40 protein-coding genes and 1 pseudogene are annotated in these 45,257 nt (G+C 71.9%); 8 read left to right on the top strand and 33 right to left on the bottom strand.

Going from position 1 to position 45,257, the window contains the following annotated elements; genetic code table 11:
* The 3 genes from ACFC1R_RS31500 to mltG (ACFC1R_RS31490) all read right to left on the bottom strand — a co-directional run.
* The coding region (locus ACFC1R_RS31500) for a chorismate synthase (RefSeq protein WP_375944450.1) at positions 1–105 on the bottom strand (105 nt) is incomplete at its 3' end.
* Between the two features lie 223 nt (positions 106–328).
* A complete protein-coding gene (locus ACFC1R_RS31495) occupies positions 329–1,156 on the bottom strand; it encodes a shikimate dehydrogenase (protein WP_375944448.1) in 828 nt (275 codons plus the stop codon).
* A 71-nt stretch (positions 1,157–1,227) separates the two neighbouring features.
* Positions 1,228–2,700 (bottom strand): endolytic transglycosylase MltG, encoded by a 1,473-nt coding sequence (mltG, locus tag ACFC1R_RS31490; RefSeq protein ID WP_375944444.1) that lies wholly within the window; start codon positions 2,698–2,700, stop codon positions 1,228–1,230.
* On the opposite strand from mltG (ACFC1R_RS31490), the gene ACFC1R_RS31485 reads away from it, so the two are divergent.
* Positions 2,683–3,273, top strand: a complete 591-nt coding sequence (locus tag ACFC1R_RS31485; RefSeq protein ID WP_375944442.1) for a hypothetical protein — start codon at positions 2,683–2,685, stop codon at positions 3,271–3,273. The genes mltG (ACFC1R_RS31490) and ACFC1R_RS31485 overlap by 18 nt on opposite strands.
* A gap of 62 nt (positions 3,274–3,335) precedes the next feature.
* On the opposite strand, the gene mltG (ACFC1R_RS31480) is transcribed toward ACFC1R_RS31485, so the two are convergent.
* The 5 genes from mltG (ACFC1R_RS31480) to ACFC1R_RS31460 all read right to left on the bottom strand — a co-directional run bounded on the left by mltG (ACFC1R_RS31480) (position 3,336) and on the right by ACFC1R_RS31460 (position 8,769).
* Positions 3,336–4,517, bottom strand: coding sequence for an endolytic transglycosylase MltG (gene mltG / locus ACFC1R_RS31480; protein ID WP_375944440.1), 1,182 nt, complete (start codon positions 4,515–4,517; stop codon positions 3,336–3,338).
* A 193-nt stretch (positions 4,518–4,710) separates the two neighbouring features.
* The gene (gene ruvX / locus ACFC1R_RS31475) at positions 4,711–5,193 is read right to left on the bottom strand and encodes a Holliday junction resolvase RuvX (RefSeq protein ID WP_375944439.1); all 483 of its coding nucleotides are present in this window, start codon (positions 5,191–5,193) and stop codon (positions 4,711–4,713) included.
* Entirely contained in the window at positions 5,193–7,862 is a 2,670-nt protein-coding gene (gene alaS, locus ACFC1R_RS31470; protein WP_375944437.1) for an alanine--tRNA ligase, read from the bottom strand. The genes ruvX and alaS overlap by 1 nt, the downstream gene beginning before the upstream one ends.
* Positions 7,862–8,290 carry a DUF6167 family protein gene (locus tag ACFC1R_RS31465; protein ID WP_375944435.1) on the bottom strand — a complete coding sequence of 143 codons (429 nt, stop codon included), beginning with the start codon at positions 8,288–8,290 and terminating at the stop codon, positions 7,862–7,864. The genes alaS and ACFC1R_RS31465 overlap by 1 nt, the downstream gene beginning before the upstream one ends.
* A 2-nt stretch (positions 8,291–8,292) precedes the next feature.
* The gene (locus ACFC1R_RS31460) at positions 8,293–8,769 is read right to left on the bottom strand and encodes a DUF948 domain-containing protein (protein WP_375944433.1); all 477 of its coding nucleotides are present in this window, start codon (positions 8,767–8,769) and stop codon (positions 8,293–8,295) included.
* 318 nt (positions 8,770–9,087) lie between these two features.
* On the opposite strand from ACFC1R_RS31460, the gene ACFC1R_RS31455 reads away from it, so the two are divergent.
* Positions 9,088–11,322 (top strand): regulator, encoded by a 2,235-nt coding sequence (locus ACFC1R_RS31455; RefSeq protein WP_375944431.1) that lies wholly within the window; start codon positions 9,088–9,090, stop codon positions 11,320–11,322.
* A 78-nt stretch (positions 11,323–11,400) separates the two neighbouring features.
* Here ACFC1R_RS31455 and rpsD read toward each other — a convergent pair whose 3' ends face one another.
* Complete coding sequence (gene rpsD / locus ACFC1R_RS31450) at positions 11,401–12,015, bottom strand: 30S ribosomal protein S4 (RefSeq protein ID WP_045303841.1); 615 nt, start codon at positions 12,013–12,015, stop codon at positions 11,401–11,403.
* 358 nt (positions 12,016–12,373) lie between these two features.
* On the bottom strand, positions 12,374–13,723 hold the full coding sequence (locus ACFC1R_RS31445) for a replication-associated recombination protein A (protein ID WP_375944429.1): 1,350 nt from the start codon (positions 13,721–13,723) through the stop codon (positions 12,374–12,376).
* Positions 13,724–13,839: 116 nt separating this feature from the next.
* Between ACFC1R_RS31445 and ACFC1R_RS31440 the strand changes: the two genes are divergently transcribed.
* Entirely contained in the window at positions 13,840–14,340 is a 501-nt protein-coding gene (locus tag ACFC1R_RS31440) for a VOC family protein (RefSeq protein ID WP_375944427.1), read from the top strand.
* 117 nt (positions 14,341–14,457) lie between these two features.
* Here the strand turns inward: ACFC1R_RS31440 and ppk2 are convergent.
* Positions 14,458–15,255 (bottom strand): annotated as a pseudogene (ppk2, locus tag ACFC1R_RS31435) (polyphosphate kinase 2); the annotation flags it as partial.
* Positions 15,256–15,863: 608 nt separating this feature from the next.
* On the opposite strand from ppk2, the gene ACFC1R_RS31430 reads away from it, so the two are divergent.
* Positions 15,864–16,757, top strand: coding sequence for a LysR family transcriptional regulator (locus ACFC1R_RS31430; protein WP_375944425.1), 894 nt, complete (start codon positions 15,864–15,866; stop codon positions 16,755–16,757).
* Positions 16,758–16,920: 163 nt separating this feature from the next.
* Here the strand turns inward: ACFC1R_RS31430 and ACFC1R_RS31425 are convergent, their stop codons facing one another.
* From ACFC1R_RS31425 to ACFC1R_RS31410, 4 genes are all read right to left on the bottom strand, one after another.
* Positions 16,921–17,376 carry a GNAT family N-acetyltransferase gene (locus tag ACFC1R_RS31425; protein WP_375944423.1) on the bottom strand — a complete coding sequence of 152 codons (456 nt, stop codon included), beginning with the start codon at positions 17,374–17,376 and terminating at the stop codon, positions 16,921–16,923.
* 169 nt (positions 17,377–17,545) lie between these two features.
* Entirely contained in the window at positions 17,546–19,354 is a 1,809-nt protein-coding gene (aspS, locus tag ACFC1R_RS31420; RefSeq protein ID WP_375944421.1) for an aspartate--tRNA ligase, read from the bottom strand.
* Positions 19,351–20,613 (bottom strand): histidine--tRNA ligase, encoded by a 1,263-nt coding sequence (gene hisS, locus ACFC1R_RS31415; RefSeq protein WP_375944419.1) that lies wholly within the window; start codon positions 20,611–20,613, stop codon positions 19,351–19,353. Before hisS ends, aspS begins: the two co-directional genes overlap by 4 nt.
* Positions 20,614–20,624: 11 nt before the next feature.
* Positions 20,625–21,341, bottom strand: a complete 717-nt coding sequence (locus ACFC1R_RS31410) for an MBL fold metallo-hydrolase (protein WP_375944417.1) — start codon at positions 21,339–21,341, stop codon at positions 20,625–20,627.
* A gap of 277 nt (positions 21,342–21,618) precedes the next feature.
* Between ACFC1R_RS31410 and ACFC1R_RS31405 the strand changes: the two genes are divergently transcribed.
* Positions 21,619–22,431: a peptidylprolyl isomerase gene (locus ACFC1R_RS31405; RefSeq protein WP_375944415.1), complete on the top strand. Its 813-nt coding sequence runs from the start codon at positions 21,619–21,621 to the stop codon at positions 22,429–22,431.
* A gap of 263 nt (positions 22,432–22,694) precedes the next feature.
* A complete protein-coding gene (locus tag ACFC1R_RS31400; protein WP_375944413.1) occupies positions 22,695–23,924 on the top strand; it encodes a DUF349 domain-containing protein in 1,230 nt (409 codons plus the stop codon).
* A gap of 229 nt (positions 23,925–24,153) precedes the next feature.
* Here ACFC1R_RS31400 and ACFC1R_RS31395 read toward each other — a convergent pair whose 3' ends face one another.
* The 17 genes from ACFC1R_RS31395 to pgsA all read right to left on the bottom strand — a co-directional run bounded on the left by ACFC1R_RS31395 (position 24,154) and on the right by pgsA (position 40,608).
* Complete coding sequence (locus ACFC1R_RS31395; protein WP_375944411.1) at positions 24,154–24,936, bottom strand: hypothetical protein; 783 nt, start codon at positions 24,934–24,936, stop codon at positions 24,154–24,156.
* 85 nt (positions 24,937–25,021) lie between these two features.
* On the bottom strand, positions 25,022–27,433 hold the full coding sequence (locus ACFC1R_RS31390) for a RelA/SpoT family protein (protein ID WP_375944409.1): 2,412 nt from the start codon (positions 27,431–27,433) through the stop codon (positions 25,022–25,024).
* Between the two features lie 310 nt (positions 27,434–27,743).
* Positions 27,744–28,295, bottom strand: a complete 552-nt coding sequence (locus ACFC1R_RS31385) for an adenine phosphoribosyltransferase (protein ID WP_375944407.1) — start codon at positions 28,293–28,295, stop codon at positions 27,744–27,746.
* Between the two features lie 24 nt (positions 28,296–28,319).
* A complete protein-coding gene (gene secF / locus ACFC1R_RS31380) occupies positions 28,320–29,423 on the bottom strand; it encodes a protein translocase subunit SecF (RefSeq protein ID WP_375944405.1) in 1,104 nt (367 codons plus the stop codon).
* A gap of 4 nt (positions 29,424–29,427) precedes the next feature.
* Entirely contained in the window at positions 29,428–31,212 is a 1,785-nt protein-coding gene (gene secD, locus ACFC1R_RS31375) for a protein translocase subunit SecD (protein WP_375944404.1), read from the bottom strand.
* A 145-nt stretch (positions 31,213–31,357) separates the two neighbouring features.
* Positions 31,358–31,789 carry a preprotein translocase subunit YajC gene (yajC, locus tag ACFC1R_RS31370; protein WP_375944402.1) on the bottom strand — a complete coding sequence of 144 codons (432 nt, stop codon included), beginning with the start codon at positions 31,787–31,789 and terminating at the stop codon, positions 31,358–31,360.
* A gap of 166 nt (positions 31,790–31,955) precedes the next feature.
* Positions 31,956–33,062 (bottom strand): Holliday junction branch migration DNA helicase RuvB, encoded by a 1,107-nt coding sequence (gene ruvB, locus ACFC1R_RS31365; protein WP_375944400.1) that lies wholly within the window; start codon positions 33,060–33,062, stop codon positions 31,956–31,958.
* Entirely contained in the window at positions 33,059–33,670 is a 612-nt protein-coding gene (gene ruvA, locus ACFC1R_RS31360) for a Holliday junction branch migration protein RuvA (protein ID WP_375944399.1), read from the bottom strand. Before ruvA ends, ruvB begins: the two co-directional genes overlap by 4 nt.
* Positions 33,667–34,254 carry a crossover junction endodeoxyribonuclease RuvC gene (gene ruvC, locus ACFC1R_RS31355; protein WP_375944397.1) on the bottom strand — a complete coding sequence of 196 codons (588 nt, stop codon included), beginning with the start codon at positions 34,252–34,254 and terminating at the stop codon, positions 33,667–33,669. Before ruvC ends, ruvA begins: the two co-directional genes overlap by 4 nt.
* A gap of 116 nt (positions 34,255–34,370) precedes the next feature.
* Positions 34,371–35,129: a YebC/PmpR family DNA-binding transcriptional regulator gene (locus ACFC1R_RS31350; RefSeq protein ID WP_375944395.1), complete on the bottom strand. Its 759-nt coding sequence runs from the start codon at positions 35,127–35,129 to the stop codon at positions 34,371–34,373.
* A gap of 194 nt (positions 35,130–35,323) precedes the next feature.
* A complete protein-coding gene (gene pdxT / locus ACFC1R_RS31345) occupies positions 35,324–35,935 on the bottom strand; it encodes a pyridoxal 5'-phosphate synthase glutaminase subunit PdxT (RefSeq protein WP_375944394.1) in 612 nt (203 codons plus the stop codon).
* A 106-nt stretch (positions 35,936–36,041) separates the two neighbouring features.
* A complete protein-coding gene (pdxS, locus tag ACFC1R_RS31340) occupies positions 36,042–36,953 on the bottom strand; it encodes a pyridoxal 5'-phosphate synthase lyase subunit PdxS (protein ID WP_375944392.1) in 912 nt (303 codons plus the stop codon).
* 122 nt (positions 36,954–37,075) lie between these two features.
* Entirely contained in the window at positions 37,076–37,621 is a 546-nt protein-coding gene (locus tag ACFC1R_RS31335; protein WP_375944390.1) for a hypothetical protein, read from the bottom strand.
* 11 nt (positions 37,622–37,632) lie between these two features.
* A complete protein-coding gene (locus ACFC1R_RS31330) occupies positions 37,633–37,767 on the bottom strand; it encodes a hypothetical protein (RefSeq protein WP_375944388.1) in 135 nt (44 codons plus the stop codon).
* Positions 37,768–37,842: 75 nt separating this feature from the next.
* On the bottom strand, positions 37,843–39,024 hold the full coding sequence (locus tag ACFC1R_RS31325) for a glycosyltransferase family 4 protein (RefSeq protein ID WP_375944386.1): 1,182 nt from the start codon (positions 39,022–39,024) through the stop codon (positions 37,843–37,845).
* A 10-nt stretch (positions 39,025–39,034) separates the two neighbouring features.
* Positions 39,035–39,964, bottom strand: coding sequence for a phosphatidylinositol mannoside acyltransferase (locus ACFC1R_RS31320; protein ID WP_375944384.1), 930 nt, complete (start codon positions 39,962–39,964; stop codon positions 39,035–39,037).
* A complete protein-coding gene (pgsA, locus tag ACFC1R_RS31315) occupies positions 39,961–40,608 on the bottom strand; it encodes a phosphatidylinositol phosphate synthase (protein WP_375944382.1) in 648 nt (215 codons plus the stop codon). Before pgsA ends, ACFC1R_RS31320 begins: the two co-directional genes overlap by 4 nt.
* Positions 40,609–40,840: 232 nt before the next feature.
* On the opposite strand from pgsA, the gene ACFC1R_RS31310 reads away from it, so the two are divergent.
* Positions 40,841–42,886 (top strand): elongation factor G-like protein EF-G2, encoded by a 2,046-nt coding sequence (locus ACFC1R_RS31310; RefSeq protein WP_375944380.1) that lies wholly within the window; start codon positions 40,841–40,843, stop codon positions 42,884–42,886.
* A gap of 9 nt (positions 42,887–42,895) precedes the next feature.
* Here ACFC1R_RS31310 and ACFC1R_RS31305 read toward each other — a convergent pair whose 3' ends face one another.
* On the bottom strand, positions 42,896–43,312 hold the full coding sequence (locus ACFC1R_RS31305) for a thiol-disulfide oxidoreductase DCC family protein (RefSeq protein ID WP_375944446.1): 417 nt from the start codon (positions 43,310–43,312) through the stop codon (positions 42,896–42,898).
* Positions 43,313–43,556: 244 nt separating this feature from the next.
* Here ACFC1R_RS31305 and ACFC1R_RS31300 point away from each other — a divergent pair, with 244 nt between their 5' ends.
* Positions 43,557–45,197, top strand: a complete 1,641-nt coding sequence (locus ACFC1R_RS31300) for a hypothetical protein (protein WP_375944378.1) — start codon at positions 43,557–43,559, stop codon at positions 45,195–45,197.
* Positions 45,198–45,257 lie beyond the last annotated feature (60 nt).

The raw sequence follows: 45,257 nt of genomic DNA, 5'->3' as shown, positions 1-45,257 counted from the left end.
CACCACGGCGGTGGTCACCGGCACCCCGGCCGGCAGGCCCTCCAGCGTCGCGACCAGTGCGGGACCGTGCGACTCCCCCGCCGTCAGCCAGCGCAACGTACCCAACGGAGCTCCTTCGTCAGCGGCCCGGACCGCAGTTCGCGGCTACGGCCCGGCCAGGCGATCGTGCGGCGGGCCCTCCCTCCGTGCCCGCCCTCGGGCAGAAGGGGCCCATGGGCCCGCGTCCTGACCCGATCCTTTCATGCCGCAGGCCCGTACGGTGGCCACGGTCCGGGTGGCGGACACCCGCGTGGACTGCCGGGAGCACCCTGTGGACCTGCTGCTTCGCTCAGCTCCCGGCGAGCGCGGCCTCGCCCGCGGCACGCATCGCGGCCAGCGGGCCGGCGCTCTCCCCGGTGAACTGCTGGAACTGGAGCACCGCCTGATGCACCAGCAGATCCAGCCCGCCCAGCACCGTCGAACCCCGCTCCGCACAGGCCGCGACCAGCCTCGTCGGCCACGGGTGGTACAGCACGTCGAACAGCGCGCCGGGCTGTTCGGGGATCGCCGCGGCGAAGGAATCGGTCGCCCCGGCGGGGGTCGTGGAGATGGTCAGCGGCGCCGCCAGCGCCTCGGCGCCACGCTCCCAGTCGGCGGCCCGGACGCTCAGCCCGAGCCGTTCGCCGAGCGCTCGCATCTCCGCGGCCCGCTCGGCACTTCGGACATACGTTGTCACCTCGCCGGTGCAGATCTGGGCCAGCGCCGCCAGTGCGGAGGACGCGGTGGCGCCCGCTCCGAGCACCGCGGCGCTCTCCACCCGCTCGATCCCGCGCTCGCGCAGCGCGTTCACCAGACCCGGCACATCGGTGTTGTCCCCGGTGCGCCGCCCGTCCGGGTGGAACACCACGGTGTTCACCGCGTCCACGGACAGCGCCGTTGCGCTCACCTCGTCCAGCAGCGGGATGATCGCCCGCTTCAACGGCATGGTCAGCGAGAGTCCGGCCCACTCCGGCCCCAGCTCCGCCACGAAGGCGGCCAGCCCGGCCTCGTCCACCTCGAAGCGGTCGTACCGCCACTCCCCCAGCCCCAGCGCCGCGTACCCGGCCCGGTGCAGTACCGGCGAGAGCGAGTGCGCAATCGGCGAGCCGAGCACGGCAGCCCGGTGGTGCGTCGTCACGAGCGTGGTCACCTCTCCTGGGAGTCCCTTGTGATCAAGGCGCGCCCACGATACCGCCCCCCGGCCGACGGCTACTTGCACATGCCGCGTGCGGAGTCGAAGCCCTGGTTGTGCGCCGTGCAGTACTCCTGGACGTTCTTCTTGTGCTCGTCGAAGGTGACCGCGAAGCGGGTCTCGGTCGGGGACATCGCGATCCAGTACACCCAGCTGCCCGGCGTCGGGTTCAGTGCCGCCTTGATCGCGTCGTCGCCCGGGTTGCCGATCGGCCCCGGCGGCAGACCGGGGTTGACGTAGGTGTTGTACTTCAACGACTTGTCGTTGATCTCCTTGTTGGTCAGCTTGGTGCGGCCGAGCTGGTACTGGAGCGTGGTGTCCATGCCGAGGTTGACGTTGGTCTTCAGACGGTTGGCGACGACCCGGGCCATCTTGCCGAAGTCCGCCGAGTTGTTGCCCTCCGCCTGCACGATGCTCGCCTCGATGAGCACCTGGTAGCCGTCCTTCACGCCGGCCTGCTGGGCGCCGGCGTCCAGACCGAGCTGCTTGTAGTGGTCGACTGCCGTCGAGACCATCTGCTTGAGCAGGTCCTCGGGCTTCATGCCGTCGGTGACCGAGTACTTCATCGGGTAGAGGAAGCCCTCGATGTTGCCGCCCGCGTAGTCGGGCAGACCGAGCTCGCCGACCTTGTCCTTGGCGACGGCGGCCGTGGCGCCCGGCTGGAGCTTCAGCTTGGCGTCGATCCTGGCGTAGATGTCGACGGCCTTCTTGCCCTCCGGGATGGTCAGCGCGTTGCCGCCGTTGGAGTCGACCAGTTCCTTGAGCGCGGCCTCGGCCGACATCTGGTGGCGCAGGGTGTAGGTGCCCGGCTGGATCGTGCTGCCCTTGGGGTTCTTGGTGACGGCGTCGACGAAGGCCCCGGCGCTCTTGACCACGTCCGCGTCCTTGAGCGTCTGGCCGATCGCCTCGCCGGTGGCATCGGGCTTGATCTCGACGTTCACCGAACCGCTTCCGTCGCCCGTGTAGTCCGGCGGCGGGCCGAAGTGCTTCTGGTAGAAGCCGTAACCGAACCAGCCGGCCCCGGCGGTGGCACCGAGCAGCGCGATGGCGACGATCAGGCAGGCGCCCCGGTTCCGGCGGCCCTCCTTCTTGCCCTTCTCCTTGCGCTTGCGCTCGGACTCCCGGGTGACCGGCTCCTCCTCGCCGCCGAAGAGGGACGGGCGGTCCTCGTCGAGGGCCTGCTCGGCGTCCTCGGAGTACCCGGCGTGCTGCTCCTCCTCGGCCCACTCCTCGACGACCGGTTCGGCCGCCGCGGGGGCGTCGAGCGCGGCGGCCTCGGCCTCCCAGTCGAACCCGTCCGTCTCCGAAGGCGCAGGCTGCGGGACCTGCGGCTGCTGCCGGCGGACGGGCTGCGGCGCCTGCGGCATCTGCTGGGCCTGCGGAGCCTGCTGCCCGGGCTGCGCCTGCGGCATCTGCTGGGTCTGCGGAACCTGCTGCCCCGGCGGCATGAACTGCTGCGGGATCGAGGGCTGTTGGGCCTGCTGCGGCATCTGCTGCTGCGGGTAGCCGTACTGGTCGAACTGACCGCCGCCCGGCACGAACTGGCCCTGCTGCTGTGCCTGCTGCGGCATCTGCTGCTGGACGTCGAACTGCTGACCGCCGTACGACTGGCCGTTGAACTGCTGTCCCTGCTGGCCCTGCTGGCCCTGCTGCCCCTGGTGGAACTGTTGGCCCTGCGGGTCCGCCGCCCAGCCGGCGGCCGGGGGAGCGTCCTGCTGCCAGCCCTGCTGCTGCGGGTAGCCCTGCTGACCGTACTGGGCCTGAGCGAACTGCTGGCCCTGCTGGTGCTGTTGCGCCACCTGCTGCGGTACCTGCTGCCAGGCTCCGGTCTGCTGCTGTCCGGCCATCTGCTGCTGGAGCTGCTCGACCGTCGGCTGCTGCTGCTGTCCCTGACCGCCGTACCCGGGGTCGCCTGGGTGCCACGGCTGCGCGCCCTGGGGCTGGTAGCCCCCGCCCAGATCAGTCATCGAACCCCTTATACCAACCGACAGGACGGAGCCGACCGCGTCCAGTGGCGGTCACCCGGGAACTGGTCCCGGTTACTCCTCGAACCGGCGTGCTAGCGCGACGCCCGGGGGAAGACGTTACCGTACCGCAGCAAAACGTCCGTCCGGGGCAATCCGCCTCAGTGACCACTCGCACCGGGTGAGGAACTTCTGGTGGCCTGGTTGGCGTTGAACTCGGCGACGTTCTTCTGCTGCTGTTCGAGGCTGTCGGTGAAGCGGGTGTCCCCGGGCTTCACGGTCACGAAGTAGAGCCAGTCCCCGTCGGCGGGGTGGGCCGCCGCGCGCAGCGCGTCCTGGCCCGGGTTGGCGATCGGGGTGGGCGGCAGACCGGGGTGCAGATAGGTGTTGAACGGGGAGTCCAGCTTGGTGTCGTCGCCCGTCGTGGTGAGCGTGGAGCGGCCAAGCGCGTAGTTGATGGTCGAGTCGAGCTGCAGCGGCATGTTCTTCGCCAGGCGGTTGTAGATGACCCGGGCGACCTTCGCCATGTCCTCGGGGTTGTCCGCCTCGCCCTCCAGCAGGCTGGCAACGGTCACCAGCCCGTACGGCGACTGGCGGTTGAGGACGGCCGCGGCGTCGACGCCCTCCGTCTGGTGCACCCGCGCGGCCTGTTCGACCATCTGCTTGAGCAGGTCGATCGCGGTGGTCTCGTCGGTGACGGCGTAGGTGGAGGGGAAGAGGAAGCCCTCGATCTTCCCGCCCGTGATGTCCGGCAGTTCCAGGTCTCCGGCCTTCTGCTGGGCGGTCTTCGCGGTGGTACCGGGGGCCAGTTTCAGCTTCTGGTCGACCGCCGCGTAGATCTGCGCGGCCCGCCAGCCCTCCGGGATGGTGAGCGCGTTGGCGTTGGCCGGGTCGAGCAGTACCCCGAGCGCGGCGGCGGCGGACATCTTCCGCTTCAGCGTGTACGTACCGGGCTGGATCCGGGTTCCGGCCGGGGTGTTGGCCGCCGCATCTGTGAAGGCTTTGACGCTCGCCACCACATCAGCTTTCACAAGACTCTTACCGATCTGGGTCAGGCTGGCGCCTCTCGGCACCGAGACCTGGACCGTCCCTGTGCCGTTCCCCACATAGTCGGCCGCCTTCGGCTGCCCCTTCGGCCAGAGCAGCAGTCCGCCGAGCGCCACCGCCGCGGCCACCGCCAGCACCGCGAACACGCTCAGGCAGCAGGCCGCTCCGGTGCGCAGCCGCCGCGGGTCCGGCGGCTCGTACCCGTACGGTTGCCCCGGCGGCAGCCCCTCCGGCTCGGTCACGGGTGCACCGAGGTGTCCGGGGGTCAGGCCGGGGGTGGAGTACGGGTCGGTCAAGGCGGCCTCTCGGTCGATGGACGACACAGCGAGGGGGCCCGTGCGGACGCGTCCGCACNTGGGGGCGGGGTGTCGGGGGGGGGTGGGGTCGGCGGGGGGCGCGCGCGGCCTCGTGGGCTGCAGCACCCCGCCTGGGGGGGCCCCGGGCGCCCCCCCCCCCAGCGCCCCCCTCAGGGAAGCTAGACCAGACCGGTCAGTTCATCGGTTCGACGCACTCGCCGGGAGCCCGTCCACTCACCCGTTCGGTCTCCAGGGCGCTCTGCAGGATGACCACCGCCGCCGCCTGGTCGATGACCGAGCGGCCCTTCTTGGAGCTCCGCCCGGAGGCCCGCAGGCCCTGGGCGGCGGTGACCGTGGTCATCCGCTCGTCCACCAGGCGGACCGTCACCGGTGCGACCAGCGCGGCCAGCCGCCCGGCGTACGCCCGGACCTTGGCCGCGGCCGGGCCCTCCTTGCCGCTCAGCGAGCGGGGCAGGCCGACCACGACCTCGATCGCGTCGTACTCCTCGACGATCTCCTTGAGCCGTGCCTGGGAGCGGCCCCCGGCGGGGACCGTCTCCACGGGCGTGGCGAGCAGCCCGTCGGGGTCGCAGGACGCCACCCCGATCCGGGCGTCACCCACGTCCACGGCGATCCGGCGGCCCCGGCGGAAGACCTTCTCCTGCTGCTCCTCCATCAGCTGGCGCGCTCCGCCACCAGGGCACGGACGGCGGCGATCGCCTCGTCCACGGCCGCCGGGTTGGTGCCGCCGCCCTGGGCGACGTCGTCCTTGCCGCCACCGCCGCCGCCGAGCGTCTTGGCGGCCGTGCGGACCAGCTCACCGGCCTTGACGCCGCGCGAGCGGGCGTCCTCGTTGGTGGCGATCACGGTCAGCGGGCGGTCGTTCGCCACGGTGAAGGCGGCGACCACGGCCGGGCGGGAGCCCAGGCGGCCCCGGACGTCCAGGACCAGCTTGCGCAGCTCGTCCGCGCCAGTGCCGTCGGCGACCCTGGCCGCGACCAGGGCGACACCCCGGACGTCCTCGGCCTCGGCGGCCAGCCCGGCGGCGGCGGCCAGCACCTTCTCGGCGCGGAAGCGCTCGATCTCCTTCTCGGCGTCCTTGAGCTTGGCGAGCATGCCGGAGATCTTCTCCGGCAGCTCCTCCGGGCGGCCCTTGACCAGCTCGGTGAGCTGGGAGACCACGGTGTGCTCACGGGCCAGGAACTTGTACGCGTCCACGCCGACCAGCGCCTCGACGCGGCGCACGCCGGAGCCGATCGAGGACTCGCCGAGCAGCTTCACCAGGCCCAGCTGGGCGGTGTTGCCGACGTGCGTACCGCCGCACAGCTCCTTGGAGAAGTCGCCGATGGTGACCACGCGGACCGAGTCGCCGTACTTCTCGCCGAACATCGCGATGGCGCCGGCCTTGCGGGCCTGGTCCATCGTCATGACCTCGGCGGTGACCTCGAGCTCGCGGGTCAGCACCTCGTTGATCTTCTGCTCGACGTCGGTCAGCACGCTGCCGGGCACGGCGGCGGGCGAACCGAAGTCGAAGCGGAAGCGGCCCGGGGCGTTCTCCGAACCGGCCTGGGCGGCCGTCGGGCCGAGCGCGTCGCGCAGCGCCTGGTGGGTCAGGTGGGTGGCGGAGTGCGCACGGGCGATGGCCCGGCGGCGGTCCACGTCGATGCTGGCGTACGCGGAGGCACCGAGCACGACCTCACCGAAGAGCACCGCACCGCTGTGCACGATCACACCGGGGACCGGCTGCTGCACGTCGCGGATCTCCACGACCGCGCCGGAGTCGAGCCGGATCCGGCCCTGGTCGGCGAGCTGGCCACCGCCCTCGGCGTAGAACGGGGTCCGGTCGAGCACGATCTCGACCTCGTCGCCCTCGGTCGCGGCCGGCGCCGGAACGCCGTCCACCACCAGGCCGACCACGGTGGCCTCGCCCTCGATGTGGGTGTAGCCGGTGAAGACGCTGGCACCGGACTTGTCGGCCACCTCGCGGTAGGCGGACACGTCGGCGTGGCCCATCTTCTTGGCCTTGGCGTCGGCCTTGGCCCGGTCCCGCTGCTCCTTCATCAGGCGGCGGAACCCGGCCTCGTCCACCTGGAGGCCCTGCTCGTCGGCCATCTCCAGGGTGAGGTCGATCGGGAAGCCGTAGGTGTCGTGCAGCTGGAACGCCTTCTCGCCCGAGAGCACGGCGCTGCCGGCCTGCTTGGCCTCGGTGACGGCGGTGTCCAGGATCACGGTGCCGGTGCGCAGCGTCTGGAGGAAGGACGCCTCCTCGGCGGCGGCGACCGTCTCGATGCGCTTGCGCTCCTCCAGCAGCTCCGCGTACTGCGGGCCCATCGCCTTGATGGTGATGTCCGTCAGCTCGCGGGCGACCGGGTCGGTGGCACCGAGCAGGCGCATGTTGCGGATGGCGCGGCGCAGGATGCGGCGCAGCACGTAGCCGCGGCCCTCGTTGCCGGGGGTGACGCCGTCGCTGATCAGCATCACGGCGGTGCGGATGTGGTCGGCGACCACGCGCAGCGAGACGTCCGACTTGTGGTCGGCACCGTAGGTGTGACCGGTGAGCTCGGCGGCCCGGTCCAGGATGGAGCGGGTGGTGTCGATCTCGAAGAGGTTGTCGACGCCCTGCAGGATCGCGGCGAGGCGCTCCAGGCCGAGACCGGTGTCGATGTTCTTGCTCGGCAGGTCGCCGACGATCTCGAAGCCGTCCTTGCCGTCACCGTGACCGCGCTCGTACTGCATGAAGACCAGGTTCCAGATCTCCATGTAGCGCTCGTCGTTGGCGGCCGGGCCGCCCTCCTCGCCGTAGGCGGGGCCGCGGTCGTAGTAGATCTCCGAGCACGGGCCGCACGGGCCGGGGACGCCCATCGACCAGAAGTTGTCCTTCATGCCCAGGCGCTGGATGCGCTCGGACGGGACGCCGATGACCTCGCGCCAGATCTGCTCGGCCTCGTCGTCGTCCTGGTAGACGGTGATCCAGAGCTTCTCCTTCTCCAGGCCGTAGCCGCCGTCCGCGACGGGAGTGGTGAGCAGCTCCCAGGCGAACTTGATGGCTCCTTCCTTGAAGTAGTCACCGAAGGAGAAGTTGCCGCACATCTGGAAGAAGGACCCGTGCCGGGTGGTCTTGCCGACCTCCTCGATGTCCAGCGTGCGGACGCACTTCTGCACGCTGGTGGCACGGGTGTAACTGGGCTTCACCTCGCCCAGGAAGTACGGCTTGAAGGGCACCATGCCTGCGTTGACCAGCAGCAGGGTGGGGTCGTCGGCGACCAGGGACGCCGACGGAACGACAGTGTGCCCGCGCTCCTCGAAGAATCGCAGCCAGCGGCGGCGGATCTCTGCCGACTCCATCAGTGGTCCTTCCGGTTGGGTGTGCCGCCCGGCAGCTCTTCGAGCCGGCGGGGCGTTGCAGCTATGGCTTGGGGGGTGGTGCGAAGACTGTGGGACGAGGGCAGGGCGGCGGCCGGGGAGCCCGGCGCCGCCGAAATAGCTCGGTACCGGGGCTCGGCGCGCAGCGCTCCGGTACGGCGGCGCGGCGGCTCGACCACGGCGGTGCCGTCCAGCCCGAGGTCGGCCTTGAGCTGCTCCTCGCGCTCGGTCATCGCGGCCCGGACGTCGCCGGCGAAGCGCTTGGCCAGGTCGCCGAGGTGCAACGCACCGCGGGCCGCGGTGCCCGACAGGCTGTCGGGGGTGAGCCGGTGGACGGCTTCGTCGGCCTTCTTCATGGCCCAGACGGTGGCACCGGCGCCGACTGCCATCCAGAAGATTCGTCGAACCATGGTCAGCCCCTCACGGCTCGCCGGACACGGGAGAGCAGACCGTTGCGCGGCGCGGTGGCCGCCCGGACCTCGGCCCGGATCAGCCGGGCCAGCTCCTCGCGCTCGCTCGCCTGCTGCGGGACCGTCGCACCGGCCTGCCGGCGGTTGACCGCCTTGCGGACGCCGTAGCTGAACGCGGCGACCTTGACCAGCGGGCCGCCGATGGTGGCGGCGACGGTGGAGGAGAGCGCGTTCGCGTTGGCCGCGGCGTCCTGGACGTTCGCGGTGATCTCGTCGACCCGGTCCAGCTGCTCGTTGGCGCTGCGGACGGCCGCGCCCGCGTCCACCAGCAGCGGCACGGCCTGCTCGGTCACCGCGGAGACCAGGACGGTGGCCTCCTTCAGCACCCGGGAGAGCCGGACCAGCACGACCGCGAGCAGGGTGACCAGGACCGCCCAGAACACGGCCACCAGCAGGCCGGCCAGCTCTCCCACGGACACCTTGCGCGCTCCCTCGCCTTGCAACTTCCTCAGAGGGGAACCCTACCGTGACCAGGTGCACTTTCCCGACCGGATTCCCCGTCCGGCGGATCTTGCCCACGGGAAGGGCTCCGGGGCGGGACGGAGCACCGGGGCACCGCGGCCCTTGCGGCCCCTCGCGGGGCGCGCGGTGCCCACCGGGCGCCGGTGAGCGCGTCGCCTGCCGCCGTGCGCGCGGCGGCCGCACCCCTGGCCGTCGACTCCGTGCCCAGCCCCCGTGACCTCCCCGTCGGCCGGGTCGTTGTCGCCTTCGATACACGTCCGGAACGGGGGCAGGCGATGGAGAACGAACCAGGGACACCGGGCAGAGCCGCACTGCACGGGCCACCGGCCCGCCACCTCCCGGCCGAGCTGACCAGCTTCATCGGCCGGGCCACCGAACTCGCCGAAGTGGCACGCCTGTTGGAGTTCGCCCGGCTGGTCACCGTCACCGGCCCCGGCGGCGTCGGCAAGAGCAGGCTGGCGCTGCGCGCCGCCACCCTGGCCGAGGCGGCGGGCGGCTTCGCGGACGGCATCCGGCTGGTCGAGGTCTCCGGGGTGCAGGACCCGGAGCTGCTCGGGCACGCCGTCCTGGAGGCACTGCGCCTGACCGACTCCACGGCCCGGCCGCCGGTCGACGTCCTGACCGAGCAGTTGGCCGACCGCGAGCTGCTGCTGGTGCTGGACGGCTGCGAGCACCTGGTGGCGGCCTGCGCCGAGCTGGTGGACGCGCTGCTGCGGGCGGCCCCTCGGCTCCGGGTGCTGTCCACCAGCCGGGAGTCGCTGCGGAGCCCGGCCGAGCACCTGCTGCCGGTCGCCCCGCTGTCGGTGACCGCCGTGCCCGGCGCCACCGCGGACGCCGTGCGCCTGTTCGCCGACCGGGCGGCGGCCGTGCTGCCGGGGTTCCGCCTGGACGAGCACAACGCCGAGGAGATCGCGCTACTCTGCCGCCGCCTGGACGGCATCCCGCTGGCCGTCGAACTGGCGGCCGGGCGGCTGCGGGCGCTCTCGGTGGAGCAGATCGCGCTGCGCCTGGACGACCGCTTCCGCCTGCTCACCGGGGGTGCGCGCGGTGCGCTGCTGCGCCACCAGACCCTCCGCACCACGATCGGCTGGAGTCACGAGCTCTGCACTTTGCAGGAACGTTTACTCTGGGCGCGCCTCTCGGTCTTCGCGGGCAGCTTCGATCTGGAGGCGGCCGAGTACGTCTGCGCCGGCGGCGCGATCGAGGCCGACCAGGTCCTCGACCTGCTGGACCAGCTGGTCGCCAAGTCCGTCGTGCTGCGGGTGGCGGAGCCCGTCGGCCGGCCGGCCGGGAGGGAGGCCGGGAGGTCGGGTCGGGGCAGCGGCGGCGTCCGGTTCCGGATGCTCGACACGCTCTGCGAGTACGGCGGCCAGTGGCTCCGCACCACCGGGGACGAACTGCGGCTGCGCCGCCGCCACCGGGACTGGTACCTGGGCCTGGCCACCTGGGGCGAGGCCGAGTGGTTCGGCCCCCGGCAGGCCGAGACCGCCGAGCGGACCAGCCTGGCGCACCCCAACCTCCGCGCGGCGCTGGAGTTCTGCCTGACCGAGCCGGGTGAGGAGCAGCTGGCCCTGGTACTGGCCGGGACGCTCTGGTTCTTCTGGGTCGGCTCGGGCCACCTCGGCGAGGGCCGGCACTGGCTGGACCGTTCGCTGGCGCTGGCCCCCGAACCCACCGAGGCCCGCGCCAAGGCGCTCTGGGTGACCGGCTACATGGCCACCCTCCAGGGTGATCTCGCCAGCGCCGGGCCGGTGCTGGAGGAGTGCCGCCGCCAGGCGGTGGCGACCGGGGACGACCGGGCACTGGCCTACGCGGTGCACCGGCAGGGCTGCGCGGCGCTGATCGGCGACGAACCCGCCCGCGCCGCCGTGCTGTTCGAGGAGGCGCTCTGGCACTACAACACGATCGGCGAGCTCAACTGCAACGTGCTGATGGCGATGTTCGAGCTCGGCATCGCCCACCTGTTCCAGGGTGAGACGGAGACCGGCAACCTCTGGCTGGACCGGGTCCGCGGGATCTGCGAGGCGCACGGCGAGAAGTGGGCGTACGCGTACGCGCTGTTCGCCCTCGCGTACTCCGACTGGGCCGCCGGAGAGCTGCGGACGGCCCGCGCCCGCGCCCGCGAGTGCGTGCGGCTGAACCATCTCTTCCGCGACCTGCTGGGGATCGTGCTGGCGATGGACGTGCTGGCGGTGCTGGAGACCGAGGGCCCGGACTCGGACCTGTTCGAGGCACGGGTGCTGCAGGGTGCGGCACACCGGATGTGGCAGGCGGTCGGTACGCCGTTCTTCGGCTCGCGGATCTTCAACGGGCCCTACCGGGAGTGCGAGGCACGGGCCAGGGCAGGACTGACCGAGCAGGAGTTCGACGAGGCGTTCGAGCTGGGTGCCGCACTGGACCTGGACGCGGCGGTCCGCCGGGCGCTGGGCGGCGAACTGCCCGGTCCGCCGGGCGACGGCGGCCTGCCGGGCCCGCGCCCGGCGCAGCCCTCCCCGGTGCCCGCTCGCTGACGGCGGCCGGCCGCCGGAAAAGGACCGAGCCCCCACCGCCCGGAGGCGGTGGGGGCTCGGTGCGGTACCGCTCGCGGGTCAGCGCGAGTAGTACTCGACGACCAGCTGCTCGTCGCAGACCACGGGGACCTCACGACGCTGCGGGGCGCGGTCCAGGCGGAAGGCCAGGGCCTTGAGGTTGACCTCGAGGTACTTCGGGGTCTGACCCTCACCCGCGTTGCCACCCTCACGGGCGATCTCGAACGGGGTCTTCGCCTTGCTGCGCTCGCGCACGGTGACGACGTAGCCCGGCTTCATCTGGAACGACGGCTTGTTGACCTTGCCGCCGTTGACCTCGATGTGGCCGTGCACGACCATCTGACGGGCCTGGTAGATGGTGCGGGCGATGCCCGAACGCAGGACCAGGGCGTCGAGACGGGTCTCCAGCTCGGCGATGAGCGCCTCACCGGTCTTGCCCTCGACCTTCTTCGCGCGGTCGAAGGCGCGGGCCAGCTGCTTCTCGCTGAGGTCGTACTGGGCGCGCAGACGCTGCTTCTCGGTCAGACGGACCTTGTAGTCAGAGTTCTGCTTGCGGCCACGGCCGTGCTGGCCGGGCGGGTACGGGCGGGCCTCGAAGTACTTGACGGACTTCGGGGTCAGCGGAATGCCCAGCGCACGGGCAATCTTGACCTTGGGGCGCTTCTGGTTCGCCATGAACCAAACCTCTCTTGCTTTACGAATACGGCTTCACCAGGTGTTGACGGAGGTTGCTCCTCGCGACCCGGAGAAAAACCGTCCGAGGACGGTCAGCCGCTCTCCGGAGCCGGGCACGAATGTGCTTGCACACGCACCGCCCACCGCCACCGGGGTGATGGGCTGCCCGCGACACCGAAACCGGTGCGCAACGCTCCTGAAGCCCCCGAGGGGAGCTTCGGGCCACTGTCCCGCTGGTGCGGCCGGTCAGTCGGACTCGCATCCGCTGCCGTACCCGGAACATGGCACTTCGACCGAGTATACCGTCGATCACCCACCCGGCCGACCACAGCGCCCGACCGCAGCGCCCGGCCCCGGCTCACTCCCCCTTGAGCCTGCCCCTGGTCCACTCGACGATGTCCGCGTAGCGGGCCTCACCGCCGTGCCGGGTCGGGTGGTAGTACGCCCTGCCGTGCACCGAGTCCGGCGCGTACTGCTGCGCGGCGATGCCGCCGGGCAGGTCGTGCGGGTACTGGTAGCCCTGGCCGTGGCCGAGCTTGCCCGCGCCGCCGTAGTGCGCGTCCCGCAGGTGCGGCGGGACGGCGCCCGCCAGCCCCTGCCGCACGTCGGCCAGGGCGGCGTCGATCGCCAGGTACGCGGCATTGGACTTGGGCGCCAGCGCCAGCGCGATGGCCGCCTGGGAGAGGATGATCCTCGCCTCGGGGAAGCCGATCAGCGCGACCGCCTGGGCGGCGGCGACCGCGGTGGGCAGCGCGGTCGGGTCGGCCAGGCCGATGTCCTCGCTGGCGGAGATCATCAGCCGGCGGGCGATGAAGCGCGGGTCCTCGCCGGCCTCGATCATCCGGGCCAGGTAGTGCAGCGTGGCGTCCACGTCGCTGCCCCGGATCGACTTGATCAGGGCGCTGGCGACGTCGTAGTGCTGGTCGCCGTCCTTGTCGTAGCGGACGGCGGCCTGGTTGACGGCCGTCTCGGTGGTGGCGAGGGTGAGCGTCTCCTCGTTCTTCTCCAGCGCCGCACCGGCCGCCGCCTCCAGGGTGGTGAGCGCCCGGCGGGCGTCTCCCCCGGCCAGGCGGACCAGGTGGTCCTCGGCCTCGGCGCTCAGCTCGACGCTGCCCGCGAGCCCGCGCTCGTCCGCCACCGCCCGGTGCAGCAGGGCGCGGATGTCCTCGTCGGTGAGCGACTCGAGGGTGAGCAGCAGCGAGCGGGAGAGCAACGGGGAGATCACCGAGAAGTAGGGGTTCTCGGTGGTGGCGGCGATCAGGGTGACCCAGCGGTTCTCCACCGCGGGCAGCAGGGAGTCCTGCTGGGCCTTGGAGAAGCGGTGGATCTCGTCCAGGAACAGCACCGTCTCCCGGCCGCTCATGCCGACGGCCCGGCGGGCGCCGTCGATGACCGCGCGGACCTCCTTGACCCCGGCGGTGATCGCGGAGAGTTCGACGAAGCGGCCCTCGACGGCCTGGCTGATGACGTGGGCCAGGGTGGTCTTGCCGGTGCCGGGCGGACCCCAGAGGATCACCGAGCTGGTCGCGGCGGGACCCCGCGAGCCGGAGACCAGGCGGCGCAGCGGCGATCCGGGCTTGAGCAGCTGCCGCTGCCCGGCCACCTCGTCGAGGGTGCGCGGGCGCATCCGTACGGCGAGCGGGGCCCGCCCCGGCTCCTTGGCCTGGCGTTCCTCGGCGGCGGCGGTGAAGAGGTCCGGTTCGTCCACGCGTGAAGCCTATGCGAGTGCGCCGACAGGATCGGCAGAACGTTTTAGTTCGAATTTGAACCTGATCGGCGTACGCTGGGCCCCGCCAACCGCACGAACCGCCCGGGAGCCCCACCATGCCTGTCCGCCGCCTCAACCACGCGGTGCTCTGGATCCGCGACCTCGACCGCTCGGTCGAGTTCTACACCGCCGTCTTCGGCTTCCGGCTCGACCACCTGGCAGCCGGCCGGGCCGCCTTCCTCAGCGCACCCGACAGCCTCAACGACCACGACCTGGGCCTGTTCGCGATCGGCGCGGACGCCCCCGGACCCGAACAGGGCAGAGTCGGGCTCTACCACCTGGCCTGGGAGGTCGGCACGCTCGGCGAACTGGCCGAGATCGGCACCCGGCTGCACGAGCGCGGCGCCCTGGTCGGCGCGACCGACCACCTGGTGTCCAAGTCGTTCTACGCCAAGGACCCGGACGGCAACGAGTTCGAGCTGATGTGGCGCGTCCCCCGCGAGGACTGGCCGGGCGAGGGCTCCGGCCTGCGCCCCGGGCCGCTCGACCTGGAGGAGTCCCTGGAGCGCTGGGGCCCCGACCTGGCCACCGGCGCGGCGGCGGGGCAGCCCACCTGACGGCTACCTCTTCCCGCGGTCCTTCCTCCGGCCCTTCCTCCCGTCCTTCCGGTCCTTCCGGTCCTTCTGCTCCTTCGACGGGCGCTTCGCCGAGCTCTCCGCCGGGGCGGACCGCTCCAGCCTCGCCGCGTGGTCCGGCACGTACTTCTGCAGATCGCGCGGCGGCCGCTGGTACCCCTTGGACGGCGGCCTGGCGGGCAGCTCGACCTCCGGCCGGTCGACCTCCCGGTACGGGACGCTGGAGAGCAGGTGGGCGATCATGTTGATCCGGGCCCGCCGCTTGTCGTCGCTCTCCACCACGTTCCAGGGCGACTCGGGGATGTCGGTGTAGACGAACATCTCGTCCTTGGCCCGGGAGTACTCCTCCCAGCGGGTGATCGACTCGGTGTCCATCGGCGACAGCTTCCACTGCCGCATGGGGTCCTCCAGGCGCGAGCGGAACCGCCGCTCCTGCTCCTCCAGGCTGACCGAGAACCAGTACTTGCGGAGCAGGACGCCCGCCTCGATCAGCATCCGCTCGAAGGTCGGGCACTGGTGCAGGAACTGCCAGTACTGCTCGTCGGTGCAGAAGCCCATCACCTTCTCCACCCCGGCCCGGTTGTACCAGCTGCGGTCGAAGAGCACGATCTCGCCCGCCGCCGGCAGCTGCTCCACGTACCGCTGGAAGTACCACTGGCCGCGCTGACGCTCGGTCGGCGCGGGGAGGGCCGCGATCCGGGCGACGCGTGGGTTCAGGTACTCCGTCACCCGCTTGATCGCCCCGCCCTTGCCCGCCGCGTCCCGCCCCTCGAAGACCACCACCAGCCGGACGCCCTCGGCCCGCACCCAGCCCTGGAGCTTCACCAACTCGCTCTGCAGTCGCAGGAGTTCCTTCTCGTACGGCTTCCTGGGAAGCCGCCCGGATGCCGCCGCCACTGTGCCCTCCGCTCGCCGGATGCCGATAGGCACTCACGCTACGGGCGATCCGCCCCACCCGCAGGTCATGGCCGCCGGGCGGCCCTCGACCGGGACCGTACCCGCCGCGACGGCTGCAGAAGCCCCGGGAGCGCGGCCGCGGGCCGGGGCGATGGCCGGGGGCAATGGTCAGGACCACCGGGGCGCGGCCCGGCCGGGATTCACGGAGCGGTTCACGCCAGGGTGCGCTGCCGCCGCGCGATGGCAGCGGCGATCCGGCGGCAGGGCACCGAACGCGGCGGGCCGGTCGGCGGCCGCGGTTCCGGACGCACGGCCTGGCAGGTCCTCGGACCGGTCCGGGTGCTGTCCACCGGGCCGGCGGCTTCCCTCGGGTCGGCCTGAAGTCACCTGGTGCGCAGGCGGGTTGTGGAAGCGAATGCCCGGCAGGCGGCCCTTGGGGAGCAGCCGGCCACCCCTCAGGGCACGTCAGAGCACGCACCAGGGCACACCGAGGCCAGGCGACGGGACCGGCAGCCCCCTGCACTGCCGGTACCGACCCGCCTGGCGGGTGATCAACTCTGCCCTGCCCCGCCGCCGAGGTCCAATAGCCCCCTCCATAACCTTGGGGCATGGATATCGACACCCGGTTGCTGCGCTACTTCGCCACCGTCTGCGAAGAGGGTCAGCTCACCGCCGCGGCGGGCCGGCTGTTCGTCTCCCAGCCCACCCTGACCAAGCAGATCCGCCGACTGGAGAGCCAGCTCGGCGTCACCCTGTTCCGGCGCTCCCGGGACGGTGTGACGCCCACGGCGGCCGGGCTCGCGCTGGCCGCCCACACCGCGACGCTGCTGGAGAGCTGGGAGGTGGCGCTGCGGGCCACCCGGCAGGCGGAGGCGGCGGGCGGCACGCTGCGGGTCGGCTTCGAGGGCAGCACCATCAATCTCGTGGGGCTGCCCACCATCGCGGAGTTCGGCCGCCTGATGCCCGGCTGGCAGGTCCGGATGCGCCAGAACAACTGGTTCGACCCCACCTCGGGACTCGCCTCCGGCGAGATCGACCTGGCGCTCTGGCACGCCCCCGCCGGGCTCGCCCGGGAGTTCGCGACCGCCCGGCTGGGCACGGAGGAGCGCTGGGCGGCACTCTCGGTCGAACACCCGCTGACCGCCCACGAGACGCTGGACTTCGCCGACCTGCTGGACGAGCCCTTCGTGGCGATCCCGCAGGAGGCCGGAGCCTGGCGGGACTACTGGCTCGGCACGGAGGAGCGCGGCGGCAGAGCGGCCAGGATCGCCACCGTGGCGCACAACGCGGACGAGTGGCTGGCTGCGGTGGCCTGCGGGCAGGGCATCGGCCTCGCCCCCGAGTCGATGCGACGGCTGGCCCCGCGCCCGGACGTGGCGTTCCGCCCGGTCCGCGGGCTGAGCCCGAGCCAGGTCGGCCTGTACTGGCTCCGCGACCAGCCGGTGACCCCCGCGATGGTGGCCTTCATCCGCAGCTGCCGGGAGACCGTCGAGATCGGGTGAGCCGGGCGCGGCGGGGCGGGGCGGGCGGAGGAGCCCGGGGCGCCGGGGCCCAGTGGCAGGCCCCCGGAGCCGGGGAACCGCCCGCCGGACCCGCCTGTGGAGCCGTACGGGCAGCCGCCGCCACCGGGGCCGCACCGCGACCCCGGCCGGTCCCCGAGGGGGATCAGACTCCGTCGAACGGCGTCGGGTAGCGGCACAGGCCGCGCGGGCGGCCGTCGTAGGCGCTGAGCGGCAGGGCCTGGAAGTAGTCGTCGCGCACCGGGAACGGTCCGGTGATCTCGTGCCGGGAGGCGGGGGTGAAGCCGAAGTGCCCGTAGTAGCCGGGGTCGCCGAGGACCACCACCAGCTGCTCCCCCGCCGCCTCCGCCGCGTCCAGCGCGGCGCGGACCACGAGCCGGCCGATGCCCTTGCGCTGCCACTCCGGCGCGACCGCGACCGGGGCCAGCGCCAGGCCCTCGCCGTGGCCGATCCGAAGGCGCGTCAACAGGGCGTGCGCGACGACCAGTTCGCGGTTCTCCAGGTCCGTGACGGCGACCACGGAGAGCTCGTCCCGCCAGGACGGGTCGCGGCGCAACGCGTCCACCAGGTCGGCCTCGTCCGGCCCCGGGAAAGCGGCCATGTGCACCCGTCTGGTCGCCGGGGCATCCGATGGCTGCTCAACTCTGGTACGTACGGTCATGGTTGGTCCTTCGCGAGTCGCACTCCGTTGTGGGCCACTGTGGACCGGCCCCGGTCCGGTGTCGTCACACCGGGCCGGGGCCGTGGAGGGTCATGCTACTGACGCAGGGTCAGCCTTCGCTGGGAGCCTCTTTCCTGGCCTCCTCGCGAACCTTCGCCTCCCCCGCGGCCTTCGGCTGCGCGTCCACGCCCGCCTCGCGGCGCTGGGCCGGGGTGATCGGGGTCGGGGCGCCGGTCAGCGGGTCGCCGCCGGTGGAGGTCTTCGGGAAGGCGATCACGTCGCGGATGGTGTCGTACCCGCCGAGCAGGGTGACGATCCGGTCCAGGCCGAAGGCGACGCCACCGTGCGGCGGCGGGCCGTAGTTGAAGGCGTCCAGCAGGAAGCCGAACTGCGAGCTCGCCTCCTCCTCGGAGAGCCCGATCGCGTCGAAGGCGCGCTTCTGCACGTCCCGCTGGTGGATACGGATCGAACCGCCGCCCAGCTCCGAGCCGTTGAGCACCAGGTCGTACGCGTTGGAGAGCGCGGCGCCCGGGTCGGTGTCGAAGGTGGCGAGCGACTCGGCGGTCGGCGCGGTGAACGGGTGGTGCACCGCGTGCCAGCCCTGGAACTCGCCCTTGTCGTCCTCGATCGGCTCGAACATCGGGAAGTCGACCACCCAGAGGAAGGCCCACTTCGACTCGTCGATCAGGTTGCAGCGGCGGCCGATCTCCAGGCGGGCGGCACCGAGCAGCTCCTGCGACGGCGCCTTCTTGCCGGCCGCGAAGAAGACCGCGTCGCCCGGCTTGGCACCCGCGGCGGCGGCGAGGCCGGCCAGGTGCTCCTCGGAGAGGTTCTTGGCGACCGGGCCGCGCAGCTCGCCGGTCTCGGCGTCCACCAGCACGTACGCCAGACCGCGGGCGCCGCGCGCCTTGGCCCAGTCCTGCCAGGCGTCCAGCTGCTTGCGCGGCTGCGAGGCGCCGCCGGGCATGACCACCGCACCGACGTACGGCGCCTGGAACACCCGGAACGCGGTGCCCTTGAAGTACTCGGTGAGGTCGGTCAGCTCCTGGCCGAAGCGGACGTCCGGCTTGTCGGAGCCGTAGCGGGACATGGCGTCCGCGTAGGTCATCCGGGGCAGCGGGTTGGGGACCTCGTAGCCGTGCACCTCGCGCCAGATGGCACCGATGATCTTCTCGCCGAGGGCCAGGATGTCCTCCTGGTCCACGAAGGACGCCTCGATGTCCAGCTGGGTGAACTCCGGCTGCCGGTCGGCGCGGAAGTCCTCGTCGCGGAAGCAGCGGGCGATCTGGTAGTAGCGCTCCATGCCGGCCACCATCAGCAGCTGCTTGAACAGCTGGGGCGACTGCGGCAGCGCGTACCAGTGGCCGGGCTGCAGGCGGACCGGGACGAGGAAGTCTCGGGCGCCCTCGGGGGTGGAGCGGGTGAGGTACGGCGTCTCGATGTCGAGGAAGTCGTTCTCCTCCATCACCCGGCGGATGATGTTGTTGACCTTGGAGCGCAGGCGCAGGCCCTTGGCCGGGCCCTCACGGCGGAGGTCCAGGTAGCGGTAGCGCAGGCGCACCTCCTCGTTCACCGTGCCGGGCTCGTACTCGGCGACCGGGAACGGCAGCGGGGCGGCCTCGGAGAGCACCTCGATCTCGCTGACCACGACCTCGACCCGGCCAGTCGGGATCTCCGGGTTCTCGTTGCCCTCGGGGCGGACCCGGACCTCACCGACCACCTTGACGCAGTACTCGGCGCGCAGGCCGTGCACCGAGTCGAGGTCGCGGACCACGATCTGCACGGTGCCGGAGGCGTCGCGCAGGTCGATGAACGCGACACCGCCGTGGTCACGGCGGCGGGCGACCCAGCCGGCCAGGGTGATGGTCGCTCCGGCGTGCTCCGCGCGGAGCGTGCCCGCGTCGTGCGTGCGGATCACAGCTGCTTCTCCTTCAGGGTGGATACGAGTGCTTCGAGGGCGACCGGGGTCTGCTCGCCGGTGGTCATGTCCTTGAGCTGGACGACACCGTCGGCGAGGTCACGGTCCCCGGCCACCAGCGCGAAGCGGGCGCCGGAACGGTCGGCGGACTTCATGGCGTTCTTGATGCCCTTGACGCCGAAGGCGAGGTCGGTGGCGACGCCGGCCCGGCGCAGCTCGACCACCTTGGCGAAGAGCACGTTCTTGGCCTCCTCGCCGAGCGCCACGGCGTAGACCGAGGTGCTGGCGGGCAGGTCGAGGACGACGCCCTCGGCCTCCATGGCGAGGTAGGTGCGGTCCACCCCGAGCGCCCAGCCGACGGACGGCAGCGCGGGGCCGCCGATCATCTCGGACAGGCCGTCGTACCGGCCGCCGCCGCCGATCGCGGACTGGGCGCCGAGGCCGTTGTGCGCGAACTCGAAGGTGGTGCGGGTGTAGTAGTCCAGGCCGCGGACCAGCTTGGGGTCGTCCGTGAAGGCCACGCCGTTGGCGGTGAGCAGCGCGCGGACCTGCTCGTCGTACGCCTTGCACTCCTCGCACAGGTAGTCGCGCAGCAGCGGCGCGCCGCCGAGCTGGGCCTGCACGGACTCGCGCTTGTCGTCCAGCACGCGCAGCGGGTTGATCTCGGCGCGGCGGCGGGTGTCCTCGTCCAGGTCGAGACCGGCCAGGAACTCCTGCAGGGCGGCGCGGTAGACCGGGCGGCACTGCTTGTCGCCGAGGCTGTTGATCAGCAGCGTGTAGTCGCTCAGGCCCAGCGAGCGGAAGGCGTCGTCGGCCAGGATGATCAGCTCGGCGTCCAGCGCCGGGTCCTCGGCGCCGATCGCCTCGGCGCCGACCTGGGCGAACTGGCGGTAGCGGCCGGCCTGCGGGCGCTCGTAGCGGTAGTACGAGCCGGAGTACCAGAGCTTGACCGGCAGGTTGCCGAGCTTGTGCAGGTTGGCCTGGAGGGCGGCGCGGAGCACCGAGGCGGTGCCCTCGGGGCGCAGCGCGAGGTCCTCCTTGCCGCGCTTGGTGAGGGAGAACATCTCCTTGGTGACGATGTCGGTGGACTCGCCGACACCGCGCGAGAAGAGCTTGACGTCCTCGAAGACCGGCGTCTCGATGTAGCCGTACCCGGCCCGGCGCAGCGGCGCGGACAGGCGCTCGCGGATCGCCAGGAAGGTCGCGGAGCTGGGCGGCAGCAGGTCGTAGGTGCCCTTGGGGGCGGTGAAGGTGCTCAACTTCTCTTCCGTCACATTCCTCGTCGCGGGGCGACTGTGTTCTCGGCGGAGCCCGCGCTCTCGGCCGCCTGCCTGAGGTAGGGGTTGGCGGCGCGCTCACGGCCGATGGTGGTCTGGGAGCCGTGGCCGGAGAGGACCACGGTGGCGTCGTCGAGGGGCAGGCAGACCCGGGCCAGCGACCGCATGATCGCTGCGGTGTCACCACCCGGGAGGTCCGTGCGCCCGATGGAGCCGGCGAAGAGCAGGTCACCCGAGAACAGCACCGGAGGGATGTCGTCCTGCGAGGGCGTCCTGAAGGTCACCGACCCCCCGGTATGGCCGGGCGCGTGGTCGACGGTGAGCTCGAGGCCGGCCAGTTCCAGGACACTGCCGTCGGTCAACTCCCGTACGTCGTCCGGCTCGCCGACCGTGATCGAGCCCATCAGCTGCCGACCGAGCGAGCGGCCGAGGGCGCGCTCGGGATCGGCCATCATGTAGCGGTCCTCGGGGTGGATCCAGGCGGGCACGTTCTGCGCGCCGCAGACCGGCACCACCGAGGCGACGTGGTCGATGTGCCCGTGGGTGAGCAGCACGGCGACCGGCTTCAGCCGGTGCTCGCGGATCAAGTCCTCGACACCCTGCGCCGCTTCGTGGCCGGGATCGACGATCACGCACTCCTCACCGGCCGCCGGGGCGACCAGGTAGCAGTTGGTGCCCCAGGCTCCGGCTGGAAATCCGGCGACGAACACGCGCGATCCTCTTGTCTTCGGGTGGCGGTGCCTTCGCTGGTCGTCACCGCTGGTCTCACCGCAGCCTACCGGCGGTACGGCACCGGTTGCGAACCAGATAGCGGTGAGTTGGTCCACGGGCACCCGGGGAAATCGTGACCGTGGACTTTCCCGGTTGATCTCGTACTTACGGACGGGGTCCCTACACTTGGCCGCCAGTGGGTGCGATGATCCGTACCGGAATTCCCGGGGCTCTGGCATCCGACATCAGCAGGCACGACATCAGGAGACACGGCCGGTGGTCAGCAGCGAACAGCGGCGGCGGCAGCTCGCCCGCGAGAAGTACGAGCGGCAGATGGAGCGCCGGGTCGAGGCCCAGCGCAAGGCCAAGCGCCGCAACGCCGTCGTCAGCGCCGCCGTCGTGGCCGTCCTGGTGGTGGCGGGCGGGACCGCCTGGGCGACCGGCGTGTTCGACAAGGACAAGCCCAAGGACGCGACCGCGCAGGCCGCGCCGACCCCGACGGCCGTCACCCCGGTCAAGGGCTGCACCGACCCGGCGCCCGGCAAGCCGAACGGCAAGCAGTGGAAGACCGAGCCGGCCATGTCGGTCGACACCGGCGCCAAGTACACCGCCACGCTGGACACCAGCTGCGGCAAGGTGACCCTCGACCTGGACGCCGCGAAGGCGCCGCACACGGTCAACTCCTTCGCCTTCCTCTCCGGCGAGCACTACTTCGACCACGTCAAGTGCCACCGCCTCACCACCGAGGGCATCTACGTGCTGCAGTGCGGCGACCCGACGGCCAGCGCCACCAACCCCGGCGGATCGGGCGGTCCCGGCTACCAGTTCGCGGACGAGAACCTGACCGGCGCGACCTACCCGGCGGGCACCGTGGCGATGGCCAACGCCGGCCCCGGCACCAACGGCAGCCAGTTCTTCCTGGTCTACAAGGACACCCAGCTGCCCCCCAGCTACACCCCGTTCGGCAAGATCACCGGCGGCCTCGACGTCCTGAACAACATCGCCGCTGGCGGTGTCCAGGGCGGTGGCGGCGACGGCGCCCCGAACGCCAACGTGGTGCTCAACTCGGTGACCACCGTCAAGGGTTGATCCCACCCGGCGCTGCTTCCCGGCCCCGCGCGAGCGGTTCGGGAGGCAGCGCCGCAGGAAATCGCCCGGCCCGGATGCGGACAGCACCGGCGCTGGTCGCCTATGTTGCTGTTGTATAGGGTGCCCTGACCGTCGGCCGTCACCCTCGGCATCGACAACTCGACGGCTCGGACGGCGGACTCCATCGGTCCGCCGCACATCAACTGTGGACGACGTACGCGCACCACATGCCCGTGGGCGCGACGTCATGTGGAGGAGGCGCTGTGAGCAGCGACCCGTGGGGCCGTGTCGACGAGCAGGGGACCGTCTACGTCAGGACGGCCGAGGGCGAACGCGTCGTCGGCTCCTGGCAGGCGGGCTCCCCCGAGGAGGCCCTCGCCTACTTCGAGCGCAAGTACCAGGGCCTGGAGGCCGAGATCGGCCTCCTGGAGCACCGCGTCCGCAAGACCGACCTGGCCGCCAAGGACGCCCAGGTCGCGTTGGACCACCTTCGCGAGCAGGTCACCGAGGCGCACGCGGTCGGCGACCTGGCCTCGCTCGCCCAGCGGCTCGAGACCCTGGCCGGCGAGATCGAGTCCCGGCAGGCGGAGCGCAAGGCGGCCCGTGCCAAGGCCCAGGACGACGCCCGTACGGCCAAGGAGAAGCTGGTCGCCGAGGCCGAGCAGCTGGCCGAGTCCACCCAGTGGCGGGAGGCCGGCGACCGGCTGCGCGCCCTGGTGGACACCTGGAAGGGCCTGCCGCGCCTGGACCGCAAGAGCGACGACGAGCTGTGGCACCGCTTCTCGCACGCCCGCTCGGTGTTCTCCAAGCACCGCAAGGCGCACTTCGCGACCCTGGACGCGGAGCGCGAGACGGCCCGGGCGGCCAAGGAGAAGCTGGTCGCCGAGGCCGAGGCGCTGGCCGCCTCCACCGAGTGGGGCGACACGGCCGCCGCCTACCGCGACCTGATGGCGCAGTGGAAGGCCGCCGGGCGGGCCCAGCGGGACGCCGAGGAAGAGCTGTGGGCCCGGTTCCGGGGCGCGCAGGACGTCTTCTTCCAGGCCCGTGCCGCCGCCTTCAGCGAGCGGGACGCCGAGCAGGGCGAGAACCAGAAGCTGAAGGAGGCCCTGCTGGTCGAGGCCGAGGCGATCCTGCCGATCACCGACCTCAAGGCCGCCAAGGCGGCGCTGCGCGAGATCAGCGAGCGCTGGGAGGCGATCGGCCACGTACCGCGCGACGCCCGGCCGAAGCTGGACGGCCGCCTCAACGCGGTCGAGCGGGCCATCCGCGAGGCCGAGGACGCCGAGTGGCAGCGCTCCAACCCGGAGGCCAAGGCCCGTGCCGCCGGCATGACCGGCCTCCTCCAGGCCGCCGTGGACAAGCTCCAGGCCGACCTGGACAAGGCCCGCGCCGCCGGCAACGCCAACAAGGTCGCCAAACTGGAGTCCGAGCTGGCGGGTCGGCAGGCGCTGCTGGACCAGGCCCAGAAGAGCCTCCAGGAGTTCAGCGGCTGACACCGGGCCCGCCGGGGCACCGGTTCGGCTCCAGGGGCGCGGGCAACCGCGCGACCGGCCCTCTGCGGAGGCGCCCGGTGCGCGCGGTTGCCCGCGCCCCTTGCCGTGCCGCCAGTCTCCGGGGCCCGGGCCCGGCACCCCGCCCCCGCCACGCGGTGGACCGGGCCGGGCGGGCCGGCGGGTCCGCCGCGCAGCGGGTCGGGCCGCTCGGGGCGGGGGCCGGACCGGGTCAGGTCTTGGCCGCCGTGGACTGGCTCGACCCGAACACCTGGACCAGCCGGTTGAGGTCGATGCTCTGGGAGGCTCCGGGGGTGGCACTCTTCACCGGCACGGAGAAGTCCTTGAAGCTGAGCGTCTCGCTGCCGATCCCGCCGGTCCGCTGGAAGTCCAGCGGGTAGGCCCGGCCCTGGGTGGCCACCCAGAGGGTGCCGTGCTCCTGGCCCTTGGTGCCCAGGACCGCCACGGCCGGCCTGCCGTTGCTCGTGCCCACCGAGCCGGTGGTCAGCGAGACCCCCGTGGGCGACATCGAGTCCGCCAGGGCCGACAGGTCGCAGATCGAGGCGAGTTCGAGGAACTGCACGTTGTCACTGGTGGTCCTCAGGTAGCGGTCGCCCACCAGCTGGGCCACCGCCTGCCCGCCGTGGCCCTGCCAGAACGCCTGGTCCGGCTTGACCCAGAGGTCGTTGCCTGCCTTGACCACCTGGAAGTTGCCGAGGAAGCTCTCGCTCACGGAACCGGTGCAGTTGCCGAGCACGTCCATCGACAGGTCGAAGGTGACCAGGTTGACGCCGTCGTCTATCCGTCCGTCGACATGGGCGGAGTGACCGTCCTTGAGCGCCTTGACCGCCGCCAGGACGACGTTCGGGCCGGACAGTTTCTCCACGCCGTTGGGCCCGGAAGCGGTGGACGCCGAGGGTGCGGGGGCTGCAAGAGCCGTACCACCGCCTCCCAGCACGCCCGCCGTCAGAGCGGCACAGGCCAGTGCGGCCACGGTCGTCAGCTTGAGGTTCATGGGGCCTCCTACCACTGGGTTCAGCTCTTCCCAGCCTGTACCGACAGGAGGCCCCGCGCACATCAGGAGCGGGTTCGCGCCCGGATCACTTCCGTCCGGAGGTGACCCGGTACACGTCGTACACGCCCTCGACCCCGCGGACCGCCTTCAGGACGTGCCCCAGGTGCTTCGGGTCGCCCATCTCGAAGGTGAAGCGGCTCATCGCCACCCGGTCCCGGGAGGTCTGGACCGCCGCGGACAGGATGTTGACGTGCTGGTCCGAGAGCACCCGCGTGACGTCCGAGAGCAGCCGGGAGCGGTCCAGCGCCTCGACCTGGATGGCCACCAGGAAGACCGAGGACTGGGTCGCCGCCCACTCGACCTCGATCATGCGCTCCGGCTGCTGGGTCAGCGACTCCACGTTGACGCAGTCCGTGCGGTGCACCGAGACGCCGTTGCCGCGGGTGACGAAGCCGACGATCGGGTCGCCCGGCACCGGGGTGCAGCAGCGGGAGAGCTTGACCCAGACGTCCTCGACGCCCTTGACGATCACTCCGGGGTCGCCCTTGGCCCGGCGCCGCACCGCGCGGCCCTGGCGGGTCGGCGTGGTGGTCTCGGCCAGGTCGTCGGTGGCCTCCTCCTCGCCGCCGAGCGCCTGCACCAGCTTCTGCACGATGTTCTGGGCCGCGACATGGCCCTCGCCGATCGCCGCGTAGAGCGAGGAGATGTCGGGGTAGCGCATCTCGTGCGCCAGCGTGACCAGCGAGTCGCCGGTGAGGATGCGCTGGATCGGCAGGCCCTGCTTGCGCATCGCCCGCGCGATGGCGTCCTTGCCCTGCTCGATCGCCTCCTCGCGGCGCTCCTTGGAGAACCACGCCTTGATCTTGTTCCGGGCGCGCGGCGACTTGACGAAGCTCAGCCAGTCCCGGGACGGTCCAGCGTTCTCCGCCTTGGAGGTGAACACCTCGACGGTGTCGCCGTTCTCCAGGGTGGACTCCAGCGGCACCAGCCGGCCGTTGACCCGCGCCCCTATGCAGCGGCAGCCGACCTCGGTGTGCACCGCGAAGGCGAAGTCCACCGGGGTGGCGCCCGCCGGGAGCGCTATGACGTCGCCCTTCGGCGTGAAGACGAAGACCTCGTTGTTGGAGAGGTCGAACCGGAGCGACTCCAGGAACTCGCTCGGGTCCTCGGTCTCCTTCTGCCAGTCCAGCAGCTGCCGCAGCCAGGCCATCTCGTTGACGGCCCCGGCCTTGTCGTCCTTCCGGACCTGGGTCGGCGTGTCGGTACGGACCTTGGAGGCGCCGGCCACCGCGCGCTGCTTGTACTTCCAGTGCGCGGCGATGCCGTACTCGGCCCGGCGGTGCATGTCGAAGGTGCGGATCTGGAGTTCCACCGGCTTGCCGCCGGGACCGATCACCGTGGTGTGCAGCGACTGGTACATGTTGAACTTCGGCATCGCGATGTAGTCCTTGAACCGCCCCGGCACCGGGTTCCACCGCGCGTGGATGGTGCCCAGCGCCGCGTAGCAGTCGCGGACGGTGTCGACCAGGACCCGGATGCCGACCAGGTCGTAGATCTCGGCGAAGTCGCGGCCCCGCACGATCATCTTCTGGTAGACCGAGTAGTAGTGCTTCGGACGGCCCGTCACCTGCGCGGTGATCCGGGCCCCCTTCAGATCGCCCTGCACCTGGTCGATCACGGTTGCCAGGTACTCGTCCCGCTTGGGGGCGCGCTCCGCCACCAGACGCACGATCTCGTCGTACATCTTGGGGTAGAGGATCGCGAAGGCGAGGTCCTCCAGCTCCCACTTGATGGTGTTCATACCCAGCCGGTGCGCCAGCGGGGCGTAGATCTCCAGGGTCTCGCGGGCCTTCTTCTCCTGCTTCTCCCGCTTGAGGTAGCGCATGGTGCGCATGTTGTGCAGGCGGTCGGCGAGCTTGATCACCAGGACCCTGGGGTCCTTGGCCATCGCCACGACCATCTTGCGCACCGTCTCGGCCTGCGCGGCCTCGCCGAACTTGACCCGGTCCAGCTTGGTGACGCCGTCCACCAGCAGCGCGACCGAGTCGCCGAAGTCGCGGCGCAGCGTCTCCAGGCCGTAGTCGGTGTCCTCGACGGTGTCGTGCAGCAGCCCGGCCATCAGCGTCGGGGCGTCCATGCCCAGCTCGGCCAGGATGGTCGCGACGGCGAGCGGGTGGGTGATGTACGGGTCACCGCTCTTGCGCTTCTGCCCGCGGTGCCACTTCTCGGCCACCACGTACGCGCGTTCGATGTCGCGCAGCAGGGCGGGGTCGGCCTTCGGGTCGTTGGCCTTGATGGTGCGGAACAGCGGCTCCAGCACCGGGTTGAGCACGGTGCTGCGCTGGCCGCCGAGGCGGGCCAGCCGGGCGCGCATGCCGCCGGAGGAGGAGAGCCTCGATGCCGCGGACGGCGCCGGACGTACCGGGGTGGCCCCCGAAGGCGCGGGCCGGTTCTCGGGGGCGGCGGCCTCGGCCGTGGGCTGGGCCTCGTCGGGCAAGGACACTCCTCGGGGCGCGGTGCCTTCCCCTTCGCGCGACCGGGAAGGGGTGAATCTTCATGGTACCGAGCCCGGGACCGCGACGTTCGACCACCCGGTCCCGATCGCGCTTCCTCCCGGTCCACACGGTGCCGGCATCGCCGGGCGGGCCGCCCCGTCCGGTCCGGTGCGGCACCCCGGGAGCGGTGTCCCGGCACCGTCAGCCCGTCCGGGTGGAGCGCCCCGGCGGCCGCCGGACGCCGCGGGGGACGTCCGGAAACGCAGGGGGCGGTGATCACCAGAAGTGATCACCGCCCCTGTGCGGCCTTGCTCAGACCAGGACCAGCGTCTCCAGCGGAGCGCCGTCCAGGTGCGGTATCAGCCGGTCGCGGCCGGGCAGGAAGCCCAGCTCCATCAGCACGACCACGCCGGCCAGTTCGGCACCGGCCCGCCGGACCAGGTCCAGCGAGGCGCCCAGGGTGCCTCCGGTGGCCAGCACGTCGTCCACCACTAGGACCTTCTCGCCCGGGGCGAAGGCGTCGCACTGGACCTCGAGCGTCGCGGAGCCGTACTCCAGCTCGTACGACTGGTCGTACACCGCGCCGGGCAGCTTGCCCTTCTTGCGGACCGGCACGAAGCCGAGCCCGGCCGCGAACGCAGCCGGGGCCGCCAGGACGAACCCCCGCGCCTCCAGGCCGACCACCTTGGTCGCACCGAGTGCCTTCGCCCGGCCGGCCAGCGCCTCGGTGAGGGCCGCGAAGGCCTCGGCGTCGGCCAGCAGCGGGGCGATGTCCTTGAACAGCACACCGGGCTTGGGGTAGTCGGGCACGTCCCGGATCCTGCTGTTCAGCAGCTCGGCAAGGACGGGATCGGCAACGGTCACGGGGGTTCCTCTTACGGCGTGGGGTCAGTGCTTGCCGGACGGGCGGCCCTTGGAGCGGGACCGGCCCGTCGGCTGGTTGCGCTGTCCGACCATACCCGCCGTGATCTCGTCCTCGACGGCCTGCCCCGCGGCGTCCGCAGGGGCCTCGGCAGCCGCCTTGGCGTCCGCCTCGCGCCGGGCTGCGACCTTCTTGGCCAGTGCCCGCATCTCCGGCGTCTGCTCCTTGAGCTGCGCGTACAGCGGGGTAGCCACGCAGATGGAGGAGTAGGCACCGGCCGCGAGACCGACGAACAGGGCGAGCGAGATGTCGTTCAGGGTGCCGGCACCGAGCAGGCCGCCACCGATGAACAGCAGTGCGGCGACCGGCAGCAGGGCGACCACGGTGGTGTTGATGGACCGCACCAGGGTCTGGTTGAGGCCGTGGTTGGCCGCCTCGCTGAAGGTCTGCTTGTTCTGCTTGGTGATGCCCTTGGTGTTCTCCTTCACGGTGTCGAAGACGACGACCGTGTCGTAGAGGGAGTACCCGAGGATGGTCAGGAAGCCGATCACGGTGCCCGGGGTGACCTCGAAGCCGACCAGGGCGTAGACGCCGATGGTGATCAGGAGGTCGTGGATCAGGGCGACCAGCGCGGCGACGGCCATCCGCCACTCGAAGGCGATGGCCAGGTAGACCGTCACCAGCACCATGAAGATCACCAGGCCCAGCAGGGCCTTCTGGGAGATCTCGTGGCCCCAGCTCGGGCCGATCACCTGGGCGTTGATGTCCTTGGTCTGGACGCCGAGGTCCTTGGAGAGGCCCTCGATGAAGGTGCTCGCGGGGATCTTCTCCTCGGAGCTGACCTGGATCCTGACCTCACCGTTGGCGGTCTTCTGCACCAGGGCGGTCGAGTCGTGGGTGATCTTGTTGGCGACGTCCTGCGCCTGCGCGACCGACAGGCCGGGCTTGGTGACGGTGTAGACCGACCCGCCCTTGAACTCGATGCCCAGGTGCAGGCCCATCGCCAGACCGATCGCCGCGACCAGCACGATCACACCGGAGATGCTGTACCAGAGCTTGCGCCGGCCGACGAAGTCGAAGCTGACCTCGCCCTGGTAGAGACGGTGGCCGAGATTGCCGAAGCGCGACATGGCGTCAGGCCTCCTTCGCGGCTGCAGTGGCGGAGCGGCGGCGGCTGCCCCGGATCGGCGGGCGGGCGCCCAGGCGCTTCGGGTCCAGGCCGGACCACGGGTGGCCGTCCGCGAAGAACTTGCGGCGAGCCAGCATGGTGATCAGCGGCTTGGTGAAGAGGAAGATCACCACGATGTCGAGCAGGGTGGTCAGACCCAGGGTGAAGGCGAAGCCCCGCACCTTGCCGACCGACACCACGTACAGCACTGCGGCACAGAGGAAGGACACGAAGTCCGAGACCAGGATGGTGCGGCGGGCGCGCGGCCAGGCACGCTGGACGGCCGGGCGCAGCGGGGCGCCCTCGCGGACCTCGTCACGGATGCGTTCGAAGTACACGATGAACGAGTCCGCGGTAATACCGATGGCGACGATGGCGCCGCAGATCGCGGGCAGGTTCAGCGCGAAGCCGATGCCGGCGCCGAGCAGCGACATGATCGCGTAGGTCAGTGCCGCCGAGACGACCAGACCGGCGATCGAGATCAGGCCGAGGCCGCGGTAGTAGACCAGCGAGTACAGGACCACCAGCAGCATGCCGATCGCACCGGCGATCAGGCCGGCCTGCAGCTGGTCGCCGCCGAGCTGGGCGGAGACGGTGGTGACGTCGCTCTTGTCGAAGGTCAGCGGCAGGGCGCCGAAGCTCAGCACGTTGGCCAGGCTCTTCGCCTGGTCCTGGGTGAAGCTGCCGGAGATGACCGCGTTGCCGCCGGAGATCGAGGAGTTGACGTACGGGTGGGAGACGACCTTGCCGTCCAGCACGATGGCGAACTCGTTGGCCGGGGCGGGCTGGGTGGCCAGCTTGCCGGTGGTCGAGGCGAAGGCGTTGGAGCCCTTGTCGTTGAAGGACAGCTGGACCTGCCAGCCGGCGCCGCCCTGGGTGTCGAAGGTGGCCTGCGCCTTGGAGACGTCCTGGCCGTTCACCGCCACCGGGCCGAGCGCGAACTTGTTCCAGACGCCCTGCTCCTTGTCGAAGCTGCAGGCGACCGCGGACTTCGCCGGGTCGGTCTGGTAGTCCTTCTGCTGGGCCGGGTCCGAGCAGTCCATCGCGGTGAACTGCTGCTGCAGCTCCGGCGGGACGGTGCCCTGGGTGAGGGCGGCCGTCATGTCGGCCGGGGACGGGGCGCTCGGGGCGGCGGACGGGGTGCTGCCCGCGCCTGCGCTCGCGCTCGCGGAGCCGGAGGGGGTGGCGTTCGCCGAGGCCGACGGGTCGGCCTTCAGGGCGTCGGTGACGGCCCGGCCGGCCTTGCTGGCGCTCGCGGAGGGCGAGGCGGAGCCGCTGCCGCTCGCGGACGGCTTGGCGGACGGCGAGGCGCTGCCGGTCGCGCTCGGGGTGGCCGAGGGGGCCGGGGCCTTGACACCGGTGGGCGCGTAGGCGAGCACCGGACGGAAGTAGAGCTTGGCCGTGGTGCCTACCTGGTCGATCGCAGCCTGCCGGTCACCGCCGTTGGGGATGTTGACGATGATCGTGTCACTGCCCTGGGTCTGCACCTCCGTCTCGGAGACACCCATGGCGTTGACGCGCTTGTTGATGATCGTGACCGCGGTGTCCATGTTGGACTTGTTGATCGCGGCCTTGTCGTCGGACTTGGCGGTCAGCGTGATGCTGGTGCCACCGGCGAGATCGATCCCCAGACGCGGCGTCTTGTGACCCGTCCAGAACATGACGGCGACCAGCCCGACGGTGACCGCCAGAATCAGGGCCAGGGCCCGTCCCGGGTAACCGTCGCGCGGGCGCGACTTTGGTGTTGCCACCTTGCTCGTTTCTCCCTGTCCATGCCACCGCCCCCGTCGTCCCGGTCCGGCTTGTGGCGGGACCGGGACGGGGGCGCGGCGGCCCTGAGGTCCTCTGTGGGCTCGCGGCTCGTGCCGCTACGGCCGGGGGTGTCGCCCGGTCGTGTTACTTGCTCGCGGCAGCCTCGCCGTCGGCGCTGCCCTTGCCCGTGGCGCCTTCGGGGGCGTCCTTGTCGAGGCTGAGCGGCTTCGCGTCGCCGGCCTCCTCCTCGACCTGGTCGGCCTCGGTGGGAGCGTCGTCACCGAGCTCGTCCTCCTCGGGGCGACCGTTGATGATGCCGTCGTACTCCTGCGGGTCGAGGACGGCCGCAATGGCGCTCTTGGCGTAGTGGGTGACCACACCGGGCGCGATCTCCAGCTCGACGGTCTCGTCGTTGACCGCCTTCACCAGGGCGTACATACCACCGATGGTGCGGACTCCCGAGCCGGGCTCCATCGCCGAACGCATCTGCGCGGCCTGCTCCTGCCGCTTCTTGTTCGAGCGGAAGAGCATGAACAGCACGGCGATCATGACGATGGGAAGAAGGAGGTTAAACACAGCAGCCAGAGTCCTTTACGGGCCGCCCGCCCGGGCGGCCTGTGGTGGTCGTCGGCCCGTCAGGTGAGAGGGGCGGTCCGGCGGAGTCTAGGCGACCCGCTCTGATCGGACAACGCCAAGCATCGCATCCTGCCGCCAAAAGTGGCGACCCTCCGACCGGCCAGTCTCATCCCGCGCCGTTCGCACTCCCGAACAGGTCGGGCTGGGCGGGCACGGCGCCGCGCGGCGGAGTCACCGGCGGGGTCAGACCGAGGTGGGCCCAGGCGGCGGCGGTGGCGATCCGGCCGCGCGGCGTCCTGGCCAGCAGGCCCTCGCGGACCAGGAAGGGCTCGGCGACCTCCTCGACCGTCTCGGCCTCCTCCCCCACCGCGACCGCCAGGGTGGACAGGCCGACCGGACCGCCGCCGAACAGGCGCAGCAGCGCGTCCAGCACCGCGCGGTCGAGGCGGTCCAGACCGCGCGCGTCCACCTCGTAGACCTGCAGCGCCTGGGCGGCGATCTCCCGAGTGACCACGCCGTCGTGCTTGACCTGGGCGTAGTCGCGGACCCGGCGCAGCAGCCGGTTGGCGATCCGCGGCGTGCCCCGGGAGCGGCCGGCGATCTCGGCGGCACCGGCCGGGTCTATCTCCACGTCCAGCAGGGTGGCGGAGCGGTGCACCACGCGCTGGAGCTCGGCCGGGGCGTAGAACTCCATGTGGCCGGTGAAGCCGAAGCGGTCGCGCAGCGGCGGGGGCAGCAGACCGGCCCGGGTGGTGGCGCCGACCAGGGTGAAGGGGGGCAGCTCCAGCGGGATGGCGGTGGCGCCGGGGCCCTTGCCGACGATGACGTCGACCCGGAAGTCCTCCATCGCCATGTAGAGCATCTCCTCGGCGGGCCGGGACATCCGGTGGATCTCGTCGAGGAAGAGCACCTCGCCCTCGGTGAGCGAGGAGAGGATGGCCGCCAGGTCGCCGGCGTGCTGGATGGCCGGCCCCGAGGTGATCCGGATCGGGGCGTTCAGCTCGGCCGCGATGATCATGGACAGGGTGGTCTTGCCGAGTCCGGGCGGGCCGCTGAGCAGGACGTGGTCCGGAGCGGTGCCGCGCTTGCGGGCGGCCTGCAGGACCAGCGAGAGCTGCTCGCGGACCCGCTCCTGTCCGATGAACTCGTCCAGCTGCTTGGGGCGCAGTGCCGCCTCGACCGCCTGGTCCTCGCCGTCGGCGGCCGCCGTGACCAGGCGGTCCGAGGGGTCGGAGTCGTAGGGGGTCATCGCGGCGGGCTCCTGGTGGTTCATCGGGTGCGGTTGAGGGTGCGCAGGGCGGCCTTGAGCAGGGCGCCGACATCGGTGGTCGACTGCGCCTCGGCCTCGGGGGTGACGGCGGTGACCGCGTCGTCCGCCTCGCGCGGGGCGTAGCCGAGGCCGACCAGGGCGGCGTGCAGCTGCTCGCTCCACGGCGCGGGCCCGGCGGCGACCGGCTTCTGCGCGGGGACGCTGCCGTGCGGGGCGCCCAGCTTGTCCTTGTACTCCAGCAGCAGCTTGGCGGCCTTGGCCTTGCCGATGCCGGGGACGGCGATCAGGGCCTTCTCGTCCCCGCTGGCGATGGCGAGGCGCAGCGCGTCCGGGCTGTGCACCCCGAGCATCGCCTGGGCCAGGCGCGGCCCGACGCCGGGGGCGGCCTGCAGGATCTCGAAGGTGGCGCGCTCGTCGTCGTCCGCGAAGCCGTAGAGGGTGAGCGAGTCCTCCCTGACCACCAGCGAGGTGGCCAGCCTGGCGTGCTCGCCGAGGCGCAGGCCGGACAGGGTGGCCGGGGTGCACTGGACGGCCATGCCGACGCCGCCGACCTCGACGACGGCGGTGCCGGTCGCGATGGCGGCGACCGGGCCCTGGACGAAGGCGATCATCGGTGGCTCTCCTGGTGGGCGGTCGGTGCCTGGCGGACGGTCGGGGCCCGGCGGACGGCCGCGGGCCGGCCGGGGGCCGTGCGGGCGAGCGCGGCGGCGATCCGGTCGGCGGCGCCGCCGCGCCAGATGTGGCAGATGGCGAGGGCCAGCGCGTCGGCGGCGTCGGCCGGCTTGGGTGGAGCGTCGAGCCGGAGCAGGCGGGTGACCATGGCAGTGACCTGCGCCTTGTCGGCCCGGCCCGAGCCGGTGACGGCGGCCTTGACCTCGCTGGGGGTGTGCAGGGTGACGGGTATGCCGCGCCGGGTGGCGCAGAGCATCGCGACCGCGCTGGCCTGGGCGGTGCCCATCACGGTGCGGACGTTGTGCTGGGCGAAGACCCGCTCGACGGCGACCAGGTCGGGACGGTGATCGTCCAGCCACTGCTCCAGGCCCTGCTCGATCAGCAGCAGCCGCTGCCCGATCTCCGCCTCGGCGGGGGTGCGCACCACACCGACCCCGAGCATCCGCAGCGGGCGGCCCGGTGCACCGTCCACCACCCCGACGCCGCACCTGGTCAGCCCAGGGTCCACGCCCAGTACCTTCACCGCCGAGCCCCACCTTTCGTCCGACCTGCGAAGGCTACCGGTCGGCTCCGACAACCCTGACTACGACACCGGCCCGGTGGTCGCGGGGACCACCGGGCCGGACAGCGTCACCGAGCTCACTCGGCGTCGAGCTGGGCACCCACCTCGTCGCTGATGTCGAAGTTGGCGAAGACGTTCTGGACGTCGTCGCTGTCCTCGAGGGCGTCGATCAGCTTGAGGATCTTGCGCGCGCCGTCGACGTCCAGCTCGACCTGCATGCTGGGGACGAAGTTGGCGTCGGCCGAGTCGTAGTCGATGCCCGCGTCGACCAGTGCGGTGCGGACCGCGACCATGCTGGACGCCTCGGAGATGATCTCGAAGGAGTCGCCGAGGTCGTTGATCTCCTCGGGGTCCTGGTCCAGGACGACCTCGAAGAGCTTGTCCTCGTCCACGCCGTCGGCCTTGGGCACGATGACGACGCCCTTGCGGGTGAACAGGTAGGAGACCGAGCCGGGATCGGCCATCGAACCGCCGTTGCGGGTCATGGCCACGCGCACGTCCGAGGCGGCGCGGTTGCGGTTGTCGGTGAGGCACTCGATGAGCACCGCGACACCGTTCGGGCCGTAGCCCTCGTACATGATCGTCGAGTAGTCGGCGCCGCCGGCGTCCTCGCCCGAGCCGCGCTTGACGGCGCGGTTGATGTTGTCGATCGGGACCGAGCTCTTCTTCGCCTTCTGGATGGCGTCGTAGAGCGTCGGGTTGCCCGCCGGGTCGCCGCCGCCGGTGCGCGCCGCCACCTCGATGTTCTTGATCATCTTGGCGAAGAGCTTGCCGCGCTTGGCGTCGATCACGGCCTTCTTGTGCTTGGTGGTAGCCCACTTAGAGTGGCCGGACATCGCCAGCTCCTTTACGTCGCCAAAGGGAAATGAACAGAGGAGATCTTACCGGTGTCCGAACCGACACCTGGCACTCGGTCAGCGCCAGTCGCGAGCCGGGGGCGCGGCGGCGCCGGGAGCTGCGGACCGCGGCCGGCCCGGACCCGCGGGACGCCGGGCCCCGGGCTGCGGGCGCCCGCGGGCGGGCGGTGCGGTCAGAGGCCCTCGACCATGCGGACGAAGTACTCGTGCACCCGGTGGTCGCCGGTCAGCTCGGGGTGGAAGGAGGTGGCGAGCAGGTTGCCCTGGCGGACCGCCACGATACGGCTGTCGGGGCCGTCGGCGGCCGGCAGCTCGGCCAGCACCTCGACGCCCGCACCGACCGCCTCGACCCAGGGGGCGCGGATGAACACGCCGTGCACCGGGTCGCCGGCCAGGCCCTTGAAGTCCACCCCGGACTCGAAGGACTCGTTCTGCCGCCCGAAGGCGTTGCGGCGCACGGTCATGTCGATGCCGCCGACGGTCTCCTGGTCGTCCCGGCCATCCAGGATCTTGTCCGCGAGCATAATCATGCCCGCGCAGGTGCCGTAGACCGGCATCCCGGCGGCCACCCGCTCGCGCAGCGGGCCCATCACGTCGAACAGCAGGGCCAGCTTGGACATGGTGGTGGACTCGCCGCCGGGGATCACCAGCGCGTCCACCTCGGCCAGTTCCTCGGCGCGCCGGACCGGGCGGGCGATCGCGTCGGCGGCGGCCAGCGCCACCAGGTGCTCGCGGACGTCGCCCTGCAGCGCGAGGACGCCGATGACGGGGTTGCTGCTGGACACGGTTGCTACCTCTTGCTTCGTCTTCGCTGAAGTCTGTACTGCGGGTACGCGCGGCGGCCCGCCGCGCCCCAACTGCTGCGCGGCGGGCCGTCGAGCGCGTCCGGAACTACCAGCCGCGGTTGGCGTACCGCTCGCTCTCCGGCAGGGTGTCGCAGTTGATGCCGACCATGGCCTCGCCCAGGTTGCGGGAGGCGTCCGCGATGATCTTCGGGTCGTCGAAGAAGGTGGTGGCCTTGACGATCGCGGCGGCACGCTTGGCCGGGTCGCCCGACTTGAAGATGCCCGAGCCGACGAAGACGCCCTCGGCGCCCAGCTGGCGCATCAGCGCGGCGTCGGCCGGGGTGGCCACACCACCGGCGGAGAACAGCACGACCGGCAGCTTGCCGAGCTCGGCGACCTCCTTGACCAGCTCGTACGGGGCGCGCAGCTCCTTGGCGGCGGCGAACAGCTCGTTGTTGTCGAAGCCGCGCAGCTTGGCGATCTCGTTCTTGATCTGGCGCAGGTGGCGGACGGCCTCGACCACGTTGCCGGTGCCGGCCTCGCCCTTGGAGCGGATCATGGCCGCGCCCTCGGCGATGCGGCGCAGGGCCTCACCGAGGTTGGTGGCGCCGCAGACGAAGGGGGTGGTGAAGGCCCACTTGTCGGAGTGGTTGACCTCGTCGGCCGGGGTCAGCACCTCGGACTCGTCGATGTAGTCGACACCCAGCGACTGCAGGACCTGGGCCTCGACGAAGTGGCCGATCCGGGACTTGGCCATCACCGGGATGGAGACGGCGCCGATGATCTCCTCGATCATGTTCGGGTCGGACATCCGGGCCACGCCGCCGTCCTTGCGGATGTCCGCGGGGACGCGCTCCAGGGCCATGACGGCGACCGCACCGGCGTCCTCGGCGATCTTCGCCTGCTCGGCGTTGACCACGTCCATGATCACACCGCCCTTGAGCTGCTCGGCCATGCCGCGCTTGACGCGGGCGGTGCCGATCTGCGGCTGGTCTGCGGTGATGGGGGTGGTGGACACGTGAGACCTCACTCGAAGATGAACCAGTGCTATCGCCCTATCGTAGGCCCGAACCACCCGGTGCCCATGCGCCACCTAGTCCAGCCCGGTTGCCGGGATACGACAAACAGGCTCTAACGCGGCTACGCGGGTGCGCCCTGAGGCGTGAGCGCCGCGGGAGGCTCGTCGTCCATCTCGAAAGCGAGCGGGAAGGGCGCCCGCCCGGCCAGCCGGAAATAGCGCACCAGCCGGTGCTCACGCACCGCGCGGGCCGCCCGGACCGCGTCGTTGTGGAACCGCCGCGCCATCGGCACCCGGCGCACCGCGGCTGTGAGGTCCCTCACAGCCTCCTCGCCGCCCGGCACCGCCAGCAGCGCCGCGACCTGCTCCGGATCGGCGAACACCGCGCGCAGCGCCAGGCTCAGCTCGCTCTCCGCCACCTCCCGGTGCTCGTCCTCGGCCTGCCGGGCTGCGTGCGAGGCCTCGTACAGCAGGATCGAGGCGGCCGGGTCGAGCAGCGAGGAGGTGGCGAGCTCCAGCGCGACGGAGGCCCGCCGGACGAGCTGGGCGTCCAGCGAGGCCCGTGCCGCGTCGATCCGGGCGTGCAGGCGGTCGAGCCGGCCCGCCGTCCAGCTCAGGTAGACGGCGAACAGCACGACCGCCGCAGCGGCCCAGATCCAGGTAGTCACGGGGCAGAACGCTACAGGGAGGTCCTCCGGTGGCACTCCCGGTCGTGGCCGGTCACGTCGACGGCGACCCGCGGGTGCGGCTCACGGACGGACTCCGGCCGGCCGAAGCCGGCGCCTGCGAAGTGGCCGACGGAGTTCCGCGGCACGCGGGCCCTCCCCGGCAGGGCGACCGGCCGTCGGGCCGACACTGTGCCCGGGGGATCGACTCCCGCTCCCGCAGGTCAGTCCCGGGTCAGTTTCAGACGCCCGCGCCAGCCGATGCGCTCGTCCTCGGCGACCGGCGGCATGCCGTCGGTGACCGTCTCGTACACCGAGAGGATGTCCGCGCCGACGGTCGACCAGTCGAAGCGCCGCACGTGGTGCAGGGCCGCCCGGCGCAGCTCGGCGAGCCGCTCGGGGTCGCCGAGCAGGCGCAGCGCGGCGTCGGCCAGCGCCGCCGGGTCCTCGACCGGGAACAGCTCGCCCGCGTCCCCGCCGTCCAGCACCTGCCGGAACGCGTCCAGGTCGCTGGCCAGCACCGGGGCGCCGGCGGACATCGCCTCGACCAGGATGATGCCGAAGCTCTCGCCACCGGTGTTCGGCGCCACGTACAGGTCGACGCTGCGCAGCAGCCGGGCCTTCTCCCGGTCGCTGACCATGCCGAGGAACTCCACCTGCCGCCGCACCTCGGGCGCGAGGCCGGCCACGGCCTCCTGTTCGTCGCCCTTGCCGGCCACCAGCAGCCGCACTCCCGGGCGCTCCGCGAGGATCTTGGGCAGTGCGGCGAGCAGGCTCGGCAGGCCCTTGCGGGGCTCGTTGATCCGGCCGATGAAGCCGATCGTTCCGGGACCGCCGTCCGCCGCCCCGCCCTGCCAGCGCGGATCGGGCTCGGCCTCGGCGAAGAACCGCACGTCCACGCCGTTGGGGATCACCACGGCGTCGCCGCCGAGGTGCTCGACCAGAGTGCGCCTGGCGTACTCGCTGACCGCGATCCGGGCACTTATCTTCTCCAGGCCGGGCTGGAGGATCGGCGAGGCCGCGATCATCGCGCGCGAGCGCGGGTTGGAGGTGTGGAAGGTGCCGACCATGGGCCCGGAGGCGGACCAGGCGGCCAGCATCGACAGGCTGGGCGAGGCGGGCTCGTGGACGTGCAGGATGTCGAAGCGGCCGTCGTTCAGCCAGCGTCGCACCCGGGCGGCGGAGAGGATGCCGAAGCTGAGCCGGGCCACCGAGCCGTTGTAGGGCACCGCGACGGCGCGCCCGGCCGAGACCACGTACGGCGGCAGCGCCGACTCGTCCTCGGCCGGGGCCAGCACGGAGACCTGGTGGCCGAGGCCGATCAGGTGCTCGGCCAGGTCGCGGATGTGGAACTGCACGCCGCCCGGGACGTCCCAGTCGTACGGGCAGACGATTCCGATCTTCATCCCGGCTCCCTCAGGCATCGTGGCGCCGGCCGAGGTCGGACAGCCAGAACTTCTGCAGCATGTGCCAGTCCTCCGAGTGCTCGCGGATGCCGTCCGCCCACACGTCGGCCAGTGCCTGGGTCATCGCCAGCGTCCTGGAGCGCTGGTCGCCCTCCTCGGGCACCGGCAGCTCGGGGTGTATCTCCACCCGCATCACCGGGCCGTCGTACCAGAGCGTGACCGGCAGCAGCGCGGCTCCCGTGCGCAGGCAGAGCGCGGCGGGACCCGCCGGGACCTTGGTCGGCTCGCCGAAGAAGTCCACCGCGATCCCGGCGTCCGACAGGTCGCGGTCGCCCACCAGGCAGACCATCCGGCCCGCCCGCAGCCGGCGCGCCAGGGTGCCGATCACCGAGGCGCCGCCGCCGGTCAGCGGCAGCACCTCCATGCCCAGGCCCTCGCGGTAGGCCACGAAACGGTCGAACAGCGACTCCGGCTTCAGCCGCTCGGCGACCGTGGTGAACGGATACCCCACCGTGGTAATCCAGGCCCCGGCCAGGTCCCAGTTCGCCATGTGCGGCAGCGCCGCCACCACGCCCCGGCCGGCCTCCAGCGGACCGGTGATGTTCTCCAGCCCCTTGAGCTCCACCGACTCCGAGATCCGTGCCCCGCTCCAGGTCGGCAGCCGGAAGGACTCCATCCAGTACCGCAGGTAGGAGCGCATCCCCGCCCGGGAGAGCTCGCGCAGCCGCTGCTCGTCCGCTCCCGGGTGCACCCGGGAGAGGTTGCGCTCCAGCTGGCGCACGCCCTTGCCGCGCCGGCGCCAGGCGAAGTCCGCGATCTGGTTGAACAGCCCCCGCGCGACCGGCTCCGGCAGGTGCTTCAGGGCCGCCCAGCCCAGCGCGTACGCCCCGTCGGCCGCCCGCTCCCGGAGCGTCGGGGCACTCGGTGCGGCGGTGTTCACTGCGCCTCCCGCGGCTCGGCCGCCTCCAGGGCCTCCCGGCGCACGGTGAGCATCCGCTGCACCACCGTCACCAGGCTCCCCACCGCCACCAGCCAGAGCGCCACCGGCAGCAGCGGCTCCACGTACGGCACCCCGAACGTGTGCAGCCCCGCCACACCCGCCGCGACCAGGCTGATCACCAGCCGCTCGGCGCGCTCCACCAGCCCCGACACGTTGCAGGGCAGCCCCAGGCTCTCCGCCCGCGCCTTGGTGTACGAGACCACCTGGCCGCTCGCCAGGCAGAACACCGCGACCGCGCAGAGCAGGTCGTTGTCACCCTTGCCCGCGTACCAGAGCGCCAGGCCACCGAAGATCGCCGCATCGGCCACCCGGTCCAGCGTCGAGTCCAGGAAGGCGCCCCACTTGCTGGAGCTGCCCGCCTGACGGGCCATGTTGCCGTCGACCAGGTCGGAGAAGATGAAGAGGGTGATCGTGATGGTGCCCCAGAAGAACTCGCCCCAGGGGAAGAACAGCAGCGCGCCGGCGACCGAGCCGGCCGTACCGATCAGCGTCACCGCGTCCGGGCTCACCCCCCAGCGCAGCAGCAGGGCGGCGAACGGTGTCAGGACACGTGTGAAGAAGGCACGTGCGTACTTGTTGAGCATGGCCTTCCGGACCGCCCCGATCTCACCGATGTCCGCCTCCGGCCCCAGTGGCCGACCGGCGACCGAGCGGAACGACCCGCCCGGCCCGACAATGGTATCCAGGCCGCTCGCACGCTCCGCCGCCCCACGCCCCCGCGAGCCGGTCATCGGCCCAACTGGCCACCACTCAGGGCACTTCCCCGCACACGGGACGTAACTGCCGCCCCCGCGAGTGAGTATCAGGAGGCACGCCATGCCGGACCGAGGTACCCCGCACGCACCCGCACCCACGGTCGAGCGGTCGGCGCAACTGCGCAACGTGGCGCTGATCGGCCCCAGCGGCGCCGGGAAGACCACCCTGGCCGAATCCCTCGCCCTCACCGCAGGCGCCCTCACCAGGGCAGGCACCGTCCCCGACGGCACCACCGCCGCGGACTACGAGGAGATCGAGCACCAGCAGCAGCGCTCCGTGCAGCTCGCGCTGCTCCCGCTCACCTGGCGCGACACCAGGATCAACCTGCTGGACACCCCCGGCTACGCCGACTTCAGCGGCGAGCTCGGAGCCGGACTGCGCGCCGCCGAGGCCGCCGTGCTCGTCCTCTCGGCCGCCGAACCGGTCGGCGCACCCGCACTCGCCCTCTGGCGCCAGTGCCGCGCCGCCGGACTGCCCACCGTGATCGTTCTCACCCATCTGAACACGGCCCGGGTCGGTTTCGACGAGATCCTCACCGCCTGCCAGGACGCCTTCGGCGAGGGCCACCCCGACACCGTCCTCCCGCTCCACCTGCCGATCCTGCGCGACGGCCACCCGCACGGCTCACTCGAACTCCTCACGGGCCGGCGCTACGGCGAGAGCGGCGAGGCCCCCGGCGCCGACGAGGCCCGGGGACGGCTCGTCGAGGCCATCGCCGGCGAGGACGACACCCTGCTCGAACGCTACGTCGCCGGCGAGGAGCTCGACCCCGCCTCGCTGACCGAGGCGCTGCGCCGCGAGGTCCTCCAGGGCACCGTGCACCCCGTCCTGGCCGCCGCTCCCCCGCTCGACCCCGCGGGCCCGGCCGTCGGCGCCGCCGAACTCCTCGACCTGATCACCGAGATCCTCCCCACCCCCGAGGAACGCCGGGACGACCTGCCCCCGTGCGACCCGGACGCCCCCGTCACCGCCCAGGTCATCCACACCGGCGAGGACCCGTACGTCGGCCGCCTCAGCCTGGTCCGCCTCTTCTCCGGCACCCTGCGCCCCGACACCCTCCTGCACCTGGCCGACCACCCGGACGAGCGCGTCACCGCGCTCACCTCGCCGTTCGGCAAGCAGCAGCGGCCCGTCCCCTACGCGCTCCCCGGCGACCTCGTCTGCCTCGCCAAGCTCGCCGCCGCCCGTACCGGCGACACCCTCTCCGCCGACCGGCACGTCCTCGACCGCTGGCCGCTGCCCGAGCCGCTGCTCCCCGCCGCCGTCGAGGCCCACAGCAAGGCCGACGAGGACCGGCTCGCCCAGAGCCTGGCCAGACTCGCCGCCCAGGACCCGGCCCTGCGGGTCGAGCAGAACCCCGACACCCACCAGCTCGTCCTCTGGTGCACCGGCGAGGCCCACCAGTCCGTCGTCCTCGACCGGCTGCGCACCCGCTACGGGGTCCACCTCGACACCGTCCCGTACCGGGTCGCCCTCCGCGAGACCGTCGCGAGCACCGCCAGCGGCCACGGACGGCACGTGAAGCAGTCCGGCGGACACGGCCAGTTCGCGATCTGCGACCTCACCGTCGAACCGCTGGAGCCCGGCGGCGGCTTCGAGTTCGTGGACAAGGTGGTCGGCGGCGCCGTACCGCGCAACTTCATCCCCTCGGTGGAGAAGGGCGTCCGCGCCCAGCTCGCCCACGGCGTCCTGGCCGGCTACCCGATGGTGGACGTCCGGGTCACCCTCACCGACGGCAAGGCGCACTCGGTCGACTCCTCCGACGCCGCCTTCCAGACCGCCGGTGCCCTCGCCCTGCGCGAAGCCGCCGCCAACGCGAGTGTCCGACTGCTCGAACCCGTGGACGAGATCAAGGTCCTGCTGCCCGACGAGTACCAGGGCGCCGTGCTCAGCGACCTCTCCGCCCGACGCGGCCACGTGCTGGGCACCGAACCCGGCGGCCCCGGCCTGAGCCTGGTCCGCGCCGAAGTCCCCGAACTCGAACTCACCCGCTACCCCGTCGAGTTGCGCTCCCTCTCGCACGGCACCGGCCAGTTCTCCCGCAGCTACGTACGCCACGCCCCGATGCCCGCCGCCCTCGCCGCCCAGCAGGAGCGCACCTCCTGACCCGGGGGGCTACCCCCGGTGCGGGAGCGCGCAGGCCGGAGTCCCGCCCGGCATCCGGTGCCGGTTCCTCGCCACCAGCCGGTACACCGCGGCCGCCAGCGGGCGGACCGGCGGCAGTGCCAGCAGCCCGCCCAGGTACGCCCAGGCCCCGCCCGAGCGCATCAGCAGCCGTGCCGCCGCCTGCGCCCCGCCGTACACCTGCCCGCCGGGCGTGACCCAGAGGATCTCCCGCTCGGCCCGCTCCCGGCTCACCAGACCCAGGCCGCCGGCCCGGCTGTCCAGCGCCGGCAGGTCGGCGAACTGGAACGGCACCGCCTCCCACCCCCCGGAGGACAGGCTCGCCCGCAGATAGCGCTCGGCCGCGTCCTTGCAGGTCGTGCAGAACGCACAGTCCCCGTCGAAGACGAGCACCGGGTCCACCGTCATCTCCTCAACCTCGGCCATGCCCCGATCCTGCCCCACCGGGCCGCCGGACCACCCACCGGGTCCGCTGCCGGCGCCAGGACCGGGAGCACCACCGGAACCAGTGGGGTCGAAGCGGCCCGGAAGTGGGCACCATGATGAGGAGTACCACGCCTGGCGAGATGTGACAGCTGTTCAGACGATCATCCGCGGGACGTGGCGGCAGCACGGTAACCTGCGGCTGACAAGGGGAGGAGGGGGCACCGCCGTGACCAAGCTCGACATGACCCCGGGCGCGCAGATACCCCGCACGGACGTCGGACCGCAGACCGCAGTCACCCAACTGCTCTCCTCGGCGGCCTACCGCGACAGCGACTTCCACGAGCTCGGCGACAAGCTCGGGGTGACGGTCAAGGAGGGCAAGTTCGCCCTTTTCCGGCCAAGTCTCGGCGAGGCGTTCAGCCGCGCCCTGATCGACCGGACCCTGGGCGCCAAGCGCAACCCGCTGGTCCCCTCCTTCGGCACCGACACCCGCATGGTGGTCGAACACTGCCTCGCCGCCGAGGAACTGCGCGCGGTCAGGGACCGCAGGCTCACCCTGGTCACCCTGCTCAGCGGGCTGCTCTTCCTGCCGGGGGCGCTGCTCTGGCTGCTCGCCTTCCAGAGCCGGGCCTGGCTGAAGAAGCAGAACCCGGCCCGGGAGGGCTTCTTCGGCACCGTCGTGCTGCTGGTCGCCGCCATACTGGCCGCACTGTTCGTGCTGCGGCCGCCGCTGAGCGGGCTGTGGGCGGTGTACTTCAGGGTGATGATGGTGGCACCCGTGCTCGGCTGGTTCGTCGCCAAGCGGATCTGTCTGCGCAGCACCGAGGACCTGCGGGCCCGTTGGGGAGCCCTGGTCGAGGGCAGTGCCATAGCCGCGACCGTCCCCAAGGCCGTCCCGCGCGACGACCTGGACAAAAAGGCCAGCACGCTCCGCGCCCAACTGGACCGGCTGACCGCCGAGCAGGACACCAACATCCAGCACTACGCCGGTTCCAAGGGCATCCTCGGCGCCGGCATGCGCTGGGGCGTCTGGGAGATGGTCGAGGATCTGCGCCCGGCCGAGGGCCACGTCGACTTCCGCACCTTCCACCCCTGGGACCTCACCCGCCGCATCGCCGACCGGCTCGGCGGCCTCGGCCGCAGCGAGATCTCGGACGGCGCCATGCAGCACGTCGCCATCCGGCAGTGGGTGGTGGTGGACATCCCGGAGGGCGCCGACGAGATCGGCCGGCCGGGCGGCGCCGACATGGACGGCTACCGGATGCGGGACTTCGGCATCCAGACCATCGCCAACCGGCAGACCCTCGGCACCGACACCCGGCACCGGCTGGCGACCCAGATCGTCCTGCACAAGGGCCAGTTGGTGGCCACCACGGTGATCGGCGTCACGGTGCTCAGCAACACCCTGCGGGTCTCGGTGGCCGGTTACGCCCTCGGCCCGCTCAACGGGCTCTTCGGCGCCAAGCCGAAGCCCAAGGAGATGACCATCGCCAAGACCGGCAAGTTCTGGGAGGAGAAGACGGTCGTCCTGCCCATCGTGGACAACGACGAGGTGGTCCGCCAGGCCGTCCGGGCGCCGTTCATGCGGATGCCCACCCTGCTCACCTGGCTGGGCGGCAAGATCGCCCTGCCGGAGCCGTTCTCGCTCCGCGCCTCCTGGGCCGACCGGACCTGGACCAGCCGCTTCAAGTCCGACGACGTCATCTACGGCGCCACCCCCGTGGTGAACGCCGTCCTGGCCGCCACCATCGAGTTCCTGGCGGAGCACGACATCGACGTCGACCGCTTCTCCGGCCGCACGGGCATCGTCAAGGCCGAGATGCAGGGCGCCCGCCCCTTCAAGGCCGACGCCTACGACGCCGGCTGAACACCGCGGGCAGGACGAAGGGCTCGTACCGGAACCTCCTCCGGTACGAGCCCTTCGTCC

Source organism: Kitasatospora sp. NPDC056138, assembly GCF_042264695.1.
Taxonomy (GTDB): Bacteria; Actinomycetota; Actinomycetes; order Streptomycetales; family Streptomycetaceae; genus Kitasatospora.
This window is presented reverse-complemented; position numbering and strand designations above follow the sequence as displayed.

Bases quoted from the DNA above. Each gene is read 5' to 3' on its own strand.
- ACFC1R_RS31395 (WP_375944411.1), bottom strand. From the start codon at position 24,936: ATGAACCTCAAGCTGACGACCGTGGCCGCACTGGCCTGTGCCGCTCTG.
- secF (WP_375944405.1), bottom strand. From the start codon at position 29,423: ATGTCGCGCTTCGGCAATCTCGGCCACCGTCTCTACCAGGGCGAGGTC.
- rpsD (WP_045303841.1), bottom strand. From the start codon at position 12,015: ATGGCGAACCAGAAGCGCCCCAAGGTCAAGATTGCCCGTGCGCTGGGC.
- ACFC1R_RS31440 (WP_375944427.1), top strand. From the start codon at position 13,840: ATGCCTGTCCGCCGCCTCAACCACGCGGTGCTCTGGATCCGCGACCTC.
- ruvA (WP_375944399.1), bottom strand. From the start codon at position 33,670: ATGATCGCCTTCGTCCAGGGCCCGGTCGCCGCCATCGCGACCGGCACC.
- ruvB (WP_375944400.1), bottom strand. From the start codon at position 33,062: ATGAACCACCAGGAGCCCGCCGCGATGACCCCCTACGACTCCGACCCC.
- ACFC1R_RS31305 (WP_375944446.1), bottom strand. From the start codon at position 43,312: ATGACGGTGGACCCGGTGCTCGTCTTCGACGGGGACTGTGCGTTCTGC.
- ACFC1R_RS31325 (WP_375944386.1), bottom strand. From the start codon at position 39,024: ATGAAGATCGGAATCGTCTGCCCGTACGACTGGGACGTCCCGGGCGGC.
- ACFC1R_RS31455 (WP_375944431.1), top strand. From the start codon at position 9,088: ATGGAGAACGAACCAGGGACACCGGGCAGAGCCGCACTGCACGGGCCA.
- ACFC1R_RS31310 (WP_375944380.1), top strand. From the start codon at position 40,841: ATGCCGGACCGAGGTACCCCGCACGCACCCGCACCCACGGTCGAGCGG.
- mltG (WP_375944444.1), bottom strand. From the start codon at position 2,700: ATGCCGCAGCAGGCCCAACAGCCCTCGATCCCGCAGCAGTTCATGCCG.
- ACFC1R_RS31350 (WP_375944395.1), bottom strand. From the start codon at position 35,129: ATGTCCGGCCACTCTAAGTGGGCTACCACCAAGCACAAGAAGGCCGTG.
- ACFC1R_RS31465 (WP_375944435.1), bottom strand. From the start codon at position 8,290: ATGGTTCGACGAATCTTCTGGATGGCAGTCGGCGCCGGTGCCACCGTC.
- ruvX (WP_375944439.1), bottom strand. From the start codon at position 5,193: ATGGAGGAGCAGCAGGAGAAGGTCTTCCGCCGGGGCCGCCGGATCGCC.
- ACFC1R_RS31430 (WP_375944425.1), top strand. From the start codon at position 15,864: ATGGATATCGACACCCGGTTGCTGCGCTACTTCGCCACCGTCTGCGAA.
- ACFC1R_RS31425 (WP_375944423.1), bottom strand. From the start codon at position 17,376: ATGGCCGCTTTCCCGGGGCCGGACGAGGCCGACCTGGTGGACGCGTTG.
- alaS (WP_375944437.1), bottom strand. From the start codon at position 7,862: ATGGAGTCGGCAGAGATCCGCCGCCGCTGGCTGCGATTCTTCGAGGAG.
- pgsA (WP_375944382.1), bottom strand. From the start codon at position 40,608: ATGCTCAACAAGTACGCACGTGCCTTCTTCACACGTGTCCTGACACCG.